The organism is Streptomyces sp. NPDC051569 (genome assembly GCF_044454085.1).
Classification (GTDB): Bacteria; Actinomycetota; Actinomycetes; order Streptomycetales; family Streptomycetaceae; genus Streptomyces.
The window spans coordinates 73,382-124,962 of the sequence record NZ_JBITDJ010000022.1 but is presented as its reverse complement, the minus strand read 5'-3'; the positions used below and the strand labels follow the sequence as shown (position 1 = coordinate 124,962).

The following is a 51,581-nucleotide window of genomic DNA, read 5'->3' as shown; positions in this document are numbered from 1 at the left end:
GCGCTGGACGAGCTGTTCGCGGAGCTGACGGAGAAGGAGGTGCGGGTCCGCCGGATCGCGGTGGACTACGCGTCGCACTCCGCGCACGTGGAGGATCTGCGCGACGAACTGCACGAGGTGCTGGCCCCGGTGTCTCCGGGTGAGTCGGAGGTGCCGTTCTTCTCGACGATGACCGGTGACTGGCTGGACACCTCCGGGATGGACGCCGGTTACTGGTTCCGCAACCTGCGGCAGCGGGTGCTGTTCGCCGACGCCGTCCGCGACCTGCTGGCCGCCGGGCACCGCGCGTTCATCGAGGTCAGCTCCCACCCGGTGCTGACCATGTCCGTACAGGACATGATCGAGGGCGCGGGCGAGCCCGCCGTCGCCGCAGGGACGCTCCGTCGTGACACCGGTGGTCTGGGGCGCTTTCTCCTCTCGGCCGCCGAGGTCTTCGTCCGGGGGGTCGAGGTCGACTGGACCGGTCTCTTCGCGGGCACCGGTGCCCGCCGGGTGGACCTGCCCACGTACGCCTTCCAGCACGAGCGCTTCTGGAACGCCGCCGCGGTGCTGGACCAGGCCGCCGTGGCCGACCCGCTGGACGCGGAGTTCTGGGCGGCGGTGGAGCGGGGAGACCTCTCCGCCCTCACCTCGACGCTCCGTACGGACGAAGGCTCGGTCGCGGCCGTGCTGCCGGCGCTGTCCTCCTGGCGCCGGTCGCGCAACGAACGCTCCACCGTGGACTCCTGGCGCTACCGCGTCTCCTGGTCGCCGGCCGGCAACGTCCCGCGCAGGACGCTGACGGGCGACTGGCTGATCGTCTCCGCAGAGGGGACCGACGACAGCGACATCGTGGCGGCCCTGAGCGGATCGGGCGCCGAGGTCCGGCGCCTGGTGCTGGACGAGTCGTGCGCCGACCGGGCGGTGCTCGCGCGGCGCCTCGCCGAGGCCGGCGGGTCCGCCGGGATCGTGTCCGTCCTGGCGCGCGCCGAGCAGCCCGCCCGGCACTACCCCGGCCTCACCCTCGGGCTGGCGCTCTCCGTCTCGCTCGTCCAGGCGCTGGGCGACGCCGGGATCGACGCACCGCTCTGGTTCCTCACCCGGGGCGCGGTCTCCACCGGCCGCTCCGACGAGATCACCTCACCCCTCCAGGCCCAGGTCGCCGGGGTCGGCTGGACCACGGCCCTGGAACACCCGGGCCGCTTCGGCGGCGTCATCGACCTGCCCGGCACGCTCGACCGGCGCGCGGGCGACCGCCTGGTGTCCGTACTGGCGGGCGCACTGGGCGAGGAGGACCAGCTCGCCGTCCGCGCCTCGGGCGTCTTCACCCGCCGTGTCGTCCGCGCCGGAACAGGCGGCCACGGCCGCTCCCGTACCTGGACCCCGCGCGGCACCACCCTCGTCACCGGCGGCTCCGGCACCCTCGCCCCGCAACTCGCGCACTGGCTCGCCGAGCAGGGCGCCGAACACCTGGTCCTGCTCAGCCGCCGGGGCATGGACGCGCCCGGCGCGGCCGAACTCGTCGCCGAACTCGCCGAGCGGGGCACCGAAGCCACCGTCGCCGCGTGCGACGTCACCGACCGCGACGCCCTGGCCGCGCTGCTGGACGGACTGGGGGCCCAGGGACGGACCGTACGCACGGTCATCCACACCGCCGCCGTCATCGAGCTGGACTCCATCGACCACACCACCCTGGACGCCTTCTCCGACGTCGTGCACGCGAAGGTCACCGGAGCCCGGTACCTGGACGAACTGCTCGACGACGACGAGCTGGACGACTTCATCCTCTACTCCTCGACCGCCGGCATGTGGGGCAGCGGCCACCACGCGGCCTACGTCGCGGGCAACGCCTATCTCTCCGCCCTCGCGGTCAGCCGCCGCGCCCGGGGCCTGCGCACCACCTCGATCCACTGGGGCAAGTGGCCCGACGACGCCGAGCGCGCGGAGGCCGACCCGCACCAGATCCGCCGCAGCGGCCTCGAATACCTCGACCCGCGGCTGGCGTTGAGCGGGCTGCGCAAGGTCCTCGACGACGACGAGACCGTCATCGGGCTGATGGACATCGACTGGGACACCTACCACGCCGTCTTCACCTCGGGCCGTCCCACGCGCCTCTTCGACGAGGTGCCCGAGGTCAGGCGGCAGCTCACCGAGAACGCCGAAGCGGCCGTCGCACGGCCGCAGCTGAGCGACCTCGCCGCGCGGCTGCGCGACCTGACCGGCCCCGAGCAGGAACGCCTGCTGCTGGCCCTGGTCCGCGCCGAGGCGGCGGCCGTCCTCGGCCACGCCTCCGCCGAGGCCTTCCCCGAGCGGCGTGCCTTCCGGGACATCGGCTTCGACTCGGTCACCGCGGTGGACCTGCGCAACCGCATCGTGGCGGCCACCGGGCTCACCCTGCCGTCGACCATGGTCTTCGACTACCCCAACGCCGTCGCCCTGGCCGGCTTCCTCAGGAGCGCCGCTCTCGGTGGCGGCGGGCAGAGCCCGGCGGCGGGCGCGCACGGCACGTCCGGCGGCGCCGCCGCCGACGACGACCCGATCGCCGTCATCGGCATGAGCTGCCGCTACCCCGGCGGGGCGGGCACCCCCGAGGAGCTGATGCGGCTCGTCCTCGACGGCGCCGACGTGATCTCCGAATTCCCCGCCGACCGTGGCTGGGACGCCCAGGGGCTGTACGACCCCGACCCGGACCGGCAGGGCAGGACCTACTCGGTCCAGGGCGGATTCCTGCACGAAGCGGCGGAGTTCGACCCCGCGTTCTTCGGCATCTCACCGCGCGAGGCCGTGTCGATGGACCCGCAGCAGCGGCTGCTGCTGGAGACCTCCTGGGAGGCGTTCGAACGCGCCGGGATCGAAGTGGACTCGCTGCGCGGCAGCGCCGCCGGGACGTTCATCGGCGCCAGTTACCAGGACTACTCGACGAGCGTGCAGAACGGGACCGAGGGCTCCGAGGTGCACATGGTCACCGGGACGGCGGCCAGCGTGCTGTCCGGCCGGGTCTCCTACCTCTTCGGGTTCGAGGGCCCCGCCGTCACCGTTGACACCGCGTGCTCCTCCTCGCTGGTGGCGATGCACCTGGCCTGCCAGTCGCTGCGCAGCGGCGAGAGCTCGATCGCGCTGGCCGGCGGCGCCGCCGTGATGGCCACCCCGCACGCCTTCGTGGGCTTCAGCCGGCAGCGGGCGCTCGCGCTCGACGGCCGCTGCAAGCCGTTCTCCGAGGCCGCGGACGGCATGACCCTGGCGGAAGGCGTCGGCGTCGTCCTGCTGGAGCGCCTGTCCGACGCGCGGCGAAACGGGCACCCGGTGCTCGCGGTGGTGCGCGGTTCGGCCGTCAACCAGGACGGCGCGTCCAACGGCCTCACCGCCCCCAACGGCCCCTCGCAGCAGCGCGTCATCCGCCAGGCCCTCGCCAACGCCGGGCTGACCACCGCCGATGTGGACGCGGTGGAGGCGCACGGCACCGGTACGAAGCTCGGTGACCCGATCGAGGCGCAGGCGCTGCTGGCGACGTACGGGCAGGACCGTGACCCGGAGCGCCCGCTGTGGCTGGGCTCCCTCAAGTCGAACATCGGCCACACCCAGGCCGCCGCCGGCGTCGCCGGTGTCATCAAGATGATCATGTCCATGCGGGAGGGTGTCCTTCCCAGGACACTGCACGCGGGCACCCCGTCCTCGCACGTCGACTGGACCGCCGGGGCGGTGGAGCTGCTGAGCGAGCAGACCACGTGGCCGGACGCCGGGCGGCCGAGGCGGGCCGGCGTCTCGTCCTTCGGCATCAGCGGGACCAACGCCCACCTGATCCTGGAGCAGGCACCGCCGGCCGAGGCGCGGGAGCCGGCCGACAGCGCCGGGCAGGACACCCCGCACACGGGCGTCGTGCCCTGGCTGATCTCGGCCAAGTCCGAGGGAGCGCTGCGCGAGCAGGCGGCCCGCCTGCTCGCCCGCGCCGACGCCGACCCCGGCCTGTCACCCGCCCGCGTCGGCTGGTCGCTGGCGACCACCCGCTCCACCTTCGACCACCGCGCGGTGGCACTCGGCGAGACCCGCGAGGACTTCCTGCGCTGCCTGGAGGCGCTCGCCACGGCGGGCAGCGCGGCCGGTGTGGTCGGCGGAACCGCCGGCGGCGGCGCGGCGGGACCCGTCTTCGTCTTCCCCGGCCAGGGCTCCCAGTGGTGGGGCATGGGCCGCGACCTGCTCGCGACCTCCGACGTGTTCCGCGCCACCGTGGACGCGTGCGCCGACGCCCTCCACCCGCACATCGACTGGTCGCTGCACGACGTGCTGGCCGGTGACGCGGACCCCGCGCTGCTCGAACGGGTGGACGTGGTCCAGCCCGCGCTGTTCTCGATGATGGTGGCCCTGTCCGCGCTCTGGCGCTCCTACGGCGTCGAGCCGGCGGCGGTGGTCGGCCACTCGCAGGGCGAGATCGCGGCGGCCTACGTGGCCGGCGCCCTCACCCTGGAGGACGCGGCCGCCGTCGTGGCCCTGCGCAGCCAGGCACTGCCCCGGCTCTCCGGTCTCGGCGGCATGATGTCGGTCGCCGCCCCGGTCGAGCGGGTCACCGCGCTGCTGGAACCGTGGGGCGAGAAGCTCTCGGTCGCCGCGGTCAACGGCCCCTCCTCGGTCGTCGTGTCCGGCGACGCCGACGCCCTGGACGAACTGCTCGCCGCGTGCGAGCGGGAGGGCGTCCGCGCCCGCAAGGTCTCGGTCGACTACGCCTCGCACGGGGCGCACGTCGAAGCCGTCCGCGACGAACTGTCCCGGGTCCTCGCCCCCGTCACCTCGAAGGCCCCGCAGGTGCCGTTCTACTCGACGGTGACCGGCGCACGGCTGGAGAGCGCCGCGTTCGACGGCGACTACTGGTACACGAACCTCCGGCAGACCGTACGGATGGAGGAGGCGACCCGGGCGCTGCTCGCCGCGGGACACCGCGTCTTCATCGAGGTCAGCCCGCATCCGGTGCTGGCCGCGCCCATCCAGGAGACCCAGGAGACGGTGGAGGAGGCCGTCGCCGACTCCGCGGTGGTGCTCGGGTCGCTGCGCAGGGGCGAGGGCGACACCAGGCGCTTCCTGACCTCTCTCGCCGAGGCACACGTCCACGGCACCCCGGTGGACTGGCGCACGGCGTTCCCGGCGGGCACTCCCGCGCCGGTCGACCTGCCCACGTACGCCTTCCAGCGCCAGCGGTACTGGCCCGAGCAGAAGCCCGCCGCGATCACGGCCGGCGGCGGCAGCGGCGGTGAGGCCGACGCCGCGTTCTGGCAGCTCGTCGAGGACGAGGACCTGGAATCCCTCGCCGACGAACTCGGCGTGCCCGCCGACGGCGCGCGCTCCTCCCTCGGAGCCGTCCTGCCCACCCTCTCCGCCTGGCGTGCCAAGTCGCGGGAGCGATCGCTCGTGGGCGAACTGCGCTACCGCGTCGACTGGGCCCGGCTGGCCGAGCCCGGTACGGCCCGCCCCGGGGGCCGCTGGCTCGCGGTCGTCGCCGCCGGCCACGCCGACGACGCCTGGGTCCGTACCGCGCTCGACGCGCTCGGCCCGGACACCGTCCGCTTCGAGGCCAAGGACACCGACCGCGCCGCCTGGGCGGAACAGATCCGGCGACTGGCCTCCGAAGGACCGGAGTTCACCGGCGTGCTGTCGCTGCTCGCCCCGGTCGAGGAGCGGCACCCCGGCTTCGCCTCGGTCCCCGGCGGACTCGCCCAGACTCTCACCCTCGTCCAGGCACTCGGCGACGCCGGCCTCGGCGCCCCGCTGTGGTGCGCCACCAGCGGCGCCGTCTCGGTGGGCCGGGACGACCGTCTCACCCACCCCGTCCAGGGCGCGCTGTGGGGCCTCGGCCGGGTGGTCGCCCTGGAGCACCCGGACCGCTGGGGCGGTCTGGTCGACCTCCCGGAGACGGCGGACGCCCGGGCCGTGGCCCGGCTGACCGCCGTCCTGGCCGGCCTCGACGGCGAGGACCAGGTCGCGATCCGCCCCTCCGGCGTCTACGGCCGCCGCCTGGTGCACGCCGCCCCGGCGGTCCCCCGCCCGGAGCGCCGCCGGCCCGGTCGCGGTACGTCCCTGATCACCGGCGGCACCGGCGGCATCGGCGGCCGGGTCGCCCGGTGGATGGCCGAACGCGGCGCCGAACACGTCGTCCTGACCAGCCGCCGAGGTGAGGAGGCGCCCGGCGCGGCCGAACTCCGCTCCGAACTGGAGTCCCTGGGCACCAAGGTCACCATCGCGGCCTGCGACGCCGCCGACCGCGACGCGCTCACCGCCGTCCTGGCGGCGATCCCCGCCGATCTGCCGCTCGCCTCCGTCTTCCACTCGGCGGGCGTGGCCGACGGCGACGACGCCGTACGGGCACTGACCCTGGAACAGCTCGACGCGCTGATGGCGTCGAAGCTCACCGCCGGCCAGCACCTGCACGAGCTGACCCGCGACCTCGACCTGGACGCGTTCGTCCTGTTCTCCTCGGGCGCGGCCGTCTGGGGGAGCGGCGGCCAGCCCGGCTACGCGGCGGCCAACGCGTACCTCGATGCCCTGGCCGAGCACCGCAGGGCCGAGGGCCTCACCGCCGCGTCCGTCTCCTGGGGCACCTGGGGCGAGGTCGGCATGGCCACCGTCGCCGAGGTCCACGAGCGGCTGCGCCGCCAGGGCGTACCCGCCATGGAACCGGCGCTGGCGATCGCCGCGCTCCAGCAGATGCTGGAGGACGACGACACCACGCTCACCGTGACACTGATGGACTGGGAGCTGTTCACCCCCAGCTTCACCGCGACCAGGCCCAGCCCCCTGCTGGCGGGAATCCCGGAGGCGGGCCGCGCGCTGGCCGCCGGGAACGAACCCGCGACGGACGCGGGTACGGCCGTACCGGCGCTGCGGCAGCGGCTCGACGCCCTGCCCACCGCCGAACGAAGCCGTTCCCTGATCGAAGCGGTACGCGCCGAAGCGTCCGCCACACTCGGCCACGACGCGGCCGACGCCATCCCGGCGACCCGGGCCTTCCGGGACGTCGGATTCGACTCGGTGACGGCGGTCGAGCTGCGTAACCGGCTCCGGGCCGGCCTCGGCCTGCCCCTTCCGGCAGCCCTGGTCTTCGACCACCCGACCCCGGCCGCCCTCGCCCAGCACCTCGGCACGCTGCTCTTCGGAGCCGTGACCGAACCCGACACCACCGGGGACCGGGCCGACGACCCGGAAGCGCGGATCCGGGACGTCCTGGCCTCCGTACCGATCAGCCGGCTCCGCAAGGCGGGCCTGCTGGACATGGTGCTGAAACTCGCCACCGCCGACGACGCCGAGGTCCCCGCGCTCGCGGGAGACGGCGAACCGGAGTCCCTCGACGACATGGACGCCGAAAGCCTGTTGCGGCTGGCCACCGAGAACTCGGCGAACTGAAAGAGATCTGGAGAGAACGATGAGCACGTCCACTAACAAGTATGTCGAGGCGCTGCGGTCGTCCCTGAAGGAGATCGAGCGTCTGCGCCAGCAGAACCAGCAGCTGGTGGACGCGGCGGTGGAGCCGATCGCGGTCGTGGGAATCGGCTGCCGGTTCCCCGGCGGCGTGGTCTCCCCCGAGGACCTCTGGGACCTGGTCGCCGAGAGCCGCGACGCCATCGGGGACTTCCCGGCCGACCGGGGCTGGGACACGGACCGCCTCTCCGGGGACGGCGCCGGGCGCAGTCTCGCCCGGGAGGGCGGATTCCTCTACGACGCGGCCGACTTCGACCCCGGGTTCTTCGGGATCTCCCCCCGCGAGGCCGTCGCCATGGACCCGCAGCAGCGGCTGCTGCTGGAGGTCGCCTGGGAAGCCCTGGAGCGGGCCGGGATCGACCCGGCCACGCTGCGCGGCAGCCAGGCCGGCGTGTTCGTCGGCACCGCCGGGCAGGACTACGGCTCCGTCATCCGGGCGTCCGACGAGGACGTCGAGCTCTACTCGACGACGGGGCACGCCGCCAGCGTCATCTCGGGCCGGCTCTCCTACACGCTCGGCGCCGAGGGCCCCGCCGTCACCGTCGACACCGCCTGCTCCTCCTCCCTGGTGGCCCTGCACCTGGCCTCGCAGGCCCTGCGCAACGGCGAGTGCACCATGGCCCTGGCCGGCGGCGCGTCTGTCATGGCCACACCCGGCCCCTTCGTGTCCTTCACCGCACAGGGCGGCATGGCCGCCGACGGCCGGTGCAAGTCGTTCTCCGAGGACGCCGACGGCACCGGCTGGGGCGAGGGCGCCGCCGTCCTCGTACTGGAACGCCTCTCCGACGCCGAGCGCGCCGGCCACCCCGTCCTGGCCGTGCTGCGCGGCAGCGCGATCAACCAGGACGGCGCGTCCAACGGACTGTCCGCCCCGCACGGCCCCTCCCAGCGGCGGGTCATCCGCGCCGCCCTGGAGAACGCCCGGCTGTCCCCCGCCGAGGTGGACGTCGTCGAGGCGCACGGCACGGGCACCACCCTCGGCGACCCGATCGAGGCACAGGCGGTGCTCGCCACCTACGGCCAGAACCGCGAGCGCCCGCTGCGCCTGGGCTCCCTCAAGTCGAACATCGGCCACACCCAGGCCGCCTCCGGTGCCGCCGGCGTCATCAAGATGATCATGGCGATGCGGCACGGGCTGATCCCGCGCAGCCTGCACGCGGCCGAGCCGTCCAGCGACGTGGACTGGACGACCGGTTCGGTGGAGCTGCTCGACGAGTCCGTCGCGTGGCCGGAGACCGGCCGGGCCCGGCGGGCCGCCGTGTCCTCCTTCGGCGTCAGCGGCACCAACGCCCACGTGATCCTGGAGCAGGCCCCGCCACGGGCCGGGACCGCCGCCCCCACCGAGGAGTCCCCGGCACCGGCCGTCATCCCCTGGGTCATCGCCGGCCGGACCGCCGCGGCCCTCCAGGACCAGCGCGCACGACTGCTCTCCTTCATCGAGCGGAACCCCGGAGTCCGTCCGGTCGACGTCGGCTACTCCCTCGCCGCCGGACGCTCCGTGTTCGAACACCGGGCCGTGCTGCTCGCGGGCGGCACCGACAGCGCCCCCGCATCCGACAGCGCCCCCGCATCCGACAGCGCCCCCGCCACCGACGCCACCGCTCACGTCCCGGTCACCGAGCTCGCCCACGGCGTCGCCGGTGAGGGCCTGCTCGCCGTCCTCTTCTCGGGCCAGGGCTCCCAGCGGCTCGGCATGGGCCGCGAACTCCACGCCCGTTTCCCGGTGTTCGCCGAGGCGTTCGACACCATCGCCGACGAACTCGACACCCACCTCGACCGCCCGCTGCGCGAGACCGTCTGGGGAACCGACGCCGACGCGCTCGACGAGACCGGCTCGACCCAGCCCGCGCTCTTCGCGATCGAGGTGGCCCTCTTCCGCCTCGTCTCCTCGCTCGGCGTCACCCCCGACTTCGTCGGCGGCCACTCCATCGGCGAGATAGCGGCGGCCCACGTCGCCGGTGTCCTCTCCCCGGAGGACGCCTGCCGACTGGTCACCGCCCGCGCCTCGCTCATGCAGGCCCTGCCGCGCGGCGGCGCCATGGTCGCCCTGCGGGCCACCGAGGACGAGGTCACCCCGCTGCTCACCGACCGCGTGTCGATCGCGGCGGTCAACGGCCCCGGGTCCGTCGTCATCGCGGGCGACGAGGACGCCGTCCAGGAGATCGCCGCGCACATCGAGGCCCTGGGACGCAAGACCACCCGGCTGCGGGTCTCGGGCGCCTTCCACTCGCCGCTGATGGACCCGATGCTGGACGACTTCCGAGCCGTCGCGGAGAGCCTGACCTACCACGAACCCCGTATCCCGGTCGTATCGAACGTGACCGGCCGGATCGCCACCGTCGAGGAGCTGTGCTCCGCCGCCTACTGGGTGCGGCACGTACGGGAGGCCGTACGGTTCGCCGACGGCGTCCGCACCCTCACCGGACGCGGCGTCACCACCCTGCTGGAACTCGGCCCGGACGGCGTGCTCTCCGCCATGGCCCAGGACTCGCTCCCCGACGACGCGGTGATCGTGCCGCTGCTGCGCAAGGACCGCCCCGAGGAACTCGCCGCCGTCACCGCCCTCGCACACATCCATGTCCGCGGCGCCACCGTGCGCTGGTCGGACCTCTACGCGGGCGCCGGTGCCCGCCGGGTCGACCTGCCGACGTACGCGTTCCAGAAGCAGCGCTTCTGGCCCGCCGTCACCCTCAACAAGGCCGGCGACATGCGCGCCGCCGGGCTGGGCTCCGCCGGGCACCCGCTGCTCGGCGCGTCCGTCGAACTCGCCGACGGCGAGGGCGCCCTCTTCACCAGCCGCCTGTCCGTCCTGACCCACCCCTGGCTCGCCGACCACGGCGTGCGCGGCCGCGCCCTGCTGCCGGGCACGGCCTTCGTCGAGCTGGCGATCCGCGCCGGTGACGAGGTCGACTGCGACCGGGTCGAGGAACTGACCCTCGCCGCGCCGCTGGTGCTGCCCGAGCACGGCGCCGTACAGCTCCAGGTCCGGGTCGGCGCCGCCGACACCGCCGGACGCCGCCCGCTGGGCGTCTACTCGCGCGTCGAAGGGGTCGTCGACCACCCGTGGTCGCAGCACGCCACCGGTGTCCTGGCCCCCGGCACCGGCGCGGGCGCGGCGACCGACGGCTTCGACGCGACCGTGTGGCCGCCCCCCGGCGCGGACCCCGTCGACCTGGACGGCTGCTACGAACGCCTCGCCGGACTCGGCTTCGACTACGGCCCGGTGTTCCAGGGCCTGCGGGCCGCCTGGCGCCTCGGCGACGACGTCTTCGCCGAGGTCACCCTCCCGGAAGGAGCCGACGCCGCCGCCGGCGCCTTCGGACTGCACCCGGCGCTGCTCGACGCCGCCCAGCACGCGGCCGCCTACACCGACCTCGGCGCGATCAGCCGGGGTGGCCTGCCCTTCGCCTGGGAAGGCGTGTCGCTGACCGCCTCCGGAGCCTCGGCGGTACGCGCCCGGCTGTCCCCGGCCGGCGACGACACCGTGTCGATCGCGGTGTACGACACCGCGGGCGGCCCGGTCCTCTCCGTCGACTCCCTGGTCTCCCGGGCGATCCCCACCGAGCGGCTCGACGACACCGGCACCCTCCACCCGGACTCGCTGTTCCGCGTGGACTGGGCGCCCCTGCGGGGCAGGACCCCGGCCGGCCCCGACACGGTCGCCGTCGTCGGCGCCGACACCTTCGGCGTCACCGCCGCACTGCGCGCCGTCGGCGCCCCCGTCGCGGTCCACCCCGATCTCACCTCACTCGCCGGCACGGACGGCCCGGTGCCGGACCTGGTCCTGCTCGCCGTCGCCGGCCCCGAAGCCGCCGGGGACGTGGTGGCTTCGACCCATGCCCTCGGCGCCGACGTACTCGGACAGGTCCAGCACTGGCTGGACGAGGAGCGGTTCGCCGACGCCCGCCTGGTCTTCGTGACCCGGGGCGCCGTCGCCGGCGGCGACCTCGCGGCCGCCTCGGTCCACGGCCTCGTCCGTACCGCACGTACCGAGAACCCGGGCCGCTTCGGCCTCATCGACCTCGACACCGACCCCGCCTCCGTCACCCCGGAGGCCGTATCGGCGGTCGCGAGGTACGCACTCGACGAGCCGGACCTCGCGGTACGCGGCGGCGAACCCTTCGCCGCCCGGCTGGCCCGGATCCCGCTGCCCGACGGGCGCACCGAGTGGGACCCCGACGGCACGGTCCTGATCACCGGCGGTACGGGCGGCCTCGGCGGCGTCCTCGCCCGGCACCTGGTCGCCGAGCGGGGCGTTCGCCACCTCCTGCTCGTCAGCCGCCGCGGCCCCGCCGCCGAAGGCGCGGAACAGCTCGCCGCCGACCTCACCGAGCGGGGCGCCGACGTGACCGTCGCCTCCTGCGACGTGACCGACAGGGCCGCCCTCGCCGAGCTGCTCGCGACGGTCCCCGCCGAACACCCGCTGACCGCCGTCGTGCACACCGCCGGCGTCGTCGACGACGGCGTCATCGGCTCCCTCACCACCGGCCGGCTCGACGCCGTCCTGCGGCCCAAGGCCGACGCCGCCTGGAACCTGCACGAACTCACCCGTGAGCTCGGCCTCGACGCCTTCGTCGTGTTCTCCTCCGTCGCCGCCACCCTCGGCAGCGCGGGCCAGGGCAACTACGCGGCGGGCAACGCCTTCCTCGACGCGCTCGCCGAACACCGCCGGGCCGCCGGGCTGCCCGGCCTCTCCCTCGCCTGGGGCCCCTGGACGCAGAGCGTCGGCATGACGAAGACGCTCACCGACATCGACGTCGAACGCATCGCCCGCTCCGGCATGCCGCCCCTCTCCGTCGAGCAGGGCGTGGCCCTCTTCGACGCGTCCCTCGCCACCGGCGTCGCCGCCGTCGCCCCCGTCCGCCTCGACCTGCCGGTCCTGCGCGCCCAGGGCGACATCCCGCCGCTGCTCCGCGGCCTCATCCGGGCCCCTGCCCGGCGCGCCGCCGCCCAGGTCTCCGAGACCGCCGGCGGCCTCGCCCAGCGCCTGGCCGGACTCGGCGGAGCCGAACGCCGCGAGGTCCTCCTCGACCTCGTACGCGGACAGGTCGCCCAGGTCCTCGGACACGCCGACGCGGCGGAGGTCGAAGCCTCCCGCCAGTTCCAGGAACTCGGCTTCGACTCCCTCACGGCCGTCGAACTGCGCAACGGCCTGAACACCGTCACCGGCCTGCGGCTCCCGGCCACCATGGTCTTCGACTACCCGACCCCGAACGCCCTCGCCGACCACCTGCGCGACGAACTGCTCGGCGCCGACACCGAAGCGCCCGCCGCGCCGGTCCGCGCCCTGCCCCCGGTGGCCGACGACCCCATCGCCATCGTCGGTATGGCCTGCCGCTACCCGGGCGGGGTGACCTCGCCCGAGGACCTGTGGCGACTGGTCACCGAAGGCACCGACGCCATCTCCGGGTTCCCGGTCAACCGAGGCTGGGACATCGAGGGCCTCTACGACCCCGACCCCGACCGCCCCGGCAAGACCTATGTCCGCGAAGGCGGCTTCCTCCACGAGGCGGGCGCGTTCGACCCCGACTTCTTCGGGATGAGCCCGCGCGAGGCCATGGCCACCGACTCGCAGCAGCGCCTGCTGCTCGAAGCCTCCTGGGAGGCCATCGAGCGGGCCGGCATCGACCCCGTGTCGCTGCGGGACAGCCGCACCGGTGTCTTCACCGGCATCATGTACAACGACTACAGCCACGCCCTCACCGAAGAGGAGTACGAGGCGTTCCGCGGCAACGGCAGCGCGCCCAGCGTGGCCTCCGGCCGTGTCTCGTACACCCTGGGCCTCGAAGGCCCCGCCGTGACCGTGGACACCGCGTGCTCGTCCTCCCTGGTCGGTATGCACCTGGCCGCGCAGGCCCTGCGCGCGGGTGAGTGCTCGCTGGCGCTGGCCGGCGGTGCGACGGTGATGTCCGCCCCGAGCACCTTCGTGGAGTTCTCCCGGCAGCGGGGCCTGGCCCCCGACGGCCGCTCCAAGGCGTTCTCCGAGTCGGCGGACGGCGTCGGCTGGTCCGAGGGCGTCGGCATGCTGGTGCTGGAACGCCTCTCCGACGCGGAGCGCAACGGCCACCAGGTCCTCGCCCTGCTGCGCGGCTCGGCGATCAACCAGGACGGCGCGTCCAACGGCCTGACCGCGCCCAACGGTCCCGCACAGCAGCGGGTGATCCGTCAGGCACTGGCGGGCGGCGGCCTGTCCGCCGACGACGTCGACGTCATCGAGGCGCACGGTACGGGCACGACGCTCGGTGACCCGATCGAGGCGCAGGCGCTGATCGCCACGTACGGCCGGGACCGTGACCCGGAGCGCCCGCTGCTGCTGGGCTCCGTGAAGTCGAACATCGGTCACACGCAGGCGGCCGCCGGTGTCGCGGGTGTGATCAAGATGGTCATGGCGATGCGGCACGGTGTGCTGCCGCGCACCCTGCACGTCACCGAACCGTCGTCGCACGTCGACTGGTCGGCGGGCGCGGTGGAGCTGCTGACCGAGCAGACCGCGTGGCCGGAGACCGGCCGCGTACGGCGTGCGGGTGTCTCGTCGTTCGGCATCAGCGGGACGAACGCGCACGTCATCATCGAGCAGGCCCCCACGGTCATCCGGGGAACGGTGCTCGACAGCGCCGACACCCCGGCGGCCGAGCCGGGCATCGTGCCGTGGGTGCTGTCCGGTAAGACGCCGGAGGCGCTGCGTGGCCAGGCGGCCCGGCTGCTGTCCGCGCTGGAGACGAGCCCCGGACTGCGCCCGGCGGATGTCGGGTTCTCGCTCCTCACGGGCCGGTCGGTGTTCGAGCACCGTGCGGTGGTGCTGGCGGGTGATCCGGCGGAGACCGCGCGGGCGCTGTCGGCGCTGGCGGCCGGTGAGCAGGACGCTTCGGTGGTGTCCGGCTCGGCTGTGGGCGGTAGGACGGCGTTCCTGTTCTCGGGTCAGGGGTCGCAGCGGCTGGGGATGGGGCGTGAGCTGTACGGGCGCTTCCCGGTCTTCGCGCAGGCGCTGGACGCCGTACTGACCGAGCTGGACGGTGAGTTGGACCGTCCGCTGCGTGAGGTGATCTGGGGCGAGGACGCCGACGCGCTGAACGACACGGGGTACACCCAGCCGGCGTTGTTCGCCGTTGAGGTGGCGTTGTTCCGGTTGGTCGAGTCGTGGGGTGTGAAGCCGGACTTCGTGGCCGGTCACTCGATCGGTGAGATCGCGGCCGCGCATGTGGCCGGGGTCTTCACGCTGGAGGACGCCGCGCGTCTGGTGGTGGCCCGTGCCTCGCTGATGCGCGCGCTGCCCGCCGGTGGTGCGATGGTCGCGGTCCAGGCCACCGAGGACGAGATCACCCCGCTGCTCACGGAGCGGGTGTCGATCGCGGCGGTCAACGGGCCTTCTTCTGTGGTGATTTCCGGTGATGAGGTCGCGGTTCTCGCGGTTGCCGCACAGCTGGAGGGTCAGGGTCGTAAGGCGACCCGGTTGCGGGTCTCGCACGCGTTCCACTCGCCGTTGATGGACCCGATGCTCGACGACTTCCGTACGGTCGCGGAGGGCCTGTCCTTCATGGCGCCCCGTATCCCGGTGGTCTCCAACCTGACCGGTGCGGTCGCTACGGCCGAAGAACTCTGCTCGGCCGGGTACTGGGTGCGGCACGTCCGCGAAGCCGTCCGCTTCGCGGATGGCGTGGCGACACTGGCCGGTCAGGGTGTCTCCCGCTTCCTGGAGCTGGGCCCCGACGGTGTGCTGTCGGCCATGGCGCAGGAGTCCGTGCCGGACGGCGCCGTGACCGTGCCGATACTCCGCAAGGACCGGCCGGAGGAGGCCACGGCCCTGACCGCGCCGGCCCGACTGCATGTCGCCGGGGCGCGCGTGGACTGGTCGGCGTTCTTCGCGGGCACCGGCGCACGGCAGGTGGATCTGCCGACCTACGCCTTCCAGCATCGGTGGTTCTGGCCGACAACTCCGGCTCCCGGTGCGGGCGATGTAGGAGCTGCGGGCCTGGGCTCGGCCGAACACCCCTTGCTCGGTGCGGCTGTCGAGCTGGCCGAGGGCGAGGGCGCGCTTTTCACGGGCCGTCTCTCGGTGCGGTCGCATCCGTGGCTGGCTGATCACGCGGTCATGGGTACGGTGTTGCTGCCGGGTACGGCGCTGCTGGAGCTGGCGTTCCGGGCGGGTGACGAGGTCGGCTGCGACCGGGTCGAGGAACTGACCCTCGCCGCGCCGCTCACCCTCCCCGAGCGTGGTGCGGTCCAGGTGCAGGTACGGGTCGGCGTCGCCGATGACGCCGGCCGGCGCACCCTCACCGTGCACTCCCGGCACGACAGCGCCGACGAACGCTCCTGGACGCAGCACGCCATGGGTGTCCTCGCCGAGGGAGCCTCCACGGCGCCCACGGACTTCGACGCGTCGGTGTGGCCGCCCACGGGCGCCGAGGCGCTGGACGTCGAGGGCTGCTACGAGCGGTTCGCCGAAGCGGGCTTCGCGTACGGCCCCGTCTTCCAGGGCCTGCGCGCCGCGTGGCGTGCGGGTGACGAGATCTTCGCGGAGGTGAGCCTTCCGGAAGGTACGGAGGGTGAGGCGTTCGGTCTGCACCCCGCGCTGCTCGACTCGGCGCTGCACGCGTCGCTGCTCGCCGGTGACGGTGAGGAGGGCGCACTGCCGTTCTCCTGGGAGGGCGTGTCGCTCCACGCGACGGGCGCCTCCGCACTGCGGGTACGGATCACCCCGACCGGTGAGGGTGCTCTGGCGATCGCCGTCGCCGACCCCTCCGGCGCACCCGTCGCCTCCGTCGACTCACTGCTCGCACGGGCCGTGTCGCGCGAGCAGCTCAGCGACAGCGCCGCGCTGGCCCGCGACGCCCTCTACGGCCTGGGCTGGGTGCCGGTCGGCGCCCCGCCCGAGGCCCTGTCCGGCCAGATCGCCGTGGTCGGTCAGGACACCGTCGGGCTCGTCGAGGGCCTGACCGGCGTCGAGATCACGACCCACCAGGACCTGCCGTCGCTGGCGGCGGGGGAGACCCCCGTGCCGGACGTCGTCCTGGTCGGCATCGCCGCCGGGGACACCTCGGACACCACTGACGTGACAGGGTCGGCGCACGCGCTGGCCGCCCACGCCCTCGCGCTGGTGCAGGAGTGGCTGGCCGAGGAGCGGTTCGCCGGCTCACGGCTGGTGCTGGTGACGCGCGGCGCGGTCGCCACGGACGGTGAAGCCGTCACCGACCTCGCCGCCGCCCCGGTGTGGGGTCTGGTGCGCTCCGCGCAGACGGAGAACCCGGGCTGCTTCGGTCTGATCGACCTCGCCCCCGACGAGTCGGCGGGCGTACTGCCGGCCGCTCTCACCTACGACGAACCGCAGCTGGTGATCAGGGACGGCGCGATCCACGCGGGACGCCTCGCACGACTGGAGTCCGGTACGGGCCTGGTGCCGCCGGCCGGTGTGCCGTGGCGACTGGACAGCCGGACGAAGGGCAGCCTGGACGGCCTGAACCTGGTGCCGTCCCCCGAGGTGCTGGAGCCGCTGACCGGCCACCAGGTACGGGTCGACGTGCACGCGGCGGGCCTGAACTTCCGCGATGTCCTCAAGGCCCTCGACATGTACCCCGGCGACGCCGGGCGGATGGGCCGCGAGGCGGCGGGCGTGGTCGTCGAGGTCGGGCCCGACGTGACCGGGCTGCGCCCCGGCGACCAGGTCATGGGTCTGGTCTCCGGCGGCTTCGGCTCCCTGTGCGTCGACGACGCACGGCTTCTCGTGCGACTGCCCGAGGCGTGGTCGTGGGAGACGGGCGCCTCGGTGCCGCTGGTCTTCCTGACGGCGTACCACGCCCTGGTGCGGCTGGGTGACCTGCGGCCGGGCGAGAAGGTACTGATCCACGCGGGCGCCGGCGGTGTCGGCATGGCGGCGATCCAGATCGCGGCCCATCTGGGCGCGGAGGTGTTCGCCACCGCGAGCGAAGGCAAGTGGGACGTCCTGCGCGAGCTGGGTGTGGCGGACGACCACATCGCCTCCTCGCGGACGACGGACTTCGAGAACGCGTTCTCCGGGGTCACCGGCGGCCAGGGCGTCGATGTCGTACTGAACGCGCTGTCGGGCGAGTTCGTGGACGCGTCGCTACGCCTGCTGGCAGGCGGCGGCCGCTTCCTGGAGATGGGCAAGACCGACATCCGTGAAGCGGCGGACGTACCCGAGGGCATCGCCTACCAGGCGTTCGACCTCGGCTGGGTGGACCCCGAGGACATCCAGCGGATGTTCCTCGACCTGATGGAGCTGTTCGACCGGGGTGTGCTGCGGCCGCTGCCGGTCCGCACCTGGGACGTGCGCCGGGCGCGGGACGCCTTCCGGTTCATGAGCATGGCCAAGCACGTCGGCAAGATCGTGCTGAGCATGCCGCGCGCCTGGGATGCCGGGGGCACGGTGTTGATCACGGGTGGTACCGGTGGTCTGGGTGGTGTGCTGGCCCGGCATCTGGTGGCTGAGCGTGGGGTGCGTCATCTGTTGTTGACGAGTCGTCGGGGTGCGGATGCTCCGGGTGCGGCGGAGTTGGTGGCGGAGCTGGCGGAGTCGGGTGCCGAGGTGTCGGTGGCGGCGTGTGATGTGGCTGATCGTTCCGCTGTGGCGGAGTTGCTGGCGTCGGTGCCGGGCGCGCATCCGCTGACGGCTGTGGTGCACACGGCGGGGGTGCTGGACGACGGTGTGATCGGTTCGCTGACGCCGGAGCGTCTGGAGACGGTGCTGCGGCCGAAGGTGGACGCGGCGTGGCATCTGCACGAACTGACCCGTGACCTGGACCTGACCGCCTTCGTGGTGTTCTCGTCGGTGTCCGGCGTGTTCGGCGGCGCCGGACAGGCCAACTACGCGGCGGGGAACGCGTTCCTGGACGCGCTGGCCGCGCACCGGCAGGCCGAGGGCCTGCCCGGCGTCTCCCTCGCCTGGGGCGCGTGGAATCAGGGCGCCGGCATGACGAGCGGCCTCGACGAGCGCGACCTGCGCCGGGCGGCCGAGGCGGGCATGCCGCTGCTCTCCGTCGACCAGGGCGTCACCCTGTTCGACGCGGCACTGGCCACCGGTGAGCCCGCGGTGATCCCCGTACGGCTGGACCTGTCGGCACTGCGTGCCCAGGGCGCCGTACCGCCGGTCCTGCGCGGTCTGATCCGGGCGGGTACGCGACGGGCCGTGGCCGCCACGGCGGGCCAGGGCGCGGAGGCCGGTCTGGCCGAGCGCCTGCGCCGGCTGGAGCGTGCCGAACGGCGCGAGACACTGCTGAGCGAGGTACGCGGCCAGGCGGCCATGGTGCTGGGCCACGCGAGCGGCGACGGAGTCGATCCGGCTCGCGCCTTCCGGGACCTGGGCTTCGACTCGCTGACGGCGGTCGAGCTGCGGAACCGGCTGAACACCGTGACCGGCCTGCGGCTCCCCGCCACGATGGTCTTCGACTACCCGACGGTCGGAGCGCTCGCCGATCACCTCCTCGAAGAGCTGCTCGGCCCGGACGCGGACGCCGAGGCGGCCGCGCCGGAGCTGTCCCGCTCCGTCCTCGACGACGACCCGGTCGTGGTCGTCGGCATGAGCTGCCGCTTCCCCGGGGGCATCAGCTCCCCGGAGGAACTGTGGCGCGTGGTGGCCGAAGGCGCGAACGTCGTCTCCGACTTCCCCGACAACCGGGGCTGGGACCTCGACGCGCTGTACCACCCGGACCCGGACCACACCGGCACGTCCTACACCCGCTCGGGCGGCTTCCTGCACGAGGCGGGCGAGTTCGACCCGGCGTTCTTCGGGATGAGCCCCCGCGAGGCCATGGCGACCGACTCGCAGCAGCGACTCCTCCTGGAGACCTCCTGGGAGGCCATCGAGCGGGCCGGCATCGACCCCGCGTCCCTGCGCGACAGCCAGACCGGGGTCTTCGCCGGGGTGATGTACAGCGGCTACAACACCACCCTGGGCGGCAAGGAGTACGAAGGGTTCCAGGGCCAGGGCAGCGCGCTCAGCGTCGCCTCCGGCCGGGTCTCCTACACCTTCGGCTTCGAGGGCCCCGCGCTGACCGTGGACACGGCCTGCTCGTCGTCCCTGGTGTCCATGCACCTGGCCGCGCAGGCCCTGCGCGCCGGTGAGTGCTCACTCGCCCTCGCCGGCGGGGTCACGGTCATGTCGATCCCCGACACCTTCGTGGAGTTCTCCCGCCAGCGGGGCCTCGCCCCCGACGGCCGGTCCAAGGCGTTCTCCGAATCCGCCGACGGTGTCGGCTGGTCCGAAGGCATCGGCATGCTGCTCCTGGAGCGCCGGTCGGACGCCCTGCGCAACGGCCACGAGATCCTCGCCGTGCTGCGCGGCAGCGCGGTCAACCAGGACGGCGCGTCCAACGGCCTGACCGCGCCCAACGGCCCCGCCCAGCAGCGCGTCATCCGGCAGGCACTCGCCAGCGGCGGACTGTCGTCCGCCGACGTCGACGCCGTGGAGGCGCACGGCACGGGCACCACCCTCGGCGACCCGATCGAGGCGCAGGCGCTGCTCGCCACGTACGGCAGGGACCGCGAGCAGCCGTTGCTGCTCGGGTCGGTCAAGTCGAACCTCGGCCACACCCAGGCCGCGGCGGGCGCCGCCGGCGTCATCAAGATGATCATGGCGATGCGGCACGGAGTCCTGCCGCGGACGCTGCACGTGACCGAGCCCTCCTCGCACGTCGACTGGTCGGCCGGCGCGGTGGAACTCCTCACCGAGCCGACCGCGTGGCCGGAGACCGGCCGGGTCCGCCGCGCGGGCGTGTCGTCCTTCGGCATCAGCGGGACCAACGCCCACGTCATCCTCGAACAGCCGCCGCTGATCATCCCGGGCACCCTGCTCGACAGCGCCGAATCCCCGCTCGTCGAGCCCGGCGTGGTGCCGTGGGTCCTCTCGGGCAAGTCGCCCGAGGCGCTGCGTGCCCAGGCTGCCCGGCTGCTGTCGTACCTCCAGGCGCTGCCCGGTCTGCGCCCGGCCGACGTCGGATTCTCCCTCGCCACCGGCCGGTCCCGGTTCGAGCACCGGGCGGCCGTGCTGGCCGGCGACCCCGCCGAGACGGCGCGGGCCCTGGCGGCCTTGGCGGTCGGCGAGCCCGACCCGCTCGCGGTGTCCGGCTCGGTCACCGGTGGGAAGACCGCGCTGCTCTTCTCGGGTCAGGGTTCGCAGCGGCTGGGGATGGGGCGCGAGTTGTACGGCCGCTTCCCGGTCTTCGCCCGTGCCCTGGACGGCGTACTGGCAGTACTGGAAGGCCAGTTGGACCGTCCGCTGCGTGAGGTCATCTGGGGCGACGACGCCGAGCTGCTGAATGACACGGGGTACACCCAGCCCGCGCTGTTCGCCGTCGAGGTGGCGTTGTTCCGGCTGGTCGAGTCGTGGGGTGTGAAGCCCGACTTCGTGGCCGGTCACTCGATCGGTGAGATCACCGCCGCTCATGTGGCCGGGGTGTTCTCGCTGGAGGACGCCTGCCGCCTCGTGGTGGCCCGCGCATCGCTGATGCGGGCGCTGCCCGCCGGTGGTGCGATGGTCGCCGTCCAGGCCACCGAGGACGAGATCACTCCGCTGCTGCCCGAGCGGGTGTCGATCGCGGCGGTCAACGGCCCCTCGTCGGTGGTGATCTCCGGCGACGAGGAACTGGTCCTGGAGGTCTCGGCACTGCTGGAGGAGCAAGGCCGCAAGACGACCTGGCTGCGCGTCTCGCACGCGTTCCACTCCCCCCTGATGGACCCGATGCTCGACGCGTTCCGCACCGTCGCGGAAGGCCTGACGTTCGCCGAGCCGGACATCGCCGTCGTCTCCAACCTGACCGGCGCGGTCGCGTCCGCCGAGGAACTCCGCTCGCCCGAGTACTGGGTGCGGCACGTCCGCGAAGCCGTCCGCTTCGCCGACGGCATCACCACCCTCGGCGAGCAGGGCGTCACCGTCTTCCTGGAACTGGGCCCGGACGGTGTCCTGTCCGCCCTCGCCCGGACCACGGCGGCGGACGAGGCCGTCACGGTCCCGCTGCTGCGCAAGGACCGGTCCGAGGAACTCGCCGCCGTCACCGCACTCGGCCAACTGCACCTGCACGGCGTCGCCGTGGACTGGGCCGGGTTCTTCGCCGGGACCGGCGCGACCCGGGTGGACCTGCCCACGTACGCCTTCCAGCACCAGTCGTTCTGGCCCGGAGGCAGGCAGGGCGGCACGGACGCCGCCGCGATCGGCCTCATGTCCGCGGGACACCCGCTGCTCGGCGGCCTCGTCGAACTCGCCGACAGCGAGGGCCTGGTCTTCACCGGCCGGCTGTCGGTGCGCTCGCACCCCTGGCTCGCCGACCACGCCGTCATGGGCCGCGTCCTGCTGCCCGGTACGGCCCTCCTGGAACTGGCGATCCGCGCCGGTGACGAGGTCGGCTGCGACCGGGTCGACGAACTGACCCTGGCCGCCCCCCTGGTACTCCCGGAGAGCGGCGCCCTGCAGACCCAGGTACGCGTCGGGACCGCAGACGGGACCGGGCGCCGCACGGTCACCGTCCACTCCCGCGCCGAGGGCGCCGTCGAGGAAGCATGGACGCGGCACGCCCTGGGTGTCCTGGCCCCCGGCGGCCCCGCGGCCGACGCCGCCTTCTCCGCCTTCGACGCCACCGTCTGGCCGCCTGCGGGCGCCGAGACGGTCGCCCTGGACGGCTTCTACGACGCCCGGGCCGCCGAGGGCTTCGCGTACGGCCCCGCCTTCCAGGGCCTGCGGGCCGTCTGGCGGCGCGGCGACGAGGTGTTCGCCGAGGTCGGCATGGACGAGGAGGGCCGCACCGACGCGGAAGCGTTCGGCCTGCATCCCGCCCTGCTGGACGCCGCCCTGCACGCGGCCTGGTTCGCCGGCTCGCCCGACGGCGCGGAACGGGGAGGCGTCCCGTTCTCCTGGAGCGGGGTCTCCCTCCAGGCGTCCGGGGCCTCCGCCGTACGCGTCAGGCTGACCCGTAACGGTGACGGCGGCGTCACGCTCGACGTCGCCGACACCGCCGGCGCCCCCGTCGCCTCGGTGGAATCACTCGCCATGCGCGCCCTGTCCACCGAGACCCTGACCGACTCCGCCGCACTGACCAGGGACGCCCTGTTCCGGCTGGACTGGGTCCCGCTCGCGACCGACGCCGTCACGGCGCCCGGCGACCCGGTCGCGGTCCTCGGCACCGACCCCCTCGGCCTCGCCCGGGAACTGCGCGACGCGGGCATCGACACGGACAGCCGCACCTCCCTCACGGCGGCGGACGGCGAAGAGCCGCTGCCCGGCACCGTGCTGATCCCCGTCGCCGGGGACCCGGCCGCCGCCCCGGCCGCCTCGGTGCGCGCACTCACCCACGACGTACTGGAACAGCTGCAACAGCGGCTGGCCGACGAGCGGTTCGGCGCCTCGCGCTTCGTGTTCGTCACCCGGGGCGCCATCGGCGGCCAGGACGTGGCGGCCGCGGCCGTATGGGGTCTGGTCCGGTCCGCGCAGTCCGAGAACCCCGGCTGCTTCGGGCTGATCGACCTCGACCCCCGGGAGCGGACCGCCCTGCCGCCGGCCGCGCTGACCCTGGACGAGCCGCAACTGGTCGTCCGGGACGGGGAGATCCGCGCCGCGCGCCTGGTGCGGCGCCCGGCGGCCGAATCCGTCCCGGCAACCGCGACGACCGGAATTGAGGAGACCGAGGCCGCCGAGGCGGCCGGGCCGGCCCCGGTCTGGCCCGCCGAGGGCCGCGTGCTGATCACCGGCGGTACGGGCGGTCTGGGCGCGGTCGTGGCACGCCACCTGGTGGCCGAACACGGCGTACGGGAACTCCTTCTCGTCAGCAGGCGGGGCGGCGCCGGAGCCGGAGCCCTGGAACTCGTCGCGGAGCTCGCCGCGGACGGCGCCGACGCCCGCGTCGCGGCCTGCGACGTGGCGGACCGTGACGCGCTGGCCGCCCTGCTCGCCGAACACCCCGTCTCCGCGGTGGTGCACGCGGCGGGCGTACTGGACGACGGCATCATCGGTTCGCTGACACCCGAACGGCTGGACACCGTCCTGCGGCCGAAGGTGGACGCGGCCTGGAACCTGCACGAACTGACCCGCGGCCTCGGCCTGACCGCGTTCGTGGTGTTCTCCTCGGCGGCGGCCACCTTCGGCAACGCCGGACAGGGCAACTACGCGGCGGGCAACGCCTTCCTGGACGCGCTCATGGAACGCCGGCAGGCCGAAGGACTGCCCGGTGTCTCGCTGGCCTGGGGCCCCTGGGACCAGACCGGCGGCATGACCGGCACCCTCGCGGAGGCCGATGCGGACCGCCTGGCGCGAGCCGGTGTCCCCGCCCTCTCGGTCGAGCAGGGCCTCACCCTGTTCGACGCCGCGCTGGCGACCGGGGACGCGGTGGTGGCACCGATGCGCCTCGACCTGCCGGCACTGCGCGGGCAGGGCGACATCGCGCCGCTGCTGCGGTCCCTGATCAGGACCCGCTCCCGCCGGAGCGCGGGTGCCGGATCGGCCACCGCCACCGGACTCACCGAACGCCTGGCCGGGCTGACCACCGTGGAGCGCCACGAGGTGCTGGTGGACCTGGTCCGTGGACAGGTCGCCCTCGTCCTCGGCCACGCCGACGCCGCGGCGGTCCAGCCGGGCCGCGCCTTCCGCGAGCTGGGCTTCGACTCGCTCACCTCGGTGGAACTGCGCAACCGACTGGGCACGGCGACCGGACTGCGGCTGCCCGCCACGATGGCCTTCGACTATCCGACGGTCGACACGCTCGTCGGCCATCTGCTGGACGAACTGCTCGGCTCCGAAGCGGCGGTGGCCACACCCACCGCCCCCCGGAAGGCGGCGGTGGCCGACGATCCGATCGTGGTCGTCGGGATGGCCTGCCGGTATCCGGGCGGGGTCGCCTCGCCGGAGGACCTGTGGCGGCTGGTCACGGAGGGCGCGGACGCGATCTCCGGCTTCCCGGTCAACCGTGGCTGGGACGTGGACGGGCTCTTCGACCCGGACCCCGACCACCTGGGCACGTCCTACACCCGCGAAGGCGGCTTCCTGCACGAGGCAGGCGAGTTCGACCCGGCGTTCTTCGGGATGAGCCCGCGTGAGGCGCTCTCGACCGACTCGCAGCAGCGACTGCTGCTGGAGACGTCGTGGGAGGCCGTCGAGCGGGCCGGGATCGACCCGGCGTCGCTGCGCGGCAGCGCGACCGGTGTCTTCGCCGGGGTGATGTACAGCGACTACACCGATGTCCTGGCAGGCCCGGAGTTCGAGGGCTTCAAGGGCGGGGGCAGTACGAGCCTCGCGTCCGGCCGGGTGTCGTACACGCTCGGGCTGGAAGGCCCGGCGGTCACCGTCGACACGGCGTGCTCGTCGTCGCTGGTCGCCCTGCACTGGGCCATGCAGGCCCTGCGCAGCGGTGAGTGCTCGATGGCACTGGCCGGCGGTGTGACGGTGATGTCGACGCCCACGGTGTTCGTGGACTTCTCCCGGCAGCGGGGCCTGGCCCCCGACGGCCGGTGCAAGGCGTTCTCCGACTCGGCGGACGGTGTCGGCTGGGCCGAGGGTGTCGGCATGCTGGTGCTGGAGCGACAGTCGGACGCCCTGCGCAACGGCCACGAGATCCTCGCCGTCGTGCGCGGCTCGGCCGTCAACCAGGACGGCGCGTCGAACGGGATCACCGCCCCGAACGGCCCCTCGCAGCAGCGAGTCATCCGCCAGGCACTCGCCAGCGGCGGCCTGTCCGCCGACGACGTCGACGCCGTCGAGGCGCACGGTACGGGCACGACACTGGGCGACCCGATCGAGGCGCAGGCGCTGATCGCCACCTACGGCCGGGACCGGGACATCGAGCAGCCGCTGCTGCTGGGCTCGGTCAAGTCGAACATCGGTCACACCCAGGCCGCCGCCGGTGTCGCCGGCATCATCAAGATGGTCATGGCGATGCGGCACGGTGTGCTGCCGCGCACCCTGCACGTGGACGCCCCGTCGGCCCATGTGGACTGGTCCGAAGGCGCGGTGGAGCTGCTGACCGAGCAGACCGCGTGGCCGGAGACCGGCCGGGCACGCCGCGCGGCCGTGTCCTCGTTCGGCATCAGCGGGACCAACGCGCACGTCATCCTGGAGCAGCCGGCCCCGGTCATCCAGGGCCGTGTCCTCCACAGCGCCGAGACCCCGGTGACCGAGCCGGGGGTGGCACCGTGGGTGCTGTCCGGTAAGACGCCGGAGGCGCTGCGTGGCCAGGCGGCCCGGCTGCTGTCCGCGCTGGAGACGAGCCCCGGACTGCGCCCGGCGGACGTCGGATTCTCCCTGGCCACCGGCCGGTCGGTGTTCGAGCATCGTGCGGTGGTGCTGGCGGGTGACCCGGTGGGCACCGCGCGGGCATTGTCGGCGCTGGCGGCCGGTGAGCAGGACGCTTCGGTGGTGCCCGGCTCGGCTGTGGGCGGTAGGACGGCGTTCCTCTTCTCGGGTCAGGGTTCGCAGCGGCTGGGAATGGGGCGTGAGCTGTACGGGCGCTTCCCGGTCTTCGCGCAGGCGCTGGACGCCGTACTGACCGAGCTGGACGGTGAGTTGGACCGTCCGCTGCGTGAGGTGATCTGGGGCGAGGACGCCGACGCGCTGAACGACACGGGTTACACCCAGCCCGCGCTGTTCGCCGTCGAGGTCGCGTTGTTCCGGCTGGTCGAGTCGTGGGGGGTGAAGCCGGACTTCGTGGCCGGTCACTCCATCGGTGAGATCGCGGCCGCGCATGTGGCGGGAGTGTTCTCGCTGGAGGACGCGAGCCGTCTGGTGGTGGCCCGCGCATCGCTGATGCGGGCGCTGCCCTCGGGTGGTGCGATGGTCGCCGTCCAGGCCACCGAGGACGAAGTCACCCCGCTGGTGTCCGAGTTGTCCGACCGGGTGTCGGTCGCGGCGGTCAACGGTCCCTCGTCGGTGGTGATTTCCGGTGATGAGGTCGCGGTGCTGGAGGTCGCGGCCCGTCTGGAGGGTCAGGGTCGTAAGGCGACCCGGTTGCGGGTCTCGCACGCGTTCCACTCGCCGTTGATGGACCCGATGCTCGACGACTTCCGTACGGTGGCGGAGGGCCTGTCCTTCATGGCGCCCCGTATCCCGGTGGTCTCCAACCTGACCGGTGCGGTCGCTACGGCCGAAGAACTCTGCTCGGCCGGGTACTGGGTGCGGCACGTCCGCGAAGCCGTCCGTTTCGCCGACGGGGTACGTACCCTCACCGACGAGCACGTCGTCACATTCCTGGAGCTCGGCCCGGACGGGGTCCTGACCGCCCTGGCACGCGAGTCCGTCGGGGACGAGGCAGTCGTGGTCCCGGTCCTGCGCAAGGACCGGCCGGAAGAGACGGCCGCCGTCACGGCCCTGTCCCAGCTTCACGCGCAGGGCGTGTCCGCCGACTGGGCGGCGTTCTTCGCCGGGACGGGGGCGCGGCGGGTCGAGTTGCCCACGTACGCCTTCCAGCACCAGTGGTACTGGCCGGCGGGACCGCTCGGCGGAACGGGCGATGTCCGCGCCGCGGGCCTCGGCTCCGCAGGGCATCCGCTGCTGGGCGCCACGGTCGAACTGGCCGAGGACGAGGGCCTGGTGTTCACCGGCCGCCTCTCGGTGCGGTCGCATCCGTGGCTGGCCGATCACGCCGTCATGGGACAGGTCCTGCTGCCGGGTACGGCGCTGCTGGAGCTGGCGTTCCGGGCGGGTGACGAGGTCGGCTGCGACCGGGTCGAGGAACTGACCCTCGCCGCGCCGCTCACCCTCCCCGAGCACGGCGCCCTGCAGACGCGGGTACGCGTCGGCGCCGCCGATGACACCGGCCGGTGCACGCTCGCGGTGTACTCGCGGCCCGACAGCGCCGACGAACGGTCGTGGACGCGGCACGCCACGGGTGTGCTCGCGGTCGGCGCCCCCACGGCGCCCACGGACTTCGACGCGTCGGTGTGGCCGCCCACGGGCGCCGAGGCGCTGGATGTCGAGGGCTGCTACGAGCGCTTCGCCGAAGCGGGCTTCGCGTACGGTCCGGTCTTCCGGGGCCTGCGCGCCGCCTGGCGTGCGGGTGACGGGATCTTCGCGGAGGTGAGCCTCCCGGAGAGCGCCGAGGGCGCCGCGGCCCGGTTCGGTCTGCATCCCGCCCTGCTGGACTCGGCGCTGCACGCTTCCCTGCTCGCCGGAGACGGCCAGGAGGGCGCGGGTGGTCTGCCGTTCTCCTGGGAGGGTGTGTCGCTGTACGCGACGGGCGCCTCGGCGCTGCGCGTACGGATCACCCCCGCCGGTGAGGGAGCTCTGGCGATCGCGGTCGCCGACCCGTCCGGCGCCCCCGTCGCCTCGGTGGACTCGCTGCTCGTACGGCGTGTGTCGAGCGAGCAGTTGAGCGGCGCGGCCGGTCTGGCGCGTGACGCCCTGTACGGGCTGGACTGGGTGCCGGTGGCGCCCGCCCCCGAGGCGGTCTCCGGTGTGGTCGCGCTGGTCGGTCCCGACCTGGCCGGGCTGGCCGAAGGACTGGCGGGCCACGATGTCGAGACCGTGACCTACGCCGACCTGGCGGCGCTGGCGGCGGGGGAGACCCCGGTGCCCGGTGCGGTCCTGATCGGGGTCGCCGGCTCGGCCGGACACGGCGCCGAGGTGGCGGAATCCGCTCACACGCTGAGCACCGGCGCCCTGACCTCGGTGCAGGAATGGCTCGCCGAGGAGCGGTTCGCCGGTTCGCGGCTGGTGTTCGTCACCCGAGGCGCCGTGGGCGCCGGCGACGAAGCCGTCACCGACGTGGCGGCGGCTTCGGTGTGGGGCCTGGTGCGGTCCGCCCAGACGGAGAACCCCGGCAGCTTCGGCCTGATCGACCTCGGTACCGGGGACGAGACGTTCGCCCGGCTGTCGCGCTCTCTCACCCTCGACGAACCGCAGGTGGTGATCCGGGACGGTGAGGTCCGTGCCGGACGCCTGGCCAGGATGCCCCTCGCCGACCTCGCGACGGCTCCCGCCTGGGATGCCGGGGGCACGGTGTTGATCACGGGTGGTACCGGTGGTCTGGGTGGTGTGCTGGCCCGGCATCTGGTGGCTGAGCGTGGGGTGCGTCATCTGTTGTTGACGAGTCGTCGGGGTGCGGATGCTCCGGGTGCGGCGGAGTTGGTGGCGGAGCTGGCGGAGTCGGGTGCCGAGGTGTCGGTGGCGGCGTGTGATGTGGCTGATCGTTCCGCTGTGGCGGAGTTGCTGGCGTCGGTGCCGGGCGCGCATCCGCTGACGGCTGTGGTGCACACGGCGGGGGTGCTGGACGACGGTGTGATCGGTTCGCTGACGCCGGAGCGTCTGGAGACGGTGCTGCGGCCGAAGGTGGACGCGGCGTGGCATCTGCACGAACTGACCCGTGACCTGGACCTGACCGCCTTCGTGGTGTTCTCCTCGGTGTCCGGCGTGTTCGGCGGCGCCGGACAGGCCAACTACGCGGCGGGGAACGCGTTCCTGGACGCGCTGGCCGCGCACCGGCAGGCCGAGGGCCTGCCCGGCGTCTCCCTCGCCTGGGGCCCCTGGGACCAGGGCGTGGGCATGACCAGCGGTCTCACCGACCGCGATGTGCGCCGGGCCGAGGAAGGCGGCATGCCGCTGCTCTCCGTCGAGCAGGGAACGGCCCTGTTCGACGCGGCGCTGGCCACCGGTGCACCCGCCGCGGTGCCGGTGCGGCTGAATCTGCCGGCCCTCCGGGCGCAGGGCGAGATCCCGGCCCTGCTGCGCGGACTGATCCGTACGCCTTCACGCCGGGCCGCGATCACCGGATCGGGCGCGGACGCCGATCTGGTCCAGCGCCTCGGCCGCCTCGGCCTGACGGACCGCCACGAAGTTCTCCTGGACCTCGTCCGGGGCCAGGCGGCCCTTGTCCTGGGCCACGCGAGCGGCGCCGACATCGACGCGGCACGGGCGTTCCGGGACCTGGGCTTCGACTCGCTGACGGCGGTCGAGCTGCGGAACCGGCTGAACACCGTGACCGGCCTGCGACTCCCCGCCACGATGGTCTTCGACTACCCGACCCTGACAGCGCTGGCGGACCACTTGCTGGACGAACTGTTCGGCACCGAGGCGGCGGTCGAGGTCCCGGTGTCCTCGCTGCCGCCGCTCGCCGACGATCCGATCGTGGTCGTCGGGATGGCCTGCCGGTATCCGGGCGGGGTCGCCTCGCCGGAGGACCTGTGGCGGGCGGTCACCGAGGGCACGGACGCGATCTCCGCGTTCCCGGTCAACCGAGGCTGGGACGTGGACGCGCTGTTCGACCCGGACCCCGACCACGCCGGGACGTCCTACACCCGCTCGGGCGGCTTCCTGCACGACGCGGGCGCGTTCGACCCCGCGTTCTTCGGGATGAGCCCCCGCGAGGCGATGTCGACCGACTCGCAGCAGCGACTGCTGCTGGAGACCTCCTACGAGGCCATCGAGCGGGCCGGCATCGACCCCGGCTCCCTGCGTGGCAGCACGACCGGTGTCTTCGCCGGGGTGATGTACAACGACTACGGCAGCACCCTCAGCGGCAAGGAGTTCGAGGGCCTTCAGGGCCAGGGCAGCGCGCCCAGCGTGGCCTCGGGCCGGGTCTCCTACACCTTCGGCTTCGAAGGTCCCGCCGTCACGGTGGACACCGCGTGCTCGTCGTCCCTGGTCGCCATGCACTGGGCCATGCAGGCGCTGCGCGGTGGTGAGTGCTCGCTGGCGCTGGCCGGTGGTGTGACGGTGATGTCGACCCCCGGCACGTTCGTGGAGTTCTCGCGGCAGCGGGGTCTGTCGCCCGACGGCCGGTGCAAGGCGTTCTCCGACTCGGCCGACGGTGTCGGCTGGGCGGAGGGTGTCGGCATGCTGGTGCTGGAGCGCCGGTCGGACGCCGTACGCAACGGCCACGAGATCCTCGCCGTCGTGCGCGGCTCGGCGGTGAACCAGGACGGTGCGTCGAACGGTCTGACCGCGCCGAACGGTCCTTCGCAGCAGCGGGTCATCCGCCAGGCTCTGGCCAGCGGCGGACTGTCCGCCGGTGACGTCGACGCGGTGGAGGCGCACGGTACGGGCACGACACTGGGCGACCCGATCGAGGCGCAGGCACTGCTGGCGACGTACGGCCGGGACCGTGACCCGGAGCGCCCGCTGCTGCTGGGCTCCGTGAAGTCGAACATCGGTCACACGCAGGCCGCCGCCGGTGTCGCGGGCGTGATCAAGATGGTCATGGCGATGCGGCACGGGGTCCTCCCGCGGACGCTGCACGTCGACGCGCCGTCCTCGCACGTGGACTGGACCGAAGGCGCGGTGGAGCTGCTGACCGAGCAGACCGCCTGGCCCGAGAGCGGGCGCCCGCGACGCGCCGGTGTGTCCTCGTTCGGTATCAGCGGGACGAACGCGCACGTCATCCTGGAGCAGCCGGCCACGGTCATCCAGGGAACGGTGCTGCACAGCACCGAAACCCCCGCCATCGAGCCGGGTGTGGTGCCGTGGGTCCTCTCGGGCAAGTCGCCCGAGGCACTGCGCGGCCAGGCGGCCCGGCTGCTCTCCATGGCGGAGACGAGCCCCGAAACGCGCCCCGTGGACGTCGGGTTCTCCCTGGCCACCGGCCGGGCGGCCTTCGAGCACCGTGCGGTGGTGCTGGCGGGTGATCCGGCGGAGACCGCGCGGGCGCTGGCCGCGCTGGCGGCCGGTGAGCCGGACCCCCTGTCCGTCTCGGGATCGATCAGTGGTGGGAAGACCGCGCTGCTCTTCTCGGGTCAGGGTTCGCAGCGGCTGGGGATGGGGCGTGAGCTGTACGGCCGCTTCCCCGCCTTCGCCGACGCGCTGGACGCCGTACTGGCCCAGTTGGACGGTGAGTTGGACCGTCCGCTGCGTGAGGTGATCTGGGGCGAGGACGCCGACGCGCTGAATGACACGGGTTACACGCAGCCGGCGTTGTTCGCCGTTGAGGTGGCGCTGTTCCGGTTGGTCGAGTCGTGGGGTGTGACGCCGGACTTCGTGGCCGGTCACTCGATCGGTGAGATCGCGGCGGCGCATGTGGCGGGGGTGTTCTCGCTGGAGGACGCGAGCCGTCTGGTCGTCGCGCGGGCGAAGCTGATGCGGGCGCTGCCCTCGGGTGGTGCGATGGTCGCGGTCCAGGCGACCGAGGACGAGATCACCCCGCTGCTGTCCGAGTTGTCCGACCGGGTCTCGATCGCGGCGGTCAACGGGCCTTCTTCGGTGGTGGTTTCGGGTAGTGAGGTCGCGGTTCTCGCGGTTGCCGCACAGCTGGAGGGTCAGGGTCGTAAGGCGACCCGGTTGCGGGTCTCGCACGCGTTCCACTCGCCGTTGATGGACCCGATGCTGGACGAGTTCCGTACGGTGGCGGAGGGCCTGTCCTTCATGGCGCCGCGTATCCCGGTGGTGTCGAACCTGACCGGTGGACTGGCCACGGCCGAGGAGCTGTGCTCGGCCGGGTACTGGGTGCGGCACGTCCGCGAAGCGGTCCGTTTCGCCGACGGGGTACGTACCCTCACCGACGAGCATGTCGTCACGTTCCTGGAACTCGGTCCCGACGGGGTGCTCTCCGCTCTGGCACGCGAGTCCGTCACGGACGACGCAGTCGTGGTCCCGGTCCTGCGTAAGGACCGGCCCGAGGAGGCTTCGGCCCTCACCGCGCTGGCCCGGGCGCACGCCCACGGCGCCACCGTGGACTGGGCGGCGTTCTTCGCCGGGACGGGCGCGCGGCGGGTCGAGTTGCCCACGTACGCCTTCCAGCACCAGTGGTACTGGCCGGCCGGACCGCTCGGCCTGGCGGGCGGGGCGGCGGCCGGACTCACGTCCGCCGAACACCCCCTGCTCAACGGCTCGGTCGAGCTGGCCGAGGGCGAGGGCGTCCTCTTCACGGGCCGTCTCTCGGTGCGGTCGCATCCGTGGCTGGCTGATCACGCGGTCATGGGTACGGTGTTGCTGCCGGGGACGGCGCTGCTGGAGCTGGCGTTCCGGGCGGGTGACGAGGTCGGGTGCGACCGGGTCGAGGAACTGACCCTCGCCGCGCCGCTCACCCTCCCCGAGCACGGCGCCCTGCAGACGCAGGTGCGCGTCGGCGTCGCCGATGACGCCGGCCGGCGCACCCTCACCGTGCATTCGCGGCCTGAGGGCGCGGCGGATGTGTCCTGGACGCAGCACGCCATGGGTGTCCTCGCCGAGGGAGCCTCCACGGCGCCCACGGACTTCGACACCACGGTGTGGCCGCCCACGGGCGCCGAGGCGCTGGACGTCGAGGGCTGCTACGAGCGCTTCGCCGAAGCGGGCTTCGCCTACGGCCCCGTCTTCCAGGGCCTGCGCGCCGCATGGCGTGCGGGTGACGAGATCTTCGCGGAGGTGAGCCTTCCGGAAGGTACGGAGGGTGACGCGTTCGGTCTGCACCCCGCGCTGCTCGACTCGGCGCTGCACGCGTCGCTGCTCGCCGGTGACGGTGAGGAGGGCGCACTGCCGTTCTCCTGGGAGGGCGTGTCGCTCCACGCGACGGGCGCCTCCGCACTGCGGGTACGGATCACCCCCGCCGGTGAGGGAGCTCTGGCGATCGCCGTCGCCGACCCCTCCGGCGCACCCGTCGCCTCCGTCGACTCACTGCTCGTACGGGCCGTGGCCCGCGACCAGCTGAGCGCGACCGGGGCGCTGAGCCGGGACGCGCTGTTCCAGCTGACCTGGACCCCGGTACCGACCGCGTCCGGCCTGGCGGGGCCGGTCGCCGTACTCGGCGCGGACGCGCTGGGACTCGCCGGCCCGCTGGCCGAGTCCGGCACGGTCGTCGAGCCGCACGCCGACCTGGCGTCGCTGGCGGCGGGAGAGAACCCGGTGCCGGACGTCGTACTTGTCGGCATCACCGGTGAGGACGGCGCGGAGACGGCGGGGTCGGCGCACGAGCTGACCACCGACGCTCTGGCGCTGGTCCAGTCGTGGCTGGCCGACGAGCGGTTCACCGGCTCGCGGCTGGTGTTCGTGACGCGGGGCGCGGTCGCTGACGGCGGCGGCGGTGCCGTCGACGTGGCGGCGGCCTCGGTCCGGGGTCTCGTCCGGTCCGCGCAGACGGAGAACCCGGGCAGCTTCGGCCTGGTCGACCTCGACGCCGAGGACGGCTCCGCCGCCGGGCTGCCGGGCGCTCTCGCGTCCGGCGAACCGCAACTGCTGCTCCGCGACGGTGAGATCCGTGCCGGACGGCTGACCCGGGTGCCCGTCGGTGAGACCGGCACGGCACCCGACTGGGACGCCGAAGGCACGGTCCTGATCACCGGCGGCACCGGTGGGCTGGGCGGTGTGCTCGCCCGGCACCTGGTGGCCGAGAGCGGCGTACGGCATCTGCTGCTGGCGAGCCGGCGGGGCGCCGAGGCGCCCGGCGCGGCGGAGCTGGTCGCCGAGCTGACCGCCCGGGGAGCGGATGTGTCGGTCGCCGCGTGCGACGTGGCCGACCGGTCCTCTCTGCACGAGCTGCTGGCGTCGGTGCCGGCCGCGCATCCGCTGACCGCCGTGGTGCACACGGCGGGGGTGCTGGACGACGGTGTGATCGGTTCGCTGACGCCGGAGCGTCTCGACAAGGTCCTGCGGCCGAAGGTGGATGCCGCGTGGCATCTGCACGAGTTGACGCGGGATCTGGATCTGTCGGCGTTCGTGGTGTTCTCGTCGGTGGCGGGTGTGTTCGGTGGTGCGGGGCAGGCGAATTACGCCGCTGCGAACGCGTTCCTGGACGCTCTGGTGGAGCGTCGGCGGGCCGAGGGTCTGCCGGGTGTGTCGCTGGCCTGGGGCCCGTGGGACCAGGCGGGCGGCATGACCGGGAGCGTGAGCGAGGAGGACATGCGGCGCCTCGCGCGCTCGGGTATGCCGGCGCTCTCCGTCGAGCAGGGCGTGGCCCTCTTCGACGCGGCGCTGGTCACCGGTGAGGCCTTGGTCGCACCGGTGCGGCTGGACCTCTCCGTACTCCGTACGCAGGGTGAAGTACCGGCGGTGCTCAGCTCGTTGATCCGTACACGCGCTCGCCGGACGGCGGCGGCCGGAGCGGCCACCGCGACCGGCCTCGCGCAGCGGCTCGCCGGACTGGCCCCCGCCGAACGGCAGGCCGAACTCCTCGACCTCGTACGGGGTCAGGCCGCCCTGGTACTCGGTCACAGCGGCGCGGTAGCCGTGGACGCGACCGCCCAGTTCCGGGACCTCGGCTTCGACTCGCTGACGGCGGTCGAGCTGCGGAACCGGCTCAGCACGGTGACCGGCCTGCGGCTGACCGCCACGCTGATCTTCGACTACCCGACCGCGCGGGCGCTGGCGGACCATCTGCGGGACGAACTGTTCGGCACCGAGGACGAGGTGTCGGTCCCGGTCCGGCTGCTGCCGCCGCTCGCCGACGATCCGATCGTGGTCGTCGGGATGGCCTGCCGCTTCCCGGGCGGGGTGACCTCGCCGGAGGACCTGTGGCAGTTGGTCACGGAGGGCACGGACGCGATCTCCGGCTTCCCGGTCAACCGAGGCTGGGACGTGGACGGACTCTTCGACCCGGACCCCGACCACGTCGGGACGTCCACCACTCGCAGTGGTGGCTTCCTGCACGAGGCGGGCGCGTTCGATCCCGCGTTCTTCGGGATGAGCCCGCGCGAGGCCATGGCCACGGACTCGCAGCAGCGCCTGCTGCTCGAAGCGTCGTGGGAGGCCGTCGAGCGGGCGGGAGTCGATCCGCAGTCGCTGCGCGGCAGCGCCACGGGCGTCTTCGCCGGCGTCATGTACAACGACTACGGGACCACGCTGGGCGGCAAGGAGTACGAAGGCCACCAGGGCCAGGGCAGCGCGGGAAGCGTGGCCTCGGGCCGGGTCTCCTACACCTTCGGGTGGGAAGGCCCCGCCATGACGGTGGACACGGCCTGCTCGTCGTCGCTGGTCGCGATGCATCTGGCGGCCCAGGCGCTGCGCGGTGGTGAGTGCTCGCTGGCGCTGGCCGGTGGTGTGACGGTGATGTCGACTCCCGGCACGTTCGTGGAGTTCTCGCGGCAGCGGGGTCTGTCGCCCGACGGCCGGTGCAAGGCGTTCTCCGACTCGGCCGACGGTGTCGGCTGGGCGGAGGGTGTCGGCATGCTGGTGCTGGAGCGCCGGTCGGACGCCCTGCGCAACGGCCACGAGATCCTGGCCGTGATGCGTGGCTCGGCGGTGAACCAGGACGGTGCGTCGAACGGTCTGACCGCCCCGAACGGTCCTTCGCAGCAGCGGGTCATCCGCCAGGCTCTGGCCAGCGGCGGGCTCGCCACGGGCGACGTGGACGTCGTCGAGGCGCACGGTACGGGCACGACACTGGGCGACCCGATCGAGGCGCAGGCACTGCTGGCGACCTACGGCCGGGACCGTGACCCGGAGCGCCCGCTGCTGCTGGGCTCCGTGAAGTCGAACATCGGTCACACGCAGGCGGCCGCCGGTGTCGCGGGCGTGATCAAGATGGTGATGGCGATGCGGCACGGGGTCCTCCCGCGGACGCTGCACGTCGACGCGCCGTCCTCGCACGTGGACTGGACCGAAGGCGCGGTGGAGCTGCTGACCGAGCAGACCGCCTGGCCCGAGAGCGACCGCGTACGGCGTGCGGGTGTTTCGTCGTTCGGTATCAGCGGGACGAACGCGCACGTCATCCTGGAACAGCCCGAGTCCGTGACCGAGAACACTTCGGAGCCCGCGCCGGCCGATCCTTCGACCGGTCTGGTCCCGTGGGTGCTGTCCGGCAAGACGCCGGAGGCACTGGCCGCCCAGGCGGCGAGGCTGCTGCCGCTGCTGGAGGGCACGGCCGGCTCCCGGCCGCTGGACATCGGGTTCTCGCTCGCGACGGGCCGGTCGGTGTTCGAGCACCGTGCGGTGGTGCTGGCGGGTGATCCGGCGGAGACCGCGCGGGCGCTGGCCGCGCTGGCGGCCGGTGAGCCGGACCCCCTGTCCGTCTCGGGATCGATCAGTGGTGGGAAGACCGCGCTGCTCTTCTCGGGTCAGGGTTCGCAGCGGCTGGGGATGGGGCGTGAGCTGTACGGGCGCTTCCCCGCCTTCGCCGACGCGCTGGACGCCGTACTGGCCCAGCTGGACGGCCAGTTGGACCGTCCGCTGCGTGAGGTCATCTGGGGTGACGACCCTGAGCTGCTGAACGACACGGGCTATACCCAGCCGGCGTTGTTCGCGGTCGAGGTCGCTCTCTTCCGGCTGGTCGAGTCGTGGGGTGTGACGCCGGACTTCGTGGCGGGGCACTCCATCGGTGAGATCGCGGCGGCGCATGTGGCGGGGGTGTTCTCGCTGGAGGACGCCTGCCGCCTCGTGGTGGCCCGCGCGTCGCTGATGCGGGCGCTGCCCGCCGGTGGTGCGATGGTCGCCGTCCAGGCCACCGAGGAGGAAGTCACCCCGCTGCTGTCGGGCGAGGTGTCGGTCGCGGCGGTCAACGGCCCGTCCTCCGTCGTGGTGTCGGGTAGTGAGGACGCGGTCCTCGCGGTCGCCGCACAGCTGGAGACTCAGGGCCGTAAGGCGACCAGGCTGCGCGTCTCGCACGCGTTCCACTCGCCGCTGATGGACCCGATGCTCGACGAGTTCCGTACGGTGGCCGAGGACCTGTCCTTCACAGCGCCCCGTATCCCGGTGGTCTCCAACCTGACCGGAGCACTGGCCACGGCCGAAGAACTCTGCTCGGCCGGGTACTGGGTCCGGCACGTCCGCGAAGCCGTCCGCTTCGCCGACGGCGTGGCGACACTCAGCGAGCAGGGCGTGGTGACGTTCCTCGAACTGGGCCCGGACGGGGTGCTCTCCGCCATGGCCCAGGAGTCGGTACCGGACGACGCGCTGACCGTCCCGGTCCTGCGCAAGAACCGGGACGAGGAGCTGACCGCCCTCACCGCGCTGGCCCGGGCGCACGCCCACGGCGCCACCGTGGACTGGGCGGCGTTCTTCGCCGGTGCGGGCGCGCGGCGGGTCGAGTTGCCCACGTACGCCTTCCAGCACCAGTGGTACTGGCCGGCCGGTTCGCCGTCCGGTGCCGGTGACGTGCGCGCGGCGGGGCTGGGCTCCGCCGCGCACCCCCTGCTCGGTGCGGCGGTCGAACTGGCCTCCGGACAGGGCGTGTTGTTCACCGGACGACTGTCCGTGCAGTCGCATCCGTGGCTGGCCGACCACGCCGTCATGGGCACGGTGCTGCTGCCGGGTACGGCCCTGCTGGAACTGGCCGTACGGGCGGGCGACGAAGCCGGCTGCGACCGCGTCGAGGAACTGACCCTGGCCGCACCGCTGACGCTGCCGGAGCACGGCGCCGTCCTGGTGCAGGTCGCGGTCGGTACGCCCGATGATTCGGGCCGCCGCACGGTGGGCGTCTACTCCCGGCCCGAGGGCGCGCAGGACGCGCCGTGGACGCGGCACGCCACCGGCACCCTGACCGGTGGCGCCGCCCCGGCGACGGACACCGGCTTCGATGCCACGGTGTGGCCGCCCACGGGGGCCGAGTCGCTGGACGCCGAGGGCTGCTACGACCGGTTCGCGGAGATCGGATTCGCCTACGGCCCGGTCTTCCAGGGGCTGCGGGCGGCCTGGCGGCGGGACGGTGAGATCTTCGCGGAGGTGAGCCTGCCGGACGGCACGGACGGCGGGGCCTTCGGTCTGCACCCCGCGCTGCTCGACTCCGCGCTGCACGCGTCGATGCTCGCCGGGGACGGCGAGGAAGGCCAGGAAAGCGGCGCCAGGCTGCCGTTCTCGTGGCAGGGCGTGTCCCTGCACGCGACAGGCGCCTCCGCCCTGCGCGTACGGATCACCCCGGCCGGCGACGACGCGATCTCCGTCGCGGTGGCCGACCCCTCGGGCGCTCCCGTCGCTTCCATCGAGTCGCTGCTTGTCCGCGCCGTGTCCGGGGAGCAGTTGAATGCCCCCGCGACGACCGGGGACGCGCTCTTCGGGCTGGAGTGGGTCCCGGTGCCCGCCGCGTCCCCGGCCGGGTCCGGTACGCCGGCTCCCGAGCCGTTCGCCCTGGTGGGCCCGGATCACCTCGCGCTCACCGGGCAGGTGGCCGCGTCCGGCGGACTCGTCGAGACGTACGCCGACCTGGCGTCGCTGGCCGCCTCGGAGGAACCGGTACCGGACGTCGTCCTGCTGCCCGTCCTCGGCGACGCGGCGGACACCGTGCCCGGAGCCGTACGGGAGGTGGCGGCCGGAGCACTCGCCCAGGTGCAGCGCTGGCTGGCCGAGGACCGGTTCACCGGCTCGCGGCTGGTGTTCGTCACCCGGGGGGCGGTGGCCGTGGACGGCGGCGGCGTCGCCGACCTGGCGGCGGCCTCCGTATGGGGCCTGGTGCGGTCCGCGCAGACGGAGAATCCCGGCTGCTTCGGCCTGCTGGACCTCGACCCCGCGAACGGCGCCACGCAGCTCCCGCCGGCGGAGGTCCTCGTATCGGACGAACCGCAACTGGTGCTCCGGGGCGGCGAGGTCAGGGCCGCGCGACTCGATCGCGTGTCCCTCCCCGAGACCGTCACCGCACACGACTGGGAGCGGGGCGGCACCGTCGTCATCACCGGCGGCACCGGGGGTCTGGGCGCGGTACTGGCCCGGCACCTCGTCGCGGAGCGCGGAGTACGCCGGCTGCTGCTGCTCAGCCGCCGGGGCCCCGGTGCCGAGGGCGCCGCGACCCTCGTCGGCGAGCTGGAACAGCTCGGCGCCGAGGTCACGGCCGCGGCCTGTGACGTCGCCGACCGGTCCGCGCTGGCCGGCGTACTGGCGGCCGTGGACTCCGGACACCCGGTGTCGGCGGTGGTCCACGCCGCCGGGGTGCTGGACGACGGTGTGATCGGTTCGCTGACGCCGGAGCGTCTGGAGACGGTGCTGCGGCCGAAGGTGGATGCCGCGTGGCATCTGCACGAGTTGACGCGGGATCTGGATCTGTCGGCGTTCGTGGTGTTCTCGTCGGTGGCGGGGGTGTTCGGTGGTGCGGGGCAGGCGAATTACGCCGCTGCTAACGCGTTCCTGGACGCTCTGGTGGAGCGTCGGCGGGCCGAGGGTCTGCCGGGTGTGTCGCTGGCCTGGGGCCCGTGGGACCAGGTGGGCGGCATGACCGGGAGCGTGAGCGAGGAGGACATGCGGCGCCTCGCGCGCTCGGGTATGCCGGCGCTCTCCGTCGAGCAGGGCGTGGCCCTCTTCGACGCGGCGGCCACCGGCGAGGCGGCGCTGGCACTGCCCGTACGGCTGGATCTCGCGGCGCTCCGCGCGCAGGGCGAGATCCCGGCCCTGCTGCGCGGCCTCGTCCGGGCGCCGTCCCGGCGCGCGGCCACGGCGGCTCCGCAGTCGGCCGACACACTCGCCCGGCGCCTGACCGGACTGACCGAGGAGGAGCGTCTCGACGTTCTTCTCCGGCTGGTCCGCGACCAGGCCGCCGTCGTCCTCGGACACGCGGACGGGACGGCGATCGGAGCCAAGCGCCAGTTCCAGGAGCTGGGCTTCGACTCCCTGACCGCCGTGGACTTCAGGAACCGGCTCAACGCGGCCACCGGGCTGCGCCTGCCGGCCACCCTGCTGTTCGACTACCCCACCCCGGCCGACGTCGTGGACCACCTCCGCTCCCAGCTGGTGACCGAGGAGGTCACCGGCGCCGGATCGGTGCTCGCCGCGCTCGACGGTCTGCAGAAGGCCATCACGGAGATGACTGTCGACGCCCAGGAGTACAAGCACATCGCCGGACGGATCGAGGTACTCAGGACGAAGTGGGCGGAACTGCGCCAGGACGCGAAGCCGGACAGCGGCGAGTTCGACCTCGACGAGGCCTCGGACGACGACGTGTTCGCGCTCCTGGACGACGAGCTGGGCCTGTCCTGACCGACGGAACCGGGAAGCACGGAGAACGCCGCACGGGAGAACGGAGCACGGAGAACGCCGCACGGGAGAACGGAGCACGGAGAACGAAGCACTGAAAGCGCGAGGAGCACGGAGAAGGGGAAGCACACCCCCCGGGCCCGGCCGGATGATATTCCGGCCGGGCCCGGGGTCCACCGGGAGTGCCGCCCATCACCCCCGCGTGCGCAGAGACTAGGGAATTTCCCACTGTCCGCCCTAGTGAAATGGGGTGGTCGGCCCCAGGGCCGGCGGTGCCGGTCGGTGTGACACGCGGTGTGAGCCGCAGGTCCGCTCCGCCGGGCAGGGCAGCACAGGGAACATGCGGCCGGATGGGAGAAGGCCGTACGGTTCCCGGTACTGGATCACGTTCCCATTGGATCTCGTGCCGACGGGTACGCGTCCGGTGTACCGCAGCCGGGTAACAGCGCCCGGAGGCTTCCAGGACCGCCGGACGGTCCTGATCGCTCGGCCCACCGCTAGGAGGATGCAACACCATGACGACGTCCACCGAGGAGAGTCTTTGGGCACGGCGCTTTCATCCGGCGCCGGACAGCGAAAGGCAGCTCTTCTGTTTCCCCCACGCGGGTGGCTCGGCGTCTTTCTACTTCCCGGTCTCCGCTCAACTGTCCTCCGTGGCCGAGGTGTTCTCGCTCCAGTACCCCGGCCGTCAGGACCGGCGCCTGGAGACCAGCCCCCATGACATCGGGACCATGGCCGACCAGGTCTACGAGGCCCTGCGGGACCAGCTCCACGCGCGGCCGACGACGTTTTTCGGACACAGCATGGGCGCGACGATCGCCTTCGAGGTCGCCCGGCGTTTCGAGGCCGACGGCGGTGAACTCTCCCATCTGTTCGCCTCCGGACGGCGCGCGCCGTCGCGCCACCGGGACGAGAACGTGCACCGGCGCGGCGATGACGGCATCGTCGCGGAGCTGAAGCTGCTGTCCGGTACGGATACGGCGCTGCTCGGCGACGAGGAGATACTGCGGATGATCCTGCCGGCGATCCGCAGCGACTACCAGGCCATCGAGACCTACCGCTGTGAGCCGACGACCGCGCTCCGGGCACCGATCTCCGCTCTGACCGGCGACAACGACCCGAAGACCACCCTCGACGAGGCCGAGGCCTGGCGCGGTCACACCACCGGAGCGTTCGACCTCAAGGTCTACCCCGGCGGGCACTTCTACCTCAGCTCCCAGGCACCCGCGGTCCTCGCGCTCCTGCGGGAACACCTCACCGCGGCCCGTTAGGCCCGGCCCGGCGGGTCTTCGTGGATCGGCCCGGGGGCCTGTCCGGGGATACGGCGGCCGGACACCGCGGCCCGAGGGTGGACCGTCCGGCCGGACAGCTGTCCGGCCGGACGGTCGCCCCCGGGGCCACGGTCCACCGCCGGTATCCGTGCCGGGCCCCCGGGGCCCCGCGCGGCCGGTTCTTGATCCGGCCTGTTTCCCCGGCCACCGGCGCGGTGATCATGTAGCCTCGCGCTCCCTGTCGTGGTGCTGCAACTGTTCCGTAGGAGACGCGCCGACGCGTCATCACACCTGTTTGTGTTCCCGAGACGCGAGGAGGCTCCGATGCTGGACCAGGCCGAATTCACCGGTTTGTCCAGCACGCTGGTCGGCCGGTCCGACGAACTGCGGGTCCTGAACAGCCACGCGCGTGCCGCGCGTGCCGGCCGGGCCGGACTGGTGATCGTGTCCGGCCCCGCCGGCATCGGGAAGACCAGCCTGCTGCGCTCCTTCCTGAAGAGCGACGCCTGCCGCGGCATGACCGTGCTCCACGGATCCTGCGCCGACGCCATGACAGGTGCCGACGCCGCGACGGACGCCGGATACGGCGGCGTAAGAAGGCTGTTCGGCCCGCTGCGACTGGACGGCGAGGACGCCAGGAACTCCCCCCTGCTGCGCGGCCTCGCCCGGCACGCGCTGCCCGCGCTCACCGCCGGGCGGACCGGAGCGGCCGACGAGGACCCGCCGCTCACCCCGGCCGCCTACCCCGTCCTGCACGGCCTGTACTGGCTCGCCGCCAACCTCATGGCGGACCGCCCGCTCGTGCTCGTACTCGACGACGCGCACCGGTGCGACGCCCGCTCGCTGCGCTGGCTGGACTTCCTGCTGCGCCGTGCGGACGACCTGCCGCTGCTGGTCGTCCTCGCCCAGCGCGGCGAGGCCGAACCCGTCGCCCCCGCGGCCCTGGCGGATCTCGCCGCCCAGCGCGCACCCACCGTCCTGCGTCTGGCGGCCCTCAACGACGCGGACGTCGGCCGCCTGGTGCGGCAGTCCTTCCCCACCCCCGTCGAACCGTGCTTCACCGAGCGCGCGGCGGCCGTCTCCGGCGGCAACCCCCTCACCCTCGGCCGGCTGCTGAACGAACTGCGGGCGGAGGGCGTGCGGCCGGACGAACAGGGCGTGGACAGGGTCGCCGAGGTCGGCGGCCAGGTCATCGCGCTCTCCGTCGGAGCGCTGCTGGACCGCCGGCCCCCCTGGGTACGCGAGGTGGCCAGGGCGCTCGCCGTGCTCGGCGAGGAGAGCGCCGAGCTCGTCGGCACCCTGGCCGGGGTGCCCGCCGCGCTCGTCGCGGAAGGCCTGCTCGTCCTGCGCCGCGCCGAGATACTGGCCCCGGACCGGGCCGGCTTCACACACGACGTGGTGCGTGCCGCCGTTCTCGAACCCGTCGGCGCCGAAGCACTCGCCGGGCTGCGGACCAGAGCGGCCCTGCTCCTCAGCGACGCCGGCCGGCCCGCCGAGGAGGTCGCGGGCCAGCTCATGCCGCTGCCGTCACTGACCCAGCCGTGGATGCCGGACGTACTCCGGGAGGCGGCGGACCAGGCCGGCGGCCGGGGCGCTCCCGAAGCGGCGGCGCGCTACCTGCACCGGGTCCTCGAAGTGGAGCCGTACAGCGTGCCGGTCCGCGTCCAACTGGCCAGGGCGCTGGCGGAGACCGACCCGCCCGAAGCCGTCAGGATGCTGGAGGAAGCGCTGGTACGGGCCACCGACACCCGCACCAGGGCGACCGTCGCCGTGCAGTACGGGATGGTGAGCCTGGCCGTCCAGCAAGCACCCGCCGGCGTACGGGTCCTCCGTGAGGTCCTGGCCGCCCTGGACGCCGAACTCGGCCCCCGGCCCGATCCCGCCGACCGTGAGCTGCGCACCCTCGTCGAGTCCGTCCTGCTGATCGCCGGGGCGGACGAGAAGGCGACCGTCCGCGCCGCCCAGGACCGGGCGGCGCGGCTGACGCCCCCGCCGGGCGACACCCCCGCACAGCGTCAGATGCTCGGGATGATGACGGTGCTGAGCGCGATGGACGGCCGCCGCGCCGAACAGACCGTCGAACAGGCCCGCCGCGCCCTGCGCTTCCCCGGCGTCGAGCTGGAAGGCTGGTCGGTGCTCACCTCGTCGTTCGCCCTCAGCCTCGCCGACGAGGCCGGCGACGCGCTCGACGCGCTCGACCGCATGCTCCGGTACGGCCAGGAGAACGGCGCGGTCTGGACGTACGTCATCGCCCTGTCGACCCGCGCCCTCCTGCTCCACTCCGTGGGCGCCGTCCCCGACGCGCTGGCCGACGCCCAGACATCGATGGAGATCACCGGCGAGGAGAGGTGGGGCGGCTCCGCCTCGCTGCCGCGGACCGCCCTCGCTGCCGTGCTCATCGACCGGGGCGAGCCCCAGCGGGCCGAGGAGGTGCTCGACGGGATCAAGCGCCCCGGTCTGGACCGGTTCGTGATCGAGTACCACACGCAGCTGATGACCCGCGCCCGTGCCCGGTGGGCGCTCGGCGACCGGGAGGCGGCGCTCGCCCTCTTCCTCACCTGCGGCAGGTCCCTGAAGGAGGCCCGGTTCACCAACCCGGCGTTCGCGCCGTGGTGGTCGGAGGCCGCCTGCCTCCTCGCCGTCATGAACCGCCCCGACGAGGCCCGGGAGATCGCCGCGTACGGCACCGAGCTGGCCGGCCGCTGGGGGACGCCCCGGGTGCTCGGCCTCGCCGCCCGGGCGCGCGGCGTGATCACCCCCGGCGGGGCCGGCGTCGAACTGCTCACCGAATCCCTCAAGATCCTCGCCGACTCGCCCGCCCGGTCCGAGCACGCCCGGGCCGAATACCTCCTCGGCCGGGCGCTGTTGAAGACCGGCGACCAGCGCGGCGCCCGCGAACACCTGCGCGCCGCCGCCGACCTCGCCCAGCGCTGCGGGGCGCTCGCCCTCGGCGGCACCGCCCGTAAACTGCTGGTCACCGCCGGCGGCAGGATGCGGAAGATGAGCGCCTCTCCGCTGGACATGCTCACCGCGATGGAACGCAGAGTGGCCGGCCTCGCCGCGTCGGGAGCCAGCAACCGGTCGATCGCGGAGTCCCTTTTCGTCACGGTCCGTACCGTGGAGACACATCTGACCAGTGTGTACCGGAAGCTGGGCGTCGGCAGGCGTACCGAACTCGGCTCCGTCCTGCACACTCCTGACATCCCCGACCGACAGCCGCCGGGCTGGGTGTTCGACTCCCGCCGGCGACGCTGAAGCGACCTGAGCGAGGCGGTGCGCGTGACTGGCCGGGGTGACGAATGCCCGAACCCGGGATGGCCGGAGCCGGGATGCCCGAACCCGGAGAGGCGGGAGCCGATGTACGGCTCCGGCCTGCGCCGGGATGACCGGGATGAGCGGACGCAGCCGCCGCTGCCCCTGCTGGAGCGCCGGCACGAGCAGGCGGTGCTGACATCCGTGCTCGCCGGCCTGCGCGGGGGGAGCGCGGCGGTCGTCTCCGTGACCGGCGCACCCGGTCACGGGCAGAACGCGCTGCTGCGCTGGGCGGCCCGGCTCGCCCGGGACAGCGGGCTGCGCGTCCTGCGGGCCCGGGGCGCCCTGTCCGAACGCGACGTGCCGCACGGCGTGACGGCTCAGTTCAAGACGTCGCTCGACGGGCCGGCCCGGGGGCCGCTCCGGACCCCGACCGGAGGGCGCCGGCCGGACGGTCCTGCGGGATTCGATACGTTCGACACCCTTTCGCACCAGGCGCGGGCCGTGCCCATCCTCCTGGTTGTCGAGGACGCCCAGTGGCTGGACCCCGCCTCCACGGTCTGGCTCCGCACCCTGGCGCGGCGGCTGACCCCGGACACACCGGTCGCCGTGATGGCGAGCGGCGGCGGAACGGCCGCCGACGGCCAGGACTGGTTCGGTACGGCCGCCCCGGGCCCGGTCGCACCGAGGCGGCTCGTGCCGCGTGCCCTGAGCGGACGCGGCGTCGCCGCCGCGGTGGAACTGCTCTGCGGGGTCCCCGGAGAAGAGCGGTTCACCGCCGCCGCCACGACAGCCACCGGAGGCAGCCCCGTCCTCCTGGGTGAGGTGCTGCGCCGGTTCACCGGACACGGCCACGAACCGGTCGCCGCCCGGCTGCCGGAACTCCACACGATCTGCGCCGATGTCGCCGGCGAGCACGTGACGCGCGTACTGGACGGCCTGCCGGCCCCGGCGACCGCACTGCTGAGAGCGGTGGCCGTCTGCGGCGACCTGGTGAACTCCGCCCTCGTCCAGGAACTGGCCGTCCCGCGCCCGGCGCCCGGAGACCTGCCGCCCGGAGACCTGCCGTCCGGGAGTCCGGCGCCCGGAAGTCCGGCACCGGGGAGTCCGGCGCCCGGAGTGGAACCGGGCGCGGTGCTGGAGGCGTCCGGCCTCACCGTGTTCGAGGACACGAAGCTGCGCCTTCGTCTTCCGGCGGTGAAGGACCGCGTACTGGAGGACCTGCCGCCCGGTGAACGGGCCCGCCTCCACGCCCGGGCCGCCGAGCTGGCCCACCGGGCATCCGCCGCCGATGAGGACGTCGCCCGCCTGCTGCTCATGTCACCTCCCCTCGGAAGTCCTTGGGTGGTCCCCCTCCTGCGCCGGACCTTCGCGGCCGCCCTGCGCGGCCAGGACCACGGGCGCGCGCACGCGTGCCTGTCCCGCGCGTTACGCGAACCCCTGGAACCGGACGAGCGAGCCCGGCTGACCCTGGAGCTGGCCGCCGCCGAAGCGGTGGCCCTGCCGGAAGCCGGTGACCGCCGCCTCGCCGGACTCGCCCGCCCCGGCGGCCCCGTTCCCGCCGCGTTGCGCGTCCGGGCCGTCGATGTCGGACTGGCCCGGGGCAACAGCGACTGGACACGCCGGGCGGCGGCCGAGGCGCTGTCCGGGACCCGGGACGGCGAACAGGACGTTGAACGGAACGGCGAACGGAACGGCGAAGGGGACGCCCAACGGGACGGCATGCTCGCGCTGTTCTGGCTGGCCGACCAGGCCCGGGACGGCACCGAAGTGACGGTGCCCGAGGTGGCCCCCCTGCCCGACCGCCCCGTATCACCCGCGCAGGCGGGCGTACGCGCCTGGCAGCTCGCCGCACGCGGCGAGGACCTGGAGACGACCAGGACGCTCGCCCGCACCGCCCTGGCCCGCGGCGGCTCCGACGCCGGCCTGACGCTGCCCCGCCTCGCCGCCTGCGGCGCCCTGATCCTGACCGACGACTGCGAAGAGGCCGGCATCGAACTCGACGTGCTGCTGACCGAGGTCCGGCGAGCGCCCCATCTGCGGGCCGTCGCCGCGCGGGTGCTGACCCTCCGCGCCGAACTGGGCCTGCGCTGCGGGCAGTTGGACGAGGCCGAGCGCGACGTCGAAGCCGCCGTACAGGCCCTGCCGCCGTCGAGCTGGTATCCCCTGGCCGCACCCGGCCTGACAGCCCTGCGCGTCTCCGTGGCACTCGAATCCGGCTGCTACGACCGGGCGAGATCGATCGCCGCCGTGCCGCCGCCCCCCGGGGCGGAGGACGGCGTCTCCTGGTCCGCGCTCCTCTTCGCCAGAGCACGGCTCGCCGCCGCCGACGGGCAGTGGTCCGAAGCGATGGAGCTGTCCCGGGAGAGCGGCCGGCGGCTGCTGCGCCGGCAGTGGAGCAACCCGGCGCTGCTGGGCTGGCGCCCGCTCGCCGCCGAGGCGTGCCACACCCTCGGCGACCGTACGGAGGCCGCGCGCCTGAGCCGGGAGGAAGTGGCGCTGGCCCGCCGCTGGGGCACGGCGAGCGCGGTCGGTGTGGCGGCCCTGTGGGCCGGGCCGATGACCGGGGAGGGCGGGAGACCCGTCGCCCGGGCTCGCGCGGCGACACGTCTGCTGCGGGACTCGCCCGCCCGACTGGCCTACGCCTGGGGGCTGTTCCAGCTCGCCGCCGCCGAGCTGGAGGAGGGTGACCGCCAGGCCGCCGCCCGTACCGCCGCGGAGCTCTCGGCCTTCACCGCCGCCTGTCCGTCGAGCCGGCTGGCCGACTGCGCCCGCCGCCTCACCGAGCGGCTCCGGGCACCGGGCCGACCCGTACCGGCCGCCCTGCCACGGGAATGGACCACTCTTTCGGAAGTCGAACGGCATACCGCGACCTTCGCGGGGAACGGGCACGGCAACCGTGAGATCGCGGAACTGCTGTCGGTGAGCAGACGCACGGTGGAGCTGCGACTGAGCAATACCTACCGAAAGTTACGCATCGCGGGGCGCGAGGAACTGAGTTCACTGGTAAGGAACATGGAAGGACGGCCGACAGATGCTGCTTGAGCGCGAAGCCGAACTCGCCCAAGTGAGCGCCGCCCTGAGAGCCGCCGCCGACGGCACATCGTCGTCCATCCTGGTGACCGGTCCGCTCGGCATCGGCAGATCCGCCCTGCTGCGGCACCTGCCCTCCCTCGTCGCCGACGAGGACGTACGGGTCCTGCGCGCCAACGCCGCGCCCATGGAACAGGACTTTGCCTTCGGCGTCGTACGGCAACTGTTCGACAGCCTGCTGGCCGGTGTCCCGGCGGCGGAGCGTGGCCGGCGCTCTCCCGTGTCCGACCACTTCGCCCGGCTGATGTTCACCGCCGGAACCCTGCCCGTCGGCGCGGGAACCACCACCGGCGCCGACGGGCAGGGTGCCGGCCCGGGCCCGGCCCTCGCCGCCTCCGAGGCGATGCTGCACGGCACCCGGTCACTGCTGGCCGACGCCGGTGACACCACCCGGCTGCTCATCCTCGTGGACGACCTGCACCGGGCGGACACCCCCTCGCTGCGCTGGCTCGCCTACCTCGCCAAACGGCTGCACGGACTGCGCGCCGTGCTCGTCTGCACGCTCCGCGACGGAGACCACGGGTCCCGGCATCCCCTGGTGCGGGAGATCGCCGGCACCGCCACGCGCGTCCTGCGCCCCGCGCCGCTCTCCCTCGACGCCACCAGGACCGTGATCCGCAAGCGGTGCGGTTGGCCCGGACAGGACGAGTACGCGCACGCCTGCCACGAAGCGTCGGCCGGCAACCCCCTGTTCCTCCTGTCGGTGCTGCGCGGCATGCGGGCACGCGGCTTCTCACCGACCGCGGACCACGCCGACCGCGTGCGCTCCCTGCGGCCCTCCGGACTGCGCGAGCGGCTGGCGAGCTTCCTGCGGACCCAGCCGCCGCCGGTACGCGACCTCGCCGCCGCGATCGCGGCCTTCGGCGACCACGGCGACCGGGCCCTCGTCGCGGAACTCGCCGGGCTGGACGACATCGGTTTCGGCTCCGCGCGGCGCGCGCTGGTCTCGACCGGGCTGCTGGCCGACGGACGCGAGCCGCGCTTCGTCCACCGCGTCGTACGGGACGCCGTCGAGTCCTCGATGACGGTGGCGGAGCGCGAGCGCTCGCACGACGCCGCGGCGGAACTGCTGTACCGGTGCGGCCGTCCCGCGGAACAGGTCGCCGCCCACCTGATGGCCGTCACCGCCTTCGGCCGGCCCTGGTCGGTGACGGTGCTGCGCGCCGCGGCGGACGAGGCCCTGCACCGGGGCGCCCATGACACCGCCGCGCGCTACCTGCGCCGCGCGCTGCTGGACCACCGGACCCAGGACGAGAGCCGGGCCCGGCTGCTGATCGACCTCGCCACCACCGAGCGCTCCTTCGACCCCGAGGCGTGCGAACGCCACATCGCCCAGGCGATGCCACTGCTCACCACGGCCGGGGACCGGGCCGCCGCCGCGCTGCGGATTCCGCCGACCCTGCTCGGCACGCCGCCGCCCTCGGCGGTCGGCCTGCTGCGCCGGGTCGCCGCCGAGGTCGGCGCCCCGGCCCGCGCGGAAGGCCCGGCGCGTGAGACGGCCCTGCGGCTCGAAGCACGTCTGAGACACCACGGGCACGAGAATCCCGGTGAACTGGCCTCGGCGGTCGACCGGCTGCGCTCGCTGGGGGAGGAGCCGCCGCTCGGCACGGCCGCCGAACGGGAGCTCATGGCGGTACTGCTCTGCGCGGGCACCCTCACGGGCCGGCTGTCCGCGGCCGAGGCGGCCAGGACGGCCAACCGCGTCCTGGACCGCGAACCGGCCACCTCGGCGCGCGTCCACACGGTCCTGCCGCTGGTGGTCATCACGCTGTTCGCCGCCGAGTCCATCGACGGTGTCGCCTCCTGGCTGTCGACCGAGCAGCAGACCCGGCGGCAGAACGCGACCGGCGCCGACGACGTGCTCCTGTTCGCGGAGCGGGCGCTGGTCCTCGTGTCGCAGGGCAGGCCCGCCCAGGCACGTGAGCATGTCGAGCGCGCCCTGGGGCTGGCCGACACGGACTGGCGCCAGGCATCCGTGGTCCTCCTCTCCGCGGTAGCGCTCGAACTGCGCGACCCGGCCCTGAGCGAACGCATCCTGGCCCAGGCCGGACGCGGGCCGGCGGGCCTGGCCCTGACCGCGACCCTGCAGATCCTCCAGGCGTCCGTGGACGCCCAGCGCGGCCTGCGGCCCAGGGCCCTGGAAGCGCTCCTGGCCTGCGGACGGCAGCTCGACGCGTCGGGCTGGCGCAATTCCGCGCTCTTCCCCTGGCGGCCGCACGCGATCGGTCTCCATCACCGGCTCGGCGACTTCCGCTCCGCTCTCCAGCTCGCCGAGGAGGAACACGCGTGGGCCGAGGAGTGGGGAGCGCCCGCCGGGCTCGGCCGCGCGCTGCGGCTGAAGGGCTGGCTGTACGGAGCCCAGGGCGTTCGCCTGCTGCGCGAGGCGGTCGACGTCCTGCGCGGTTCCTCGTACGAACTCGAACTCGCCCGGACCCTGGTGCTGCTGGGCCGTCAGCTGGGAACCGGAGCCGAGGCGGAGGAAGCACTGAGGGAGGCCGGCGCGCTGGCCGCGGCCTGCGGCGCCCCCTGGCTCGTCGAGCGGGCCGAGCATGGTCTCGGCACCGCCGCTCCGCCCCCCAAGGCCGTGCTCACCCGCAGTGAGCGCCGAGTGATCTCCCTCGTCGGACGCGGCCTCACCAACCAGGAAATCGCCGGTGAACTCGGCGTGAGTTCGCGTGCGGTTGAGAAACATCTTACTAATTCCTATCGGAAGCTCGGCGTTTCGGGCCGGCATCAGCTGGCGGACGCCCTGCCGGCGTAGTCCCGGCGCATATGCACGCCCCCGTGCGGTCTCCCCGGTGCCCACCCGGGCTGTCGCGACCCGCCGTCGCGCCCCCCATCGCCGAAGAAACCTCAGGAGAACCTCAAGCACGACTCAATTGAGCAGATACGCCCCTTCTCCGACCCGCCCGGCATGCCGGGATTTGCCCGCCTGTCGACGTCGCATTGCGGACCGAACCTTCCGGGGGTACGACCACAGCTTTAGCCAGGTGAACAGGGTTGTTGTTGACGCGCAAGAGCGCAGTTATCTAGTCTTAATTCGGTAAACGGAAAACCGGTCAATCGGGGCTAGCCAGACCGGATGACGGAACTATTGACGAGTAACGTCCCAGGAATGACAGAGAATCGGGGGGACCCGAAAGGATGGCGGTACCGTGGCGATTGCCGCAATTGCAGATTCGGCGCAGGGCACACTCGGCCAGCGCATAGTCGACCAAAACGGACGCCCAGGTGCTCCGCAGTTCGATCAGCCAGGGCTCTGCATGGCCTCGCTCGACCCGACCCTCACCATCCAGCAGGCGAACCAGGAGTTCTACCGCCAGTTCGGTGACTCCTCGGCGGGTGTCTGCGGCCGGAGCTTCCGTGACCTGGTGCATCCCAGCGTCCAACAGCCGCTGATGCGCCAGTTCAGCCGGCTGGTCGAGGGCAAGCGCCAGCGCTTCGCCTCTCATGTGGTGGCCCTGGGACCGGAGGACTCGGCCTTCGCCGGCACGCTCACAGCGGCGGCGGTGACCGGGGAGACCCCCGACGTGGCGGCGATCCTGGTCCTCATGCGCTCCTCGGAAGGTTCCGAGGACGCCGGTGTCCTGACCAATCAGAAGAAAATCCTCACCGAGATCGACGCCCGCATCCTGGAGGGCATCGCCGCAGGTCTGTCCACGATCCCCCTGGCATCGAGGCTCTACCTGAGCCGCCAGGGCGTCGAGTACCACGTGACCGGTCTGCTCCGGAAGCTCAGGGTTCCCAACCGGGCCGCCCTGGTCTCCCGTGCCTATTCCATGGGGGTCCTCAACGTCGGCACCTGG

Annotated in this window: 7 protein-coding genes (1 of these 7 cut by a window edge); all 7 read left to right on the top strand. The window is 73.5% G+C overall.

What is annotated here, in order from left to right:
- Nucleotides 1-7,365: type I polyketide synthase (locus ACIBAE_RS25525; protein WP_399289687.1), on the top strand; the 7,365-nt coding region annotated here is incomplete at its 5' end.
- A 19-nt stretch (nt 7,366-7,384) separates the two neighbouring features.
- A complete protein-coding gene (locus ACIBAE_RS25520) occupies nt 7,385-40,162 on the top strand; it encodes an SDR family NAD(P)-dependent oxidoreductase (RefSeq protein WP_399289685.1) in 32,778 nt (10,925 codons plus the stop codon).
- Nucleotides 40,163-40,674: 512 nt separating this feature from the next.
- Nucleotides 40,675-41,430, top strand: coding sequence for a thioesterase II family protein (locus ACIBAE_RS25515; protein ID WP_399289683.1), 756 nt, complete (start codon nt 40,675-40,677; stop codon nt 41,428-41,430).
- A 324-nt stretch (nt 41,431-41,754) separates the two neighbouring features.
- Nucleotides 41,755-44,685 carry an AAA family ATPase gene (locus tag ACIBAE_RS25510; RefSeq protein ID WP_399289681.1) on the top strand — a complete coding sequence of 977 codons (2,931 nt, stop codon included), beginning with the start codon at nt 41,755-41,757 and terminating at the stop codon, nt 44,683-44,685.
- Between the two features lie 102 nt (nt 44,686-44,787).
- Nucleotides 44,788-47,727 carry an AAA family ATPase gene (locus ACIBAE_RS25505; protein WP_399289679.1) on the top strand — a complete coding sequence of 980 codons (2,940 nt, stop codon included), beginning with the start codon at nt 44,788-44,790 and terminating at the stop codon, nt 47,725-47,727.
- Nucleotides 47,717-50,536, top strand: a complete 2,820-nt coding sequence (locus ACIBAE_RS25500) for an ATP-binding protein (protein WP_399289677.1) — start codon at nt 47,717-47,719, stop codon at nt 50,534-50,536. The genes ACIBAE_RS25505 and ACIBAE_RS25500 overlap by 11 nt, the downstream gene beginning before the upstream one ends.
- A 445-nt stretch (nt 50,537-50,981) precedes the next feature.
- On the top strand, nt 50,982-51,581 hold the 5' portion of the coding sequence (locus ACIBAE_RS25495; protein ID WP_399289691.1) for a LuxR C-terminal-related transcriptional regulator. 33 nt of this gene lie beyond the right edge of the window; 600 of the gene's 633 nt are visible here — the first part of the coding sequence; it begins with the start codon at nt 50,982-50,984; the stop codon falls past the right edge of the window.

Excerpts from the sequence above, each read along its gene's own strand:
- ACIBAE_RS25520 (WP_399289685.1), top strand. The coding sequence starts at position 7,385 with ATGAGCACGTCCACTAACAAGTATGTCGAGGCGCTGCGGTCGTCCCTG.
- ACIBAE_RS25515 (WP_399289683.1), top strand. The coding sequence starts at position 40,675 with ATGACGACGTCCACCGAGGAGAGTCTTTGGGCACGGCGCTTTCATCCG.
- ACIBAE_RS25510 (WP_399289681.1), top strand. The coding sequence starts at position 41,755 with ATGCTGGACCAGGCCGAATTCACCGGTTTGTCCAGCACGCTGGTCGGC.
- ACIBAE_RS25505 (WP_399289679.1), top strand. The coding sequence starts at position 44,788 with ATGTACGGCTCCGGCCTGCGCCGGGATGACCGGGATGAGCGGACGCAG.
- ACIBAE_RS25500 (WP_399289677.1), top strand. The coding sequence starts at position 47,717 with ATGCTGCTTGAGCGCGAAGCCGAACTCGCCCAAGTGAGCGCCGCCCTG.